At 51.2% G+C, this 57,671-nt stretch carries 51 protein-coding genes and 1 riboswitch; of the genes, 16 read left to right on the top strand and 35 right to left on the bottom strand.

All coding sequences use genetic code 11. From position 1 onward, the window contains the following. Positions 1 to 63 precede the first annotated feature (63 nt). Positions 64 to 480, top strand: coding sequence for an MFS transporter (locus tag ACI4OH_RS05805; protein ID WP_439784379.1), 417 nt, complete (start codon positions 64 to 66; stop codon positions 478 to 480). Positions 481 to 577: 97 nt separating this feature from the next. Here the strand turns inward: ACI4OH_RS05805 and ACI4OH_RS05800 are convergent, their stop codons facing one another. Beyond that, a complete protein-coding gene (locus ACI4OH_RS05800; RefSeq protein WP_432646323.1) occupies positions 578 to 1,756 on the bottom strand; it encodes an iron-containing alcohol dehydrogenase in 1,179 nt (392 codons plus the stop codon). Between the two features lie 530 nt (positions 1,757 to 2,286). Between ACI4OH_RS05800 and ACI4OH_RS05795 the strand changes: the two genes are divergently transcribed. The 5 genes from ACI4OH_RS05795 (at position 2,287) to ACI4OH_RS05775 (ending at position 8,372) form a co-directional block, all read left to right on the top strand. Then, on the top strand, positions 2,287 to 3,633 hold the full coding sequence (locus ACI4OH_RS05795; protein ID WP_439784378.1) for an NAD(P)/FAD-dependent oxidoreductase: 1,347 nt from the start codon (positions 2,287 to 2,289) through the stop codon (positions 3,631 to 3,633). A gap of 86 nt (positions 3,634 to 3,719) precedes the next feature. Further along, a complete protein-coding gene (locus ACI4OH_RS05790; protein ID WP_439784377.1) occupies positions 3,720 to 5,210 on the top strand; it encodes an aldehyde dehydrogenase family protein in 1,491 nt (496 codons plus the stop codon). A gap of 237 nt (positions 5,211 to 5,447) precedes the next feature. Then, on the top strand, positions 5,448 to 6,095 hold the full coding sequence (locus ACI4OH_RS05785) for an IS607 family transposase (RefSeq protein ID WP_432646339.1): 648 nt from the start codon (positions 5,448 to 5,450) through the stop codon (positions 6,093 to 6,095). After that, the gene (locus ACI4OH_RS05780; protein WP_439784376.1) at positions 6,079 to 7,242 is read left to right on the top strand and encodes an RNA-guided endonuclease InsQ/TnpB family protein; all 1,164 of its coding nucleotides are present in this window, start codon (positions 6,079 to 6,081) and stop codon (positions 7,240 to 7,242) included. The genes ACI4OH_RS05785 and ACI4OH_RS05780 overlap by 17 nt, the downstream gene beginning before the upstream one ends. A 197-nt stretch (positions 7,243 to 7,439) precedes the next feature. Beyond that, the gene (locus tag ACI4OH_RS05775; protein ID WP_432646319.1) at positions 7,440 to 8,372 is read left to right on the top strand and encodes a LysR family transcriptional regulator; all 933 of its coding nucleotides are present in this window, start codon (positions 7,440 to 7,442) and stop codon (positions 8,370 to 8,372) included. Between the two features lie 96 nt (positions 8,373 to 8,468). Here ACI4OH_RS05775 and ACI4OH_RS05770 read toward each other — a convergent pair whose 3' ends face one another. Further along, complete coding sequence (locus ACI4OH_RS05770) at positions 8,469 to 9,026, bottom strand: flavin reductase family protein (protein WP_432646318.1); 558 nt, start codon at positions 9,024 to 9,026, stop codon at positions 8,469 to 8,471. 469 nt (positions 9,027 to 9,495) lie between these two features. On the opposite strand from ACI4OH_RS05770, the gene ACI4OH_RS05765 reads away from it, so the two are divergent. After that, on the top strand, positions 9,496 to 9,840 hold the full coding sequence (locus ACI4OH_RS05765) for a cupin domain-containing protein (RefSeq protein ID WP_439784375.1): 345 nt from the start codon (positions 9,496 to 9,498) through the stop codon (positions 9,838 to 9,840). A gap of 123 nt (positions 9,841 to 9,963) precedes the next feature. Here the strand turns inward: ACI4OH_RS05765 and ACI4OH_RS05760 are convergent, their stop codons facing one another. The 14 genes from ACI4OH_RS05760 to ACI4OH_RS05695 form a co-directional block, all read right to left on the bottom strand. Beyond that, positions 9,964 to 10,653 carry a bifunctional 2-keto-4-hydroxyglutarate aldolase/2-keto-3-deoxy-6-phosphogluconate aldolase gene (locus tag ACI4OH_RS05760; protein WP_435721730.1) on the bottom strand — a complete coding sequence of 230 codons (690 nt, stop codon included), beginning with the start codon at positions 10,651 to 10,653 and terminating at the stop codon, positions 9,964 to 9,966. Positions 10,654 to 10,702: 49 nt separating this feature from the next. After that, on the bottom strand, positions 10,703 to 11,257 hold the full coding sequence (gene hxlB, locus ACI4OH_RS05755; protein WP_432646313.1) for a 6-phospho-3-hexuloisomerase: 555 nt from the start codon (positions 11,255 to 11,257) through the stop codon (positions 10,703 to 10,705). A 34-nt stretch (positions 11,258 to 11,291) separates the two neighbouring features. Further along, positions 11,292 to 11,915, bottom strand: a complete 624-nt coding sequence (locus tag ACI4OH_RS05750) for an orotidine 5'-phosphate decarboxylase / HUMPS family protein (RefSeq protein WP_439784374.1) — start codon at positions 11,913 to 11,915, stop codon at positions 11,292 to 11,294. Beyond that, a complete protein-coding gene (locus ACI4OH_RS05745; protein ID WP_439784373.1) occupies positions 11,884 to 13,182 on the bottom strand; it encodes an MFS transporter in 1,299 nt (432 codons plus the stop codon). The genes ACI4OH_RS05750 and ACI4OH_RS05745 overlap by 32 nt, the downstream gene beginning before the upstream one ends. 38 nt (positions 13,183 to 13,220) lie before the next feature. After that, a complete protein-coding gene (locus ACI4OH_RS05740) occupies positions 13,221 to 14,888 on the bottom strand; it encodes a PfkB family carbohydrate kinase (protein WP_435721734.1) in 1,668 nt (555 codons plus the stop codon). Positions 14,889 to 15,074: 186 nt separating this feature from the next. Further along, complete coding sequence (locus tag ACI4OH_RS05735; RefSeq protein ID WP_435721735.1) at positions 15,075 to 16,082, bottom strand: LacI family DNA-binding transcriptional regulator; 1,008 nt, start codon at positions 16,080 to 16,082, stop codon at positions 15,075 to 15,077. 256 nt (positions 16,083 to 16,338) lie between these two features. Next, on the bottom strand, positions 16,339 to 16,866 hold the full coding sequence (locus ACI4OH_RS05730) for a folate family ECF transporter S component (protein WP_435721736.1): 528 nt from the start codon (positions 16,864 to 16,866) through the stop codon (positions 16,339 to 16,341). A gap of 96 nt (positions 16,867 to 16,962) precedes the next feature. Further along, positions 16,963 to 17,060, bottom strand: a riboswitch (THF riboswitch). A 652-nt stretch (positions 17,061 to 17,712) separates the two neighbouring features. Beyond that, on the bottom strand, positions 17,713 to 18,654 hold the full coding sequence (locus ACI4OH_RS05725; RefSeq protein ID WP_439784372.1) for a carboxylesterase family protein: 942 nt from the start codon (positions 18,652 to 18,654) through the stop codon (positions 17,713 to 17,715). A 127-nt stretch (positions 18,655 to 18,781) separates the two neighbouring features. Further along, the gene (locus ACI4OH_RS05720; RefSeq protein WP_432646306.1) at positions 18,782 to 19,348 is read right to left on the bottom strand and encodes a YagU family protein; all 567 of its coding nucleotides are present in this window, start codon (positions 19,346 to 19,348) and stop codon (positions 18,782 to 18,784) included. A 580-nt stretch (positions 19,349 to 19,928) separates the two neighbouring features. Beyond that, positions 19,929 to 20,144, bottom strand: a complete 216-nt coding sequence (locus ACI4OH_RS05715; RefSeq protein WP_432646305.1) for a (2Fe-2S)-binding protein — start codon at positions 20,142 to 20,144, stop codon at positions 19,929 to 19,931. Between the two features lie 42 nt (positions 20,145 to 20,186). After that, positions 20,187 to 21,281 carry a ParB/RepB/Spo0J family partition protein gene (locus ACI4OH_RS05710; protein WP_435721738.1) on the bottom strand — a complete coding sequence of 365 codons (1,095 nt, stop codon included), beginning with the start codon at positions 21,279 to 21,281 and terminating at the stop codon, positions 20,187 to 20,189. Then, a complete protein-coding gene (locus ACI4OH_RS05705; RefSeq protein WP_439784371.1) occupies positions 21,274 to 22,248 on the bottom strand; it encodes an AAA family ATPase in 975 nt (324 codons plus the stop codon). The genes ACI4OH_RS05710 and ACI4OH_RS05705 overlap by 8 nt, the downstream gene beginning before the upstream one ends. 246 nt (positions 22,249 to 22,494) lie before the next feature. Then, positions 22,495 to 23,256 (bottom strand): (S)-ureidoglycine aminohydrolase, encoded by a 762-nt coding sequence (gene allE, locus ACI4OH_RS05700; RefSeq protein ID WP_439784370.1) that lies wholly within the window; start codon positions 23,254 to 23,256, stop codon positions 22,495 to 22,497. A 3-nt stretch (positions 23,257 to 23,259) separates the two neighbouring features. Next, a complete protein-coding gene (locus tag ACI4OH_RS05695) occupies positions 23,260 to 24,498 on the bottom strand; it encodes a Zn-dependent hydrolase (protein WP_439784369.1) in 1,239 nt (412 codons plus the stop codon). A gap of 63 nt (positions 24,499 to 24,561) precedes the next feature. Here ACI4OH_RS05695 and ACI4OH_RS05690 point away from each other — a divergent pair, with 63 nt between their 5' ends. Further along, a complete protein-coding gene (locus ACI4OH_RS05690; protein ID WP_432646300.1) occupies positions 24,562 to 25,827 on the top strand; it encodes a PucR family transcriptional regulator in 1,266 nt (421 codons plus the stop codon). A 29-nt stretch (positions 25,828 to 25,856) separates the two neighbouring features. On the opposite strand, the gene ACI4OH_RS05685 is transcribed toward ACI4OH_RS05690, so the two are convergent. The 8 genes from ACI4OH_RS05685 to ACI4OH_RS05650 all read right to left on the bottom strand — a co-directional run bounded on the left by ACI4OH_RS05685 (position 25,857) and on the right by ACI4OH_RS05650 (position 35,698). Then, positions 25,857 to 27,149 (bottom strand): M20 family metallo-hydrolase, encoded by a 1,293-nt coding sequence (locus ACI4OH_RS05685; protein ID WP_439784368.1) that lies wholly within the window; start codon positions 27,147 to 27,149, stop codon positions 25,857 to 25,859. A gap of 33 nt (positions 27,150 to 27,182) precedes the next feature. After that, entirely contained in the window at positions 27,183 to 28,133 is a 951-nt protein-coding gene (locus ACI4OH_RS05680) for an NAD(P)-dependent oxidoreductase (protein ID WP_439784367.1), read from the bottom strand. Positions 28,134 to 28,190: 57 nt separating this feature from the next. Next, the gene (allB, locus tag ACI4OH_RS05675; protein WP_439784366.1) at positions 28,191 to 29,564 is read right to left on the bottom strand and encodes an allantoinase AllB; all 1,374 of its coding nucleotides are present in this window, start codon (positions 29,562 to 29,564) and stop codon (positions 28,191 to 28,193) included. 12 nt (positions 29,565 to 29,576) lie between these two features. After that, positions 29,577 to 30,641, bottom strand: coding sequence for an ABC transporter substrate-binding protein (locus ACI4OH_RS05670; protein ID WP_439784365.1), 1,065 nt, complete (start codon positions 30,639 to 30,641; stop codon positions 29,577 to 29,579). A 34-nt stretch (positions 30,642 to 30,675) separates the two neighbouring features. Then, positions 30,676 to 31,659, bottom strand: coding sequence for an ABC transporter permease (locus tag ACI4OH_RS05665; RefSeq protein ID WP_439784364.1), 984 nt, complete (start codon positions 31,657 to 31,659; stop codon positions 30,676 to 30,678). Positions 31,660 to 31,698: 39 nt separating this feature from the next. Then, positions 31,699 to 32,460 (bottom strand): ABC transporter ATP-binding protein, encoded by a 762-nt coding sequence (locus ACI4OH_RS05660; protein WP_432646294.1) that lies wholly within the window; start codon positions 32,458 to 32,460, stop codon positions 31,699 to 31,701. Positions 32,461 to 32,757: 297 nt separating this feature from the next. After that, positions 32,758 to 34,062 carry a dicarboxylate/amino acid:cation symporter gene (locus tag ACI4OH_RS05655; RefSeq protein WP_439784363.1) on the bottom strand — a complete coding sequence of 435 codons (1,305 nt, stop codon included), beginning with the start codon at positions 34,060 to 34,062 and terminating at the stop codon, positions 32,758 to 32,760. Positions 34,063 to 34,312: 250 nt separating this feature from the next. Then, positions 34,313 to 35,698 carry a replication initiation protein gene (locus ACI4OH_RS05650; protein WP_432646292.1) on the bottom strand — a complete coding sequence of 462 codons (1,386 nt, stop codon included), beginning with the start codon at positions 35,696 to 35,698 and terminating at the stop codon, positions 34,313 to 34,315. Between the two features lie 985 nt (positions 35,699 to 36,683). On the opposite strand from ACI4OH_RS05650, the gene ACI4OH_RS05645 reads away from it, so the two are divergent. Beyond that, complete coding sequence (locus ACI4OH_RS05645) at positions 36,684 to 37,340, top strand: polysaccharide deacetylase family protein (protein WP_439784362.1); 657 nt, start codon at positions 36,684 to 36,686, stop codon at positions 37,338 to 37,340. A 90-nt stretch (positions 37,341 to 37,430) separates the two neighbouring features. Then, entirely contained in the window at positions 37,431 to 38,069 is a 639-nt protein-coding gene (locus ACI4OH_RS05640) for an NUDIX hydrolase N-terminal domain-containing protein (RefSeq protein ID WP_439784361.1), read from the top strand. A 130-nt stretch (positions 38,070 to 38,199) separates the two neighbouring features. Here ACI4OH_RS05640 and ACI4OH_RS05635 read toward each other — a convergent pair whose 3' ends face one another. Together ACI4OH_RS05635 and ACI4OH_RS05630 are read right to left on the bottom strand one after the other, a co-directional pair. Then, positions 38,200 to 39,045: a class I SAM-dependent methyltransferase gene (locus tag ACI4OH_RS05635; protein ID WP_439784360.1), complete on the bottom strand. Its 846-nt coding sequence runs from the start codon at positions 39,043 to 39,045 to the stop codon at positions 38,200 to 38,202. A 222-nt stretch (positions 39,046 to 39,267) separates the two neighbouring features. Further along, positions 39,268 to 40,491, bottom strand: coding sequence for a M20 family metallo-hydrolase (locus ACI4OH_RS05630; RefSeq protein ID WP_439784359.1), 1,224 nt, complete (start codon positions 40,489 to 40,491; stop codon positions 39,268 to 39,270). Positions 40,492 to 40,676: 185 nt separating this feature from the next. Here ACI4OH_RS05630 and dcuC point away from each other — a divergent pair, with 185 nt between their 5' ends. Continuing rightward, the gene (dcuC, locus tag ACI4OH_RS05625; protein ID WP_435721806.1) at positions 40,677 to 41,927 is read left to right on the top strand and encodes a C4-dicarboxylate transporter DcuC; all 1,251 of its coding nucleotides are present in this window, start codon (positions 40,677 to 40,679) and stop codon (positions 41,925 to 41,927) included. Positions 41,928 to 42,002: 75 nt separating this feature from the next. Next, on the top strand, positions 42,003 to 43,316 hold the full coding sequence (locus tag ACI4OH_RS05620) for an amidohydrolase (RefSeq protein WP_439784358.1): 1,314 nt from the start codon (positions 42,003 to 42,005) through the stop codon (positions 43,314 to 43,316). Between the two features lie 99 nt (positions 43,317 to 43,415). Here the strand turns inward: ACI4OH_RS05620 and ACI4OH_RS05615 are convergent, their stop codons facing one another. After that, complete coding sequence (locus tag ACI4OH_RS05615) at positions 43,416 to 44,732, bottom strand: replication initiation protein (RefSeq protein WP_439784357.1); 1,317 nt, start codon at positions 44,730 to 44,732, stop codon at positions 43,416 to 43,418. Positions 44,733 to 45,880: 1,148 nt separating this feature from the next. Here ACI4OH_RS05615 and ACI4OH_RS05610 point away from each other — a divergent pair. Then, a complete protein-coding gene (locus tag ACI4OH_RS05610; RefSeq protein ID WP_435721753.1) occupies positions 45,881 to 47,227 on the top strand; it encodes an ATP-binding protein in 1,347 nt (448 codons plus the stop codon). Positions 47,228 to 47,345: 118 nt separating this feature from the next. Here ACI4OH_RS05610 and ACI4OH_RS05605 read toward each other — a convergent pair whose 3' ends face one another. The 4 genes from ACI4OH_RS05605 to acgA form a co-directional block, all read right to left on the bottom strand. After that, a complete protein-coding gene (locus tag ACI4OH_RS05605; protein WP_439784356.1) occupies positions 47,346 to 47,957 on the bottom strand; it encodes a nitroreductase family protein in 612 nt (203 codons plus the stop codon). Positions 47,958 to 47,979: 22 nt separating this feature from the next. After that, complete coding sequence (locus tag ACI4OH_RS05600; protein WP_435721755.1) at positions 47,980 to 48,543, bottom strand: nitroreductase family protein; 564 nt, start codon at positions 48,541 to 48,543, stop codon at positions 47,980 to 47,982. A 4-nt stretch (positions 48,544 to 48,547) separates the two neighbouring features. Then, positions 48,548 to 49,660, bottom strand: a complete 1,113-nt coding sequence (gene acgM / locus ACI4OH_RS05595; RefSeq protein WP_439784355.1) for a radical SAM/SPASM domain protein, ACGX system — start codon at positions 49,658 to 49,660, stop codon at positions 48,548 to 48,550. A 61-nt stretch (positions 49,661 to 49,721) separates the two neighbouring features. Further along, a complete protein-coding gene (gene acgA / locus ACI4OH_RS05590) occupies positions 49,722 to 49,955 on the bottom strand; it encodes an ACGX-repeat peptide (RefSeq protein ID WP_439784354.1) in 234 nt (77 codons plus the stop codon). A gap of 181 nt (positions 49,956 to 50,136) precedes the next feature. Between acgA and ACI4OH_RS05585 the strand changes: the two genes are divergently transcribed. Both ACI4OH_RS05585 and ACI4OH_RS05580 read left to right on the top strand, forming a co-directional pair. Next, positions 50,137 to 51,042, top strand: coding sequence for a LysR family transcriptional regulator (locus ACI4OH_RS05585; protein ID WP_432647009.1), 906 nt, complete (start codon positions 50,137 to 50,139; stop codon positions 51,040 to 51,042). Between the two features lie 83 nt (positions 51,043 to 51,125). Further along, complete coding sequence (locus ACI4OH_RS05580) at positions 51,126 to 52,304, top strand: PP-loop family protein (RefSeq protein WP_435721758.1); 1,179 nt, start codon at positions 51,126 to 51,128, stop codon at positions 52,302 to 52,304. A 107-nt stretch (positions 52,305 to 52,411) separates the two neighbouring features. Here the strand turns inward: ACI4OH_RS05580 and ACI4OH_RS05575 are convergent, their stop codons facing one another. Further along, entirely contained in the window at positions 52,412 to 54,994 is a 2,583-nt protein-coding gene (locus ACI4OH_RS05575) for a putative bifunctional diguanylate cyclase/phosphodiesterase (RefSeq protein ID WP_439784353.1), read from the bottom strand. A 12-nt stretch (positions 54,995 to 55,006) separates the two neighbouring features. Then, a complete protein-coding gene (locus tag ACI4OH_RS05570; protein ID WP_439784352.1) occupies positions 55,007 to 55,132 on the bottom strand; it encodes a hypothetical protein in 126 nt (41 codons plus the stop codon). Between the two features lie 371 nt (positions 55,133 to 55,503). Between ACI4OH_RS05570 and ACI4OH_RS05565 the strand changes: the two genes are divergently transcribed. Continuing rightward, positions 55,504 to 56,154: a recombinase family protein gene (locus tag ACI4OH_RS05565; RefSeq protein ID WP_435721760.1), complete on the top strand. Its 651-nt coding sequence runs from the start codon at positions 55,504 to 55,506 to the stop codon at positions 56,152 to 56,154. A gap of 107 nt (positions 56,155 to 56,261) precedes the next feature. Here ACI4OH_RS05565 and ACI4OH_RS05560 read toward each other — a convergent pair whose 3' ends face one another. Then, positions 56,262 to 57,299: a methyltransferase domain-containing protein gene (locus tag ACI4OH_RS05560; protein ID WP_439784351.1), complete on the bottom strand. Its 1,038-nt coding sequence runs from the start codon at positions 57,297 to 57,299 to the stop codon at positions 56,262 to 56,264. Beyond that, positions 57,292 to 57,612: an ArsR/SmtB family transcription factor gene (locus tag ACI4OH_RS05555; protein WP_435721762.1), complete on the bottom strand. Its 321-nt coding sequence runs from the start codon at positions 57,610 to 57,612 to the stop codon at positions 57,292 to 57,294. The genes ACI4OH_RS05560 and ACI4OH_RS05555 overlap by 8 nt, the downstream gene beginning before the upstream one ends. Between the last annotated feature and the right edge of the window lie 59 nt (positions 57,613 to 57,671).

Below are 57,671 nucleotides of genomic sequence, written 5' to 3'. Positions count from 1 at the left end.
CCGTTTTGTCAGTCGCCAACCAGTTGACAAAACGGGGGCATTCTTTTTTGACGGCTTCGCGCTGTGCTATACTCAAGCGCCGGCTTCGCCAGCATGCTGTTCGCCTCAAAAATCGGGCATCTCTCCGATAAAATCGGTGCGCAGAAGGTCCTGCCGGTCTGCCTGCTGCTTGCCGGCGCCGTCTCCATCCCGCAGGGACTCGTCACCTCGCCGTGGCAGCTCGCCCTGCTGCGCTTCATCCATGGGGTCGCGGTTGCAGGCCTCATGCCGTCCATCAATACACTCATCCGCAATCTGACGCCTTCCTTCTGCCTTGGCCGCATCTACGGTTTCAACCAGTCAGCGCAGTTCATCGGCATGTTCTCCGGAGCTTTCTTAGGCGGCCATCTCGCCGCTGTCTTCGGCATCCGGCAGATGTTCTTCATTGTCGCGGTGCTGCTATTGACCGATGCCATTTGGTGCCATAAAATCGAAAAATAAATCTCTGCATACAGCACATACAGCAAAAATGGCTGCCGCATCTTAAAATGCAGCAGCCATTTTGCGTATAACAGGGGATATCAGTAATGTGAAAGAATCAGCAGGTTGCGTCGACCCAGTCGCCTTCGTAAGCGCGGCGATAGAGTTCGACAACTTCGCCCTTCGTGTATTTGCGCGGACTCGTGAGAGCGCAGGCATCTTTGAGGGCATTTTCAGCCATGAGCTCGAAGTCCTCAGGCTGTACGCCGAGTTCCTTGAGCGTGCGCGGAATGCCGACCTCGCGGCTCAGGCGGCGGATAGCAGCGATGCCCTTGTCAGCCGCTTCGTTCGTGCTGAGACCGTCAATGACCTCGCCCATAGCGCGGGCGATATCGCGGAAGCGGTTGAGGTTGCTGATGAGGTTGAACTCACAGACATACGGCAGCAGGATGGCATTGCAGACACCATGCGGCAGGTTGTAGACACCGCCGAGCTGATGTGCCATCGCATGGACGTAGCCGAGCGAAGCATTGTTGAAGGCGATGCCGGCGAGGTACTGACCATAAGCCATTTTGTCACGGGCATAGAGATAATCGCCATTGGCCACAGCTTTTGGCAGGTACTTCTGAATCATGTTGATGGCCTGCAGGGCAGCGGCATCCGTCAGCGGGTTCGCAGCGGAGGAAACATAGGCCTCAATTGCGTGCGTCAGGGCATCCATACCCGTGGCAGCCGTCAGGCGCGGCGGCATGCCCTTCATGAGCACCGGATCGTTGATGGCGATCTGCGGCGTGACACGCCAATCGAGGATGGCCATTTTGACCTTGCGGCGCGTATCCGTGATGATGCAGAAACGCGTGATCTCAGAAGCCGTACCGGCCGTCGTATTGACTGCCATCAAAGGCACCATCTTATTCTTCGAAATGTCAATGCCTTCATAATCATAAATCTCGCCGCCGTTGGCTGCGATGAGGCCGATAGCCTTGGCACAGTCATGGGACGAACCGCCGCCAAGTGAGATGATGCAGTCGCAGCCCTGCTCCTGGAACGCCTTGACACCAGCGACAACATTCTTATCCGTCGGGTTTGGCTCGGCACCGCCGAAAATAAAGGTCGGCAGGCCCTCGTCTTCAAGAATTTTCTTCAATTCATCGGCCATGCCGGATTTTGCAAGGAAAGCATCGGTGACAATCATCGGATGCGTGCCGTCGAGGCTCTTCATGAGTTTGCCGGCTTCTTTGACAGCACCTTCACCAAAAACATTACGGGTCGGCAGGAAATAATACGTTAACGACATCGCAAAAACCTCCCTATATAATACAGAACTTGTTTTCTCTTATTCTTTTCATGCGCTTTTGTTGTTCGCTTTGTTGTCTTTATTATACGACGTCAGCGAGATTAAGTATAATACTAGATATTTTAAATTATCAATAGGTTTTTGCCTATATATATTGTATTAAACAAAGACAATATACGAAAAGATAGCGCTAATTCTCATAAAAATCAACTGCCAAAAGCAACATTCCGTTCAAGGTGTAACAAAGTTCACCTATATGGAACATAAGCACAGGCCTATAACTTTCGTGAAAATATGCACAAAACAATATGAACCATGATAAAAAAATATCGTTATGCTATATACCATAAATTTTTAGTATTTTATCTTTCTTGTTTATAAGTGTATAATATACTTAAAAGATAATAAATATTGAAATAAAATAACTATCAAAAAATGTGACGAACATCACACGGATGTTCCAACATTTTATGAAGAAACAGGTTTTCTTCTTCATTTTATAGAAAACCTGCAGAAAGGCGGGATTGGACATGAAAGAACGGCCACGCGTCGTCATCCTCGGTGGAGGCATCGGCGGCATAAAAGCAGCACAGAAGCTGGCCAATCAGCCGGTGGATGTACTGATCATCGATCACAACAACTACCAGGTATTCCAGCCGCTCCTTTATCAGGTAGCGACATCGATGCTCTCAACGGATGAGGTCGTCTACCCCATTCGCGGATTCTTTAAAAAAGCAAATAATGTTGATTTCTTGCTGGCAGAGGTCAGCGGCATTCAGCCGGAAGAAAAAATTGTCAAGACAAGCCATGGGGATGTTCCCTACGATTACCTGATTATCGCGCTTGGCTCGACGCCGAATTTCTTTGGCAATAAAGAAGTGGAACGCAACGCGTTCCCTCTGAAGACTCTGCAGGATTCCATTCGCATCCGCAGTCATCTCCTGAGCGTTTTTGAAGAAGCCTCTGCCGAGACAGACCCGGAGAAGCGCAAAGCCCTGCTGACTTTCGTCTTTGTCGGCGCCGGTCCGATTGGCGTCGAGGGCGCAGGCGGCGTTTCCGAACTCGTCTACGATGTCCTGCAGAAAGAGTTCCATCATATCAATTTCGATGAAGTCAGCATCCATTTAATCGGGGCCGATAAATGCGTGCTCGGCATGATGCCCGAAAATCTCCGCGAAGATGCCCTGCATGTTCTGCAGAAGAAACGCATTGACGTTCAGTGTTCGATGCTCGTAACAGGCTATGACGGCGAGACGCTTTCCTACCGTCCGAGCAGTGCTCCAAAAGATGCGCCCTGCTCTACGCTCAAAACAAAAACCGTCGTCTGGTCGGCAGGTGTACGCCCTGTAGAGTGTCTCAGTGGCTTCACCTGTGAAAAAGACCGCGGCAAACGCCTGCTCATTGACGATACGATTCACCTGCAGGGCAGCAATGATATCTTTGCCGTCGGCGACTGCTCGAGCTACACGCAACCAGGTGAGCAGCGGCCTCTGCCGACACTTGCGCCGGTCGCGCTGGCCGAAGGAGAACTTGCAGCCAAGAACATTCTGCATGAACTGCGCGGCGAAGAGCCGGAACATTTCCATTACAAGAGCAAAGGCGTCATGGCCATTATCGGCAGCAGTGAAGCTGTCATGGCAGCAGGTCCGCTGCGCGTTCACGGCTTTCTCGCCTGGTCGGCCTGGCTCTGGATTCATCTGCTCACCAAGGCAGGGTTCCACAGCAATATCACCGTCACTTTTAAATGGATCTTCAATTATCTTTCCGGCACACGCCTTGGCCGCCTGATCACGCGTCCGGAGCTGCCCGGACTGCCCGAGTCCATCAAAAATGCACCGGAAATAAAAAATTCCGGCGCACAGAAGCAGGCATCCTGAAAACCGAAAAATCGAAAAGCCTGTAAAGCAAAAAATGCTTTCACATAAAAAATAATTTTTCAATCCAATATATAGGAGGGATTATCATGATTCCAGAGACAAAATTAAACAGTCAGTACGGCCTTTTCATCGGCGGGACCTGGCGTCCAGCGGCCGATGGCAAGACATTTGATTCTTTCTGCCCCGCTACGGGCGATAAACTTGCGAGCTGCGCAGAGGCCACGCCGCAGGATGTTGATGCTGCTGTAGACGCAGCTTGGAAGGCTTTTGCCACGTGGAAAAAGACTACGGTCAAGGAACGTGCAGCCCTTCTCAACAAGATTGCCGACATCATCGATGCACATACCGACGAGCTCGCCCTGATCGAGACCCTTGACAACGGCAAGCCCATCCGCGAGACGAAAAACATCGACGTGCCGCTCTCCGCTGCACATTTCCGTTATTTTGCCGGCTGCATTCTCGCCGAAGAAGGCTCGGCTACGATGCTCGACAATACGACGATGAGCATCATCCTGCGTGAACCAATCGGCGTTGTCGGCCAGATTGTCCCGTGGAACTTCCCGTTCCTCATGGCTGCCTGGAAGCTCGCACCGGTGCTCGCCAGCGGCTGCTGCACGGTCCTGAAGCCATCGAAGACGACCTCCCTTTCCGTTCTGTACTTTGCCGACCTCATCAAAGATATCCTGCCGCCGGGCGTTTTCAACGTCATCACGGGCGCAGGCTCAAGAGCCGGCCAATACATGCTCGACCACAAGGGCTTCCGCAAGCTCGCGTTTACGGGCTCCACGGAAGTCGGACTTTCTGTCGCCAAAGCCGCAGCCGAAAAGCTCATTCCGGCAACGCTTGAGCTCGGCGGCAAATCGGCCAATATTTTCTTCGACGACTGCAACCTTGAACAAGCCTATGACGGTGCCCAGCTCGGCATTCTCTTCAACCAGGGGCAGGTCTGCTGCGCCGGCTCGCGCATCTTCGTTCAGGAAGGTATTTACGACGAATTTGTAGCAGAGCTTGTCAAACGCTTCAATAAAGTTAAGATTGGCCTGCCGTGGAAAGAAGACACGCAGCTCGGTGCGACCATCTACAAATCCCAGCTCGACAAGGTCCTTTCCTATGTCGAACTCGCCAAAAAAGAAGGCGCAACCATCGCCTGCGGCGGTGAACAGGCAGTCGACGGTGAGCTCAAGAACGGCATTTTCATGAAGCCGACGCTCATCACGAATGCCACAAATGATATGCGCGTCGCCCGTGAGGAAATCTTCGGACCTGTGGCTGTCGTCATCAAGTTCAAGACGGAAGAAGAGGTCATCAAGATGGCCAATGACAGCGATTACGGTCTCGGCGGTGCTGTCTGGACTCAGGATATCAACCGTGCATTCCGCGTTGCCAGCTCCATTGAGACGGGCCGCGTCTGGGTCAATACGTACAACCAAATTCCTGAAGGTTCGCCGTTTGGCGGCTACAAGCAGTCGGGCATTGGCCGTGAGACGCACAAAGTCATCCTCGAACACTACACGCAGATGAAGAATATCCTCGTCAACCTCTCGGGCCAGCCGTCCGGCTTCTACCCGCAGAAGTAAACATCCGCCTTTCCCACTTATCTTTTTCTCACATACAGCAAAGGCTGCCGCAGGTCCGGCAGCCTTTTGCATTGCGCGAAAACATTGTATAATATAAGCAGGTATTTAATGAAGGGAAAATTTTATAAGGGAAAAGCTATAAGGAGGAATTTATAAGTAACTAATTACATAGATAAATATACACATTTGTAATATAATGAGGATGTGGAGAAAGGATACATTATGAACACATCCAATATTACAAATTATAAACCGAAAGAATTTGCGGAGCTTCTCAACGTGTCAGTCAGAACACTGCAGCGTTGGGATAACCAAGGAATCTTGAAAGCAAATCGTTCCCCTACGAATCGCAGATACTATACTTATGAACAATACCTACAGTTTAAAGGGATCTCCAAAGCTGCGGACACCCGTACCGTTGTGATTTATGCAAGGGTATCGACCCGAAATCAGGCAGATGATCTCGAGAATCAGGTCGATTTTCTGCAAACCTATGCCAATGCAAAAGGCATGATTGTGGATACCATTATCCGCGACTTTGGCAGTGGGTTGAACTATAACCGAAAAAAGTGGAATCAGCTCCTGAACGAAGTCATGGAAGGGAAAGTTAAGACCATACTGGTGACACACAAGGACCGGTTTGTACGCTTCGGCTTTGACTGGTTCGAGAGATTCTGTAATAAGTTCAATACGGAGATTATTGTCGTCAAAAATGAAAAGCTGTCTCCGCATGAAGAACTCGTACAGGATATCGTAAGCATTCTCCATGTATTCTCAGACCGTCTGTATGGCCTGCGGAAATACAAGAAGCAAATCGAAGGAGATGAGACGATTGCTAAAGGCATTCAAAACGGAAATTGCTCCGACAATGGAGCAGACCAATAAGATTATCCGCTCCATCGGCGTCTGCCGCTTCCTGTACAATCAGTACATCGCCTACAATAAGAAGCTTTACCGGATGTATCAGCGTGGCATACTCGACAGCCATCAGAAGCATTTCGTTTCGGCCAATGACTTCGATAAGTATGTCAATCACAAGCTGAAAAAGGAACTGCCCTGGATAAACGAATGCGGGGCAAAAGCCCGCAAGAAAGCTCTTGTCAATGCCGAAGCTGCCTTTAAGAAGTTCTTCAAGGGACAGGCAGGATTCCCGCGTTTCAAAAAGAAATCCCGGCAGGACGTGAAACTATATTTTCCGCGAAACAACAAGGGTGACTGGAAGATATGGCGGCATAAATTGATGATACCGACCCTGAAGCAGGTAAAGCTGAAAGAATACGGGTACCTGCCCGTTGGCATCGCCATCATAAGCGGTACTGTTTCTTATCAGTCAGGCAGATTCTATGTTTCTGTTGTGGCAGATGTCGATGAGAAGTCCAAATACAACAACGATTTGGAGGCATCCTACCATCCGCAGGACGAAGGTGTAGGAATTGATTTAGGTATCAAGGATCTGGCGATTGTCAGCAATGGTCAGTCCTTCAAAAATATCAATAAATCTTCAAAAGTCAGACGACTGGAGAAGCAGCTGAGAAGGATGCAGAGGCAGCTCAGCCGGAAATATGAGTTTCGAAAGAAGAAAGGCGGTGTACCTGCTGCAGCCTCTGCAAACATTGACAAACAAAAAATCAAGGTGCAGAAACTTCATCAGCGGATTGAACAAATCCGCGAAAACCACGAAAATAAGGCCATCCACGAAATCGTGAAGCAAAAACCAAGCTTCATTACCGTGGAAGACCTGAACATCAAAGGCATGATGAAGAACAGGCATCTCGCAAAAGCAGTTGCGGCAGAACGGTTCCATTCGTTCCTGTCGAAACTGAAACGCAAGGCAGAAGTTATCGGCATCGAAGTGCGAGTCGTGGGCAGGTTTTACCCAAGTTCCAAAACCTGCCATGCCTGCGGGCACATTCACAAAGGCTTGAAACTCAAAGACCGCGTGTATGTCTGCCCAAAGTGTGGCTATACGGCTGACCGCGATCTCAACGCTGCACTCAATCTGCGGGATGCAACAGAATATCGGGTCGTTTAAGTCCAAGAACGCCGATATATGTACCGATGGCTAGTCGGGAATTTACGCCTTTGGAGTACAGAACCCCCTCGAGTAGTTGATGAGCTTTGCTCAGAGCCAAAGAGTGTACAATGAAGAAGGAACCGCAAGCCGCGAGGCTGCGGCAAAACATCTTGATATAGACATATTTGTCTATGTTTTAAGTAGCAGTATTTATCATGGAAAGCCGTCATTTTCAGTACATCCGCACGATTGCCGAGACGGGTTCGATATCCCGCGCGGCCGAAAAACTCTACATCTCCCAGCCTTCTCTATCCCAGCTCTTAAAAAATGTGGAAAAGAAAATCGGGGCCCCGCTGTTTGACCGCGGCTCCCAGCCCCTGCGCCTCACGACCATCGGCAAAAAATATCTGGAGACCGGCCAGCACATCGCCGAGCTCGAGACCGAGTTCCACCGCTATGTCGAAGATGAGCTCGGCTGCGCGAAAGGCAATCTCGTCGTCGGCAGCTCGCCATTCCGCAGCACATATTTTCTCGCAGCCTTCCTGCCGCAGTTTCAGGAAAAATATCCCGGCATCCGCCTGCAGCTTGCCGAACACACCTCAAAGCGACTCGAAGAATCCGTGCTCTCCGGCGAAGCCGACCTCATCATCGCGACGCAGCCGGTCGATACCGATGCCTTTGCCTTTGCGGAGCTCTATTCTGAGGAAATGATTCTCGTACTGCCGGCCAACCACGAACTTTCGCAGCAGTATCACCTGCCAAAAGACTGCCAGCAGACTCTGCCCATTCTGCCGATGGAGCTTCTCAAGGACACGCCGTTCATCCAGATGCACAGTGAGCAGAAACTCCACCAGCAGCTTCTGAATATCTGCGCCGAAGCCGGCTTCACGCCTAAAATCTACTTGCAGACACGCAGCATGGAAACGGCCCTGACACTCGCGAGTGCAGGACTCGGCGCCACGCTGCTCCCGATGACGCTGCTGCGCGCCTTCAAGCCCCAGACAGCCCCCTGCTATGCGGCCCTCCCGACACGCCCCCGCCGCCATGCCCTCATCGCCTGGCGCAAAAAATCCTACCTCTCCCACGCAGCCCGCGCCTTCATCGACGCCCTCGTCAACTACTGCCGCGACAAAGGCGATGAACTATGACATACAAAAGCTCCCGACAGACTGCTCATTTGTCGGGAGCTTCTTATGCTTCAAAAAAATCACCGCGAATACCGCTTGTATGATCTTACTTATTACTTAGGCTTTTAGCTTCATCCCATCGTGAAAGGCCTTGCCTACGACAGGGCCGATGACACGGTAGGTCATGGTCGCGATATCGAAAATAATCGGCTGGAGTTTGTCGTAGTCAACCTTGCCGTCCGTCAGAACGGAATCATCTGCCTGCTCGGCAATAATTTTGCCGACGAGGATGCCCGTTTCGTCATCGTAGCTCTTCATCTCGCATTCGAGCGTCACCGGAAATTCCTCGATGATCGGCGCGTTGACATGCGCGCTCTTATGGACATGGCAGCCGGCCTTTTCGATCTTGTTGACTTTGCGGCCCGTCTCGACGCCGAAGTAGTCGGCGATTTCGACCGTATCCTTCGTCGCAAAAGCCACCGTGAAGGCCTTCGTCTTCTTGACATTGTCCGTCGTCTTATGCGGTGCAAGGAACAAGGTAATCTCATCATAGTCCGACTGCGCGCCCCAGGCCGCATTCATGGCATTCGGCACACCGTTTTCATCGTACGTCCCGATGATAAAAACGCCTTCCGGCGCAATGCAGGCCTTCTTCCCTAAAAATTCCGTACTCATTTTACTGACTTCCCTTCTGTTACTAAGAGTTTTACATCTCTACTTTTGTATTCGACAAAGTTGGAAAAAATCCTTTTGCGACTCAATCACACGACAAAACTTGCATCCTGTGTTACAATACTTTTCAGGAGAGCTTTCATCGCTAACGATGAAACGGACGAGAGGACCTGGCTGAGCAGAGCCGGGTCCTCTTTCGTTATGAAAAATTTTAAAAATACTATTGATATTCATTCTCATATGTGCTATATTATCTATAGGCTTTCGTTAGCACTTCTTTTCAAGAAGCGCAAAGCTCTCCTAAGATATAATACACAGCAAATAACCCGGCGTACTGCTCATGCGCCGGGTTATTTGTCAGTTGCGGAAAACGATTGTCAGCGCGTATTTTGTGAATTGTTGCCATGATGACAAACAAAGGCGGTGTTCCGTTCTATGATAAAGACAGAAAAAGAAAGCGAGGTCATGCAACATGAGTGAAATCCTTAGAAATATCTCAAAAGCCGAAGTACTCAAACTGGCTGACTCGGTCGCCTATGCAGACGGTCAGGTCGTGAGCAAGACCCTCATACAGAATGACGGCGTCGGCATCACGCTGTTTGCTTTCGCCAAAGACGAAGGCATCAGCACGCACGAATCAAAGGGCGATGCCCTCGTCGTTGCCCTCGACGGCAAAGGACGCATTACGATTGACGGCAAGGACTACGAGCTCACGAAAGGCGACTCCATCGTCATGCCGGCCAATCACCCGCATGCCGTCTACGGCGTTGAGCCCTTCAAGATGCTCCTCGTCGTCTCCTTCCCGCCGCGCGGCTAAATCATACAGTTCACCCTCTCCCCTTAATTTAATATAGAAAAATCCCGATACATGGCTCGTGTATCGGGATTTTTTCAATTGGCTCTGATTGGCCTTGATGAAAAAGTCCAGTACTGGACTTTTTCAGGCTACTGGTGTCAATACAGGCTCTGCAGGTACCTGTCCCAGCGCTTCCTTTACGGCCGCCGTGAATTTTTGGGCCATCCGTTCTACGCCCTGGAAATCACTGTGCTTCGCGGGAGCTGTGAGGCTGCTGCCGGCAGAAACAGCGATGCAGCCGGCCTGCAGCCAGGCTGCGATGTTTTCAAGAGAGACACCGCCGGACGGCATCAGAGGGGCCTGCGGCAGCGGGCCGTGGATGTCCTTAATTGCGCGCGGACCTAGCAGGTCGCCGGGGAACATCTTGATGATATCGGCACCTGCGGACAAGGCCTTCGTGACGCCATCCGGCGTCATGACACCGGGACAGCAGGCTACGCGGTAGAGATTGCAGAGCCGGACCACTTCTTCATCAAAGGTCGGGGAGACGATGAACTTGGCACCGGAAAGAATGGCGAGACGCGCGGAAGTCGGTTCGAGCACCGTGCCGGCACCGATGACAACATCATCTATCTGAGCGTATTTTTTCGTCAGCGTTTCGATGGCCCTTGTTGCCTGCGGCGTCGTAAAGGCAAGCTCGATGATCCTGACCCCGCCGGCAATGCAGGCCTCTGCAGTGCGGATGCCCTCTTCCATGGTGCGGCCGCGCACCACGGCAATGAGTCCTTGCGCTGCAATCTGTTGTAAGGTCCTATATTTTTCAAGATAATGCATGAAGACCATCCTTTTCTTTATAGGATAGAAATTTCACTTAAACTGAGACTCAGGATTCCAGATTGCTGTGCTTCTGGAACGCCGCCTGCTGGCTGATTTTCTTTGCCTCAGCGTATTTCAGGCAGATGGCATCAAAGACAATATGGGCACTCTGGTCGAAAAGGGAGCCGAGAGGCTGGATGCTCGGAGCTTCTCCCTCACGGCGGAATTTCGTCGCAGCCGGGACAATCAGGGCCGCATCGGCCGTCTTGGCGAGGTCCCCATCCGGATTCGTGGTCAGGGCCTGTACAAAAACGCCCTCTTCTTTGGCCTTTGCGGCTGTCCAGACGACATGATGTGTGCGGCCCGAGCCGGAAATGGCAACCAAAACATCTCCTTTGGCAATCGACGGCGTGATGGTCTCACCAATGACGTAGGAGACGGCACCGAGATGCATGAGACGCATGGCAAAGGCACGGGCCATCAGGCCGCTGCGGCCCTCACCAATCACGAAGATGCGCGGCGCTTTTTCCAGGCGGTTTGCCACATCCTCGACATCCTGTTCGTTCATTTTATCCATGACACCAGCGATCTCTGCCAGAATTTTTTTCATTGTATTTTCCATGATGTGAATCCTTCCTATCTTTCTATTTACAGCGTTATTTGATGAGGCTGCGCAGGGCTTTGGCTGCAGCGCGCGGGTCTTCCTGCTTCGTGATGGCCCCGCCGATGATATAGACCTCAGGGGCGAGACGGGCAGCGATGGCGCCAATCGTCTCCTTCTTGATGCCGCCGGCCACAGCCAGACGGCGTCCCTGCCAGGAAATATCCTCTGCAGCTGCAGCCTGCCCGTGTTCCTGCACATCCTTGCTCGTGTGCAGGCAGAACACGGCATCGGGGAAAGCATCCCTCAGTTTTCGCTGACAGTCCAGCGTCGTGTTGAGCAAATCGATCATATAGTCTTTTTTGCGTTTCCGTGCTTCTTCTGCCACGAGCTCAATCGTGACCTCAGGGCCGCAGCCCATGACCGTGATGATGTCTGCGCCGGCATCGTAGGCAATCTTTGCCTCGTAAATGGCGTTGTCAATGGTTTTCGTGTCCGCTAACAGGACTTTGTCATGGAATGCCTGACGAAAGGCCCGGACACTTGCCATGCCAAATTCTTTCACGAGCGATGTGCCGATTTCCAGCCAATCCACTTCATCGGCTGCCTTTTGAGCGATTTTTAAGGCTTCTTCAATGGAAAAGCGGTCAAGCGCGAGTTGAAATTTCGTTGTTGTCATGATTCAGATCTCCTTCTGCTGTCGTTTTTTTTACCGTAAAGACGCGGTACGTGATGGCCGAGGCGATGAGCAGCGAGCAGGCCATGAAGATATAGGAAGCACCGTAGCTGCCCGTATAGCTGTTGAGCAGGCCGACGAGGAAAGCACCGACAAAGCTGCCGAGTGCACCGAAGCTGTTGATGAGGGCCATGGCGCCGCCGGCAACGTTCGACGGCAGCATCTCCGGGATGAAGGCGAAGAACGGACCATACGGTGCGTACATCATGCCGCCGGCCAGCACGAGCAGGACATAGGAGATGATGAAGCTGGAGCTGCCGATGAGGAACGAGCCGTAGAAGGCAATGGCACCGATGAACAGGAACGGCCAGACGAAATCGCGGCGGTTGAGAAGTTTATCCGAGAAGTACGAAGCAGCGACCATGCCGATGATGGCGAGGAGGTACGGAACAGAGCTGAGCCAGCCCGTCGTGACGATATCCATGTTCGGAGCCGATTTCAGGATGGACGGCAGCCACATCATGAAGCCGTAAACGCCGATGCTCCAAAGGAAATACTGTGCGCAGAGTGCAATGACTTTTTTGTTGCGGAATGCTTCGCGGTAATTCTTGACCGGCTTGATGCCCTTCTGTTCGGCTGCCAGTTCTTCTTCAATGGCATCGCGTTCTTCTTTTTTCAGCCATTTTGCCTGACGCGGGTGATCGTTGACCAGTTTATACCAGACAAACGCCCAAATCAAGGAAGGAATGCCTTCGATGATGAACATCATGCGCCAGCCAAAGAGATGAAGGAAATAGCCCGAAACGATGGACATCCAAAGGACGGTGACAGGGTTGCCGAGAATGAGAACGGTATTCGCGCGGGAGCGTTCTTTCTTCGTGAACCAATGGCAGAGGAAGACGAGCATGGCCGGCATGACGAAACTTTCGACTACGCCGAGCATGAAGCGGACAATCATCAGCTGGGTCGGGTCCGAAAGCATGCCCGTAGCGGCAGCCAGGAAGCCCCAGAGAATCAGCGAGACAAAAACCAGTCTTTTCGCGCTGCGTTTTTCCGCATAAGCAGCACCCGGGACCTGGAAGAAGAAGTAACCGAGGAAGAACAGTGCACCGAGCAGCGAGGAAACGGCCGGCGTAATCATAAGATCCGAGGCCATGCTGCTGGCTGAACCGAAGCTGAAGTTTGCGCGGTCCAGATAGGCCAAACTATACGTAATGAATACAACAGGCATCAAACGATACCATCTTTTTGCACTTAAAACCTTTGCCATGGAAATCTCATCCTTTCATTTTTCCCTAACCCCTATTTTCAGGCAATCCTGGCGTAAACGGCATTCATATAATCTCGAAGAACCGGCCTTGTCGGCAGGCCGTCGCTGTCGCCGGGGAACTGCACGGCCAAAGCGCCAATCGCATTGCCGCGCTGCAGTGCCTCAAGCTCCGTACAGCCTTCCAAAAGAGCGCTGACCGCGCCGACGGCAAAGCCATCGCCGGCACCGACCGTGTCGACCACCTTGACGTTCTGCACACCCGGCATCATGCCGCTGCGTCCGTCTTTGGCCTTGAAGAAGGCCCCTTCCTTACCGAGCTTGATGATGACGAGCTTCACGCCGCGTTTCAGATAAAAGTCGGCGATGGCCTCAGGCTCTTTGAAACCAGTAAGGATTTCGCCCTCATGGATGCCCGGCAGAAACCAGTCGGCAAGGGCCGCGGCTTCATTCGTGACGCGAACCATCTCTTCGCGCGAAGACCAGAGATTCGGACGCAGATTCGGGTCAAAGCTGATGCTTAGGCCCGCGGCTCTCGCGGCCTTCAGCATCTGAAAGCCGTACTGCCTGGTGTTTTCGCAAAGAGCCAGCGGAATGCCCGTGGCATGCAGATGGTCCATGCCCATCAGCATATCCGTCATGCCCTCACATGGGATATGGCGGAAGGCCGCGAATTCGCGGAAGTACTCGACTTCGGGGTCTCCGTGTGTCGTATGCGATTTCAGCTGAAAGCCCGTTGGCCATTTGTCATCGGTAGAGACAAAATTCATATGGATGCCTTCTTTTGCGAGGGCCTTCTTGATGAAGCGTCCCAGCGAATCCCTGCCGACGCGGCTGGCAAAATACGATTCGTAGCCCAGACGCGCCATGCCGGTCGCAACGTTCGTTTCCGCACCGGCCACGAACTTGCGGAACATCATCTGGTCGGCCAGATCGCCTTCCGACTGTGCCGTAAACATGACCATCGGTTCACCAAATGTCAGGAATCGTTTCATTTTCTTCTCTCCTCTCAACTGGCTGAGCCAGAACTTACCTTCTTTTGCGGGGTCCTGCAGCGGAAATTCCACAGCGGCCAGCGCGTGCCCGCGGCAGCGGCTGAACCAGACATCATCTGCTTTCACCGGGATGCTGTCCCAGCCTGCCGCTTTTTTCCGAACCCCTTTGATATGGACGTAGGTGATGTATTTTTGCAGCATTGCATACGCTTCATCTGCGGACTCCCCTACGGTCTGCCAATTGCCCGTGTCAAACGTCATGGCTGCAAGCCCCTGCGGCAGCTGCAGGAAGAAGCGGGCAAAGGCCTTAGCAGTGCCGCCATGCAGGGCAAGTTGGCTGTTTTCCACCAGCAGGCGGCAGGGCAGCTTCTGCAGGATGGCGACAAGACTTTTTGCATCCATCTGCTCCGGCGGATTGCCCAAGCCGAATTTGATGAAGCCAGCACCAAGGCTCTTTGCTTCTCTGGCATAAAGCTCGAAATCCGGATTTATCCTGCCGTCCTGCCAGAAATCGGCTGGTACGGAATAAACGACGGGACTTAAGTTTTTTTCCCGAAGCAGCCGGCCCGCCTGCTGGAATAAGCTTTCCTCAGGTTCCAGCCGCTCACGCCGGATTTCAATGCCATCAGCGCCCAGCGCTGCAATTCGTTCGATGTCTGCCTTTAGTCCGGCCTGATCAGGAAAAATCAAGGTCGGGAGAATCAATCTTGTCAAGAGAAACCCTTCTTTCTAAATCATTCAGAAATCGATTAACGCAATCGATTAACAAACAGGATAAAAATAAAATTCGAAGTGATATTCGAACAAATACGCGTTATTATTATTTTTTCGATGCTATAAAAGATTGTGACAATTTATAGCAATCGATTAACAAAGAGGGGAAAAAGAAGCAGCTCCGTATCAGAGGGAGTTGCGAATCGTCAAAGTACAGGGAAGCTCCTGCAGCGCGGGTGCAAGCCCCGGCTGCCCGATGCGCTCCATCAGCCTTTTGACGCAGGCACAGCCCAGTTCATAAGAGGGTTGATGAATGGCTGTGATATCAGCGAGTTCCATCCAGTCCCAGTCATCGAAGCTGCCGACACCGACATCGCGGGGATACTGCACGCCAAGTGACTTCAGGGCTTTTAGAACCTGCAGGGTCATCACGCCGTTGCTGGTCAGCAAGGCCAGCCTGCCGGACTGATTCAGAAACCCTTTCAGCTGTTCTTTTAACAAGTCGGGCTGCTTGAGGTCGATGACGTATTCAAGCGGCTCCTGCCCGAAGAATTCTCTGCTGTACGTGTGATAGGCCTGACTGCGCCGTATGCGGGTATCGAAGTGACGCAGCGGCGCGGTGAAGTACCCCACACGCTCATAGCCTTTTTCCTTCATACAGAGAAGCATCTGCCTGATGGCTGCATCATCCTGTGTCCGGAAGGCGTCTAAAATTGGCGGATTGCCCAAAGGACGCTCGGCAAAAATGACGGCCGCGCCTTCCCTGGCAAGTTCCCGAAAGAAGGCTTCGTTCTCACCGGACTGGTGCACGATGATACCATCTACCTGTTGGTCCATCATGGAACGAATTGCACTGCGTTCCCGATGAGGATCTTCATCCGTGTTGGCCAGGGTCATGGAATAACCATGCTGACGGCAGGCATCGCTGATGCCCTTGGCGAGAATCGAAGAAAACGGATTGGCGATATCGGCCACGACAAACCCGATGATCTTGCTCTGCTGCATCTTGAGACCGCGGGCCATCTTATTCGGACGGTAGCCTGTCTCCTTGATGATGCCGGCGATCTTTTCACGGGATTTTTCCGACATGTATTCGTACTTGCCGTTCAGATACCGGGAAATCGTCGTCGTTGAGACATTTGCCCGTTTGGCAATATCCGCAATGGTTATGCTGTCTTTTTTTCCTCTTGGCAAATCTCTCATCTCCTTAGCAATCGATTTACGCAATCGATTAACATCGTTTACACGTATATTACACCACAAACGAAGCGAATCAGCAAGAACGGAATACATGTAAGAAACAAAATTTTATCCTATATCCTTCATTTTTCGAGCTTTTTCTTTCATTATCTTCTATTTATCATTTATTATCGTGCAAATCGAAACAATATTGTTCATTATCATTTCTTTACAACAATGGTCAGCATCACCATGCCGCTGCTCCCTGTATTCATTTGACGGCCATAGCCTGTGGGAACTGCTCGGGCAGAAAGCGCACGAGCGGACGATATACGGCGAGGAAAAGTCCGACTTCCATTGGATAGCAGATGATATTCTTGATAAGGCGGCTCAGAAAAATCGCTGAAGCTGCCTTATGGTAGAAGATAGTCAGCCAGAGCGTGTTGAGCCCCAGATGGATGAAAATCATGACAAGGAAAAACGGCACGCAGGCGCGCCAGATCGTCACGCGATGACGATGAAAAAACCAGCCATAGACAAATCCTGTCAGAAAACCGGACACGAGAAAGCCGGGGAAAAAGATGCTTGTGCCGAGCAGGGCCGTGCCGATAAAGTCAGTCGCTGCCGCCACGAGCCCTCCCTTCCACGGGCCGTACATCGCGCCGTAAATGGCGATGGGCAAAAAGCCAAACGTCACGCGCACAAACGGCGTCTGGATGGCGAAAACATACGAGAACAATACGGCCAGAGCCACCGATACACCGGCATAGACCATGGCCTTCACGGAAAATTTGGACATAAAAAAAGACCTTCCTTTTGAATTCCCGATTCATTAAATCGAGGATCTCTGCAGCGTTGCCGCAGCAAGAAAAGCCTTTTTGATTTCCATATCTGCAGCAGCGGGATGCAATGCCTGTACCGCGGCTTTTAGCCTTCGTCCAGATGTCAACTCCCCGTTCATCCGGCACTTTACGCACAGGCACTTACTCTGCTTTCTATTTTGTTTTTGCATCGATGTGTTCAGTATAGCGCAATCGGCGACAGGAAACAAGTCCGTGTCTGACCAGCTGACAACCTTCTTTCTGTTATTTTGCTAGAGTTCCTCTGTTCTGAAAGTCAGTCCGTCGTGAATTTCCCGAGCAGGCAGAGCGTGAACATAATGATAATACCCCAAATTACGATAGCCATGATAAATTCCTCCTAAGAAAGCTAGAAAGTTCTCTTTTTCACTTGAGAACGTTACAGATGGTTACAAACTGGTCAATTGGCTCAGGCCAGCTTCTTTTTTGTCCTATGAATCCCGTCGCTTCTTATCTTGCAGCGATGTTTCTGCCAATGCAAAGAACAAACGCGATCATGATTCCCCAAATTACGATAGCCATGATTTATCCTCCTATTTATCTCATCAATTTTATTTGTTCATATTATAACATACAATCCGATAAAGTCCAGAGGTATCACGCATATTTGTTAAAAAAATAACAATAGGTAACAAGCCGATGGAATCGAAACAACGAAACAAAACAAGCAAATTTATTGAAATTTAGTGATAATTCATGCGTGTGTATATACAAACAGCCCTGTCCTACTTTTTTGTGTAGAACAGGGCTGACTGTCAAAATGCTGCTGATGCATTTTCTCATGTTTATGAATTTTTCACGGGCGTGCCGTCCTTGGACTGGCTGAACAGCCAGTCGCGGATGGCTTCGATGTTATAGGCAAAGGACCATGTATACATGTGGTTGCCGCCGGCAAAAACCGTGTAATTGATATGGGCATTCTGTTTTTCGAGGTCTTTAACCTGCTGGTTAATGGTAGAAAGCGGGGCTTTGCTGTCCCAGAAGGTGTCGTTCTTCGCGACCTTTGTGCCGAGGGCCTCCCATTTAGCCACGGCTTCATCCATGCCTGGATGCGCCTTGGTATCGCCCTCGCAGACCGTGATCCAGAGGTTCTTGTCCTTGAGTACTTTCATTTCGTCCGTATTCCACTGGCAGGCCACGAGCCACTGCGCGGCGAAAAGGTTCGGATATTTGTCACTCAGAGCAATGTTCGTCATGCCTCCCTGCGACTGGCCCGTGCCGTAAATGCGGTTCGTATCAACGGCATAATTGTCGATGACGGACTGCAGGGCGTGGGAAACGAGCGTCAGCCCCGGTGTCCATGTGTTGCTGTCGGCCGTCAGCATGCCGATCTGGTTGATGAGATCATCCGTGTACTGCGGTGCAAAGACGATGCAGGGATGTTTTGCCTGCGCCTCCGGCTCCGTCCAGACCGTCGCACCATTGCCCTGGAAAAGCGGCGTCGCCGTCACATTAATATCCGCGCTGGCATCGGCCACAAAGAAGAGCAGCGGATATTTTTTGCTGCTGTCGTAGCCTTTTGGCAGATAGATATTGCAGGGCAGCTGATAGCCCGTCTCTGGGTCCGTGTAAGTGAACTGCTGGAACTGCTCGATTTCCGGCTCCGAGACGCTGCTGCTCGTCACAATTTTGCCTTTGACATGGTAAACCGTGCCGTCAATGGCCTTGATGTCCTTGAGCTGCTTAACTTTCACCGTAAGGTCCGGCAGCTGACGGTCCGAATGCATCGGGGCATCCTGCTGAAAAAGTCCAGCGCTGGACTTTTTCAAAAGGAACGCAAAAAAAAGACGCTGCTTTGCGGAAATGAAAAGCAGCGTCTTTTTATTTGTTGTCCCGGAATGTCTGAGAACGCTTTTAGCGGTCTTCGTCTTCGACACTGCCGTACCCTGTAATGCGGTACCGCAAATCATGACGGACAGTCTCAATCATCCACATCCACCAGAGATGGCCGAAGAGCTCGGAAATCTGCTCATCAAACGGAATCTGCATGAGCGGTGGTACGAGGCCCATAAGAGGCATCGTGATGACATGTGCGCCGATGTAGCAGAAGAAGCCGTAGACCATGCCATAGCCGAGCTTGATTTTCGGGAAGTACTCGGCGATGACGCAGTAGAGCAGGGCAAACGTCACCGAGAAGCCGATGTGCACGATGAAGACGGACAGCGGCTGCGAGACACCGGAGAACATGTACGACCAGTCACTCGGCAAACCGAGCATGTCGAGGAAAACCTTTGGCGGCGTCACGCGCTCCATGGCCCCGATCGGCCAGAACACGTTCGGATCGCGCGGTGGGAACGGTACTTCCCAGCCCCACTTGGCAAAGCCGCCAACAATACCTGTTACGATGCCGAGAAAAATCGCCAGTCCAAGACGGCGCTTGGCTGGATTCGACATCTGCAAAAGACTCTGGATAAAACCCATTAGAAAAAATCCTCCTGTCAAAATAACTGCATGTGAAAAGGTGATGATGATCACTTTTGATGAATATTTTTCACATGTTTGACAGGATAGCACTCCAGTACGCATATTGTCAATTTAGAAATAAACGAGAATCATTTATATGAATAATTCTATCACGCCTTTATCAATAACTTATATTTATTTTCCATGTAGAATCATCAATTTTTTATCATTTTTCTTCATAAAAAAATAAACTACGCAGTTATTTGCGTAGTTCTGACTCATGAAAATATAAGAGAATTTTTTTAGGTAAAGCAAAAGCCGCTCAATCTGTTTCGACTAAGCGGCTATTTGCTTTCTGTTTGTTTGTCCATGTAATTCTTACCGCATGAACCAATTAACGGCCCATCGGACTCGCCTCCCTGCTGTGCTGGAAGTGATATTCACAAGAGGTAAGAAGTCATTTCTCGTTGACCTTTGTCTATGACTTTCTTCCTTTGTTTAATTGTATTATAGCAGGAAGGTGTAATATTGTCAAGTTTTTGCTAAAAATTTCTCGATTTTTTGTAACATGGGTATGTACTCAATGGACAAACAAAAATCAACTTTTTGTCTTCGCCGGCAGGTCATAGTCCTCCGGATAGCGCTGAATATCCTCGACCATATGCGTGATGAACTCTCTGCACTTGCCGCAGCCCGTGCTGCAGCCCGTCTTGGCAGAGACTTCATCAAAGGTTTTGGCACCGGCTGCCACGGCATCGACGATATCGCCGTAACTCACACGGCGGCAATGACAGGCAATCTTATCGCGTTTCATAAAAACCGCTTCCCTTCTAAGAATCACAGCATCACAGTTTTCTCAGTTCTTCAGCATTTCGCGAATGACCTTTTTCGTATGGTCGGAAAGGTTGTCGGCCAAATCCAGCGTCTGCTCCATGAAATCCTTAAAAGCCTGCACCTCATCGTGATTGACAGCAAGAGGCACGAAGTCAAAGTCGCTGGGCTTTTTGACTTTCGTTGAGAACACGTACTGGTATTTTTCGAGCGGCTTCTTCGCCTGCGCGAAAATGGCATCGACATCCTCGGGCTTTTCTGCCTGCTTGAGCTCCTGACGCATGGCAGGCTTGAGTTCAAGATAATACCCCATCTCATAGATGTATTCCTGCAGTTCCTGCGGAACGTCGCAGAGCATGTTCGCCGCGGCCTGCGAGATTTTACGCTGGTCGTAGGCATCGAGGAGTTCAGGGATGAGTTTTTCAAGTCGGCGGTAGAAAAAGACCGTCGCGCGGCTGACGCCAAATAACTTGGCCACGGCCGTGTTGACGTCAACGCCGGAGCCGTAGAAGGCCTCTTCTTTCTCGAGCAGGGCCATCTCGCTGTAGCAGTGAATGCGCACGGCCGAATTTTCCTTGGCGCGCTGCGCGATATTCGTCAGAATGACGATGCGGCGGGCCGTCGGTTCCGTGATCTGGTCGTGCTTGTAGACCTTGCAGGGGATTTTCTTGTACTTCTCGTCCTGCGTGACTTCGTAAAGTTCCTGATAAACCATGCGGCGCGTGTGGCCGCCAAGAATCATGTATTTGCCGTCTTCCTGCTCCCAGACCGTGCAGGGATGCCAAAGGCCGTATTTATAGACCGACTGGAAAATCAGGGCATACTGCTCGGGGCTCGGTTTGCCAAAGAAGTTCCACTCATCGGGAGCTGCTTCGAGCTTGTCGATGTCGATGAGCTCCTCATGATGAGCCGGCAGCAGGGAGTCCACGCGGTCTTCCTGTCCCTGTTCGTCCTTTGCGGGAGCCGACACAGGCTTGGCCATCAAGGCCTGCAGTTCGGCGAGGCGTTCCGGCGAGATACTCGTCCCAGCTTTCTGCGTAGGAGCCGACGACATGGCGCCGACATCATCAAATACCGGCGTCTGCTGTGCGGAAATGGAGAATTTCTGTCTCTTAGCCAATGCGGTTCAATACCTCCTCTACGAGTTTCGAATAAGCACGCGTCGCTTTGCCCGAAGGATAGGCTTCCGTCACAGGCAGATGACGCGCTTCGGCTTTATGCGCATCCTCCGAATGGGGGACAATCGTATCGAGAATCAAAGGCGCGTATTTCTGACGGATCTGCGGCACATAGTCATGGGCCACGGCCGTGCGCATGTTGATGGATTCAAAGAAAATGCCGGCCACGCGGAGATCCGGATTCGAATTGCGAATTTTTGCGGCATAGCCAAGCACCGTATCGACGCCGTCGACGGAATCGTCGGCAGCATTCACAGGAATCATAAGGTACTGCACGGCCCGCATGACCTGCGCAATCTCGTTGTCGACGGCCGGACGGCAGTCAAAGATGATGTAATCGTAAAAGCCGCTGAGCTCCTGCAACATGATTTTATACGCGTTGATGCCGAGCATGACGGCATCGAGCAGCGTCTTCGTCGTCGCCGTGTAGCGGTCGTCATTCGGGATGATGTCAACATTGGCATTCTGCGTGGAAAGCGTAAATTCCTTCATCGGTTTCGGATTGTCCGAAAGGATGTTGAGGACAGCCGAACTCAGCTGCACATCGCCGCGGTATTCCTTTGGATGGTAGCCAAAACGCTTGGAAAGATTGCCCTGCGGGTCCGCGTCGATGAGCAGCACGCGGTAATCGCGTCTGCCGAGCAGGTCCGCAAAAGCCGCTGCGGAAGTCGTTTTGCCGACGCCGCCTTTGTGGGAACAGAATGCAATAGTCTTAGCCATAAAAATAGATGCTCCTTTTCCGCCGCTTTCCAGCACGCGGCTTCTGTACTTTTGAACCACTAACTGCAAGGCCTCATCGAGAAGTGCCGTCTTCTGCCTGCCCGTGGCATCGGCCACCACGCAGAACTTTTCGTAAAGCACCTTCGATACCGACGATGAGAATCTGGTCCGAGGATTGTTTCGGGACATGAACGCCCATCCTTCCCCTGCTATCGGATAATTGAAAACTTTTTTAACTTTTTCGGTACAAAACTATCATACAAAAATTATATCACCCGCCTGTGTCAAACACAACCGCCTAAGCGAAAAATGAACGTGAAAAGCCGAAAAAGTCCAGCGCTGGACTTTTTCAAAAAAATAAGACCTGCCGAAAGGCAAGGTCTCATTCCTAAATACTTGCTAATATTCGCTTGTCACCTGTCAGACAGGGAAAGCTCAGAGCAGCACGTCGCGGTTGCAGTCTTTCGAATAGATGTAGGCAAACGGCTCGCGGCCAACGCCGTAGGCGCCCTGCGGAACGTACGGGCCGAACCACATGAAATCGCCCTTCTCGATTGGCAGCCACTGCTGTTCCATGATATACATGCCCGAACCCGTCAGAACATAAGCACCGTGTTCCTGCACGTGCGTCTCAACGAAGGAGTGACAGCCACCCGGTTCAAAAGAAAGGATGTGCATATTCATATCGAAGCCGAGGTCATCCTTCGGCAGCAGGTCTTTGATGCCGACATTGTCCATGCCTTCATAGACTTCATACTTCATCTCGTTGACATTGCCCGTGACGATATGGGCTTTCGTGCCGGCAAGCGGGATATATTTCTGCTTGTAGAACAGAAGCTTCGTGCCATCCTCTGCCGTGAAGTCTACGCCGTATTCTGCCGGAGCAAAGAGGTAGCCGCCGGCCGTCAAATCATAGACATTGTCGCCGGCCTTGACTTTAGCGCTGCCATTGACTATATAGATGAAACTCTCAACGCCTTCCTCGCTGGCCAGCGGCGTCGCCGTATGGCCGTCTTTCTGTGCCGTGATGATGTACTGGACGAAGCTGGCGCCCATTTTCGGCGAAGCGACGATGCTGACGCGGCAGCCCTTGATGGCTGGGATGACATTATTGACGAGCCCGCCTTCCGGCAGCACGGCCCAAAGACCTGGTTTTACAATGGCACGGGTGGAAAGGGGATGTTCTGGGTAACTCATAATTTATTCGCTCCAATCTTCTAACATGTGAATCACAACATTAACAGCACGCGCGAAATCTTCGGGCTCGCTGTATTCTTCCGGGCAGTGGCTGCATCCGTCTTTGCTCGGGACAAACAGCATGGCTGCAGGCACCCTGCGGGCAATCGGCAGCGCATCGTGGCCGGCGCCGCTTGCCAGGGCCATATAGGGAATTTCTTCTTCGGTCATGGCCTCGCTGAGGCGCGCCATGAGCTTTTCGTCCATCTTGACGGGGGCCACAGTCAGCTTTTCCTGTGTCTTAACGGTAAGGTCATTTGCACCAGCAGCCTTCTGGAGGGCCGCAAAGCATTCGTCCACAACCTCATCGCGGACAGCAGCGTCAAGGCTGCGCACATCGAGGGTCAGGTGAACAGAAGCCGGCACCGTATTGACCGTCCCCGGCTTTACCTCGCAGACGCCGACTGTCGCGACAACGTCAGGAGCAGCGCGCTCCGCAGCGGCTTTCTGTGCCGTCAGGATAAAGGCGGCGGCCGCTGTCAGGGCATCGGCGCGCATCGTCATCGGCGTCGTGCCCGCATGGTCGGCGCGTCCCGTAATCTCGATATCAAAACGCCGCATGCCGACAATGCCGGTCACAAGGCCAATTGGCAGTCCTGACTGATAAAGCCTTGCTCCCTGCTCAATATGGATTTCCAGGAAACCCGCGATATTTTCAAGGGGCCAGACATCTTCTGCTATTTTTTCAGGGTCACAGCCAGATCTCTGCATGGCCTCATAGCAGCTGACGCCATCTGCATCGCAATATTTTTTGAGTTCTTCACTCTTCAACTCGCCGAGCAAAGCCTTGCTCGAAAGGAAGCCGCCGCCAAAACGCACGCCTTCTTCATCATTGAAAGCGACGATTTCCAGCGTGAAGGGCAGGGTATCCGGCGAAAAATGACGTGCAATCTCAATGCCGCAGACCACACCGGCAATCCCGTCATAGGCACCGCCTTCGACGACACTGTCATAATGCGAGCCGATGATAAAGCGTTTCTCGCTTTTCCCCGGCAGAAAGCCGTGCAGGGCACCGCTGTGATCGCGGCAGGTCGAAAGGCCTGTTTCTTTCATCATTTTTTCCAGGCAGACAAGGGCATCTTCCGCTTCTTTCGTAAAGGGCAGCCTCGTCACGCCTTTTTCCGTGGCAGAATAATGGGAAAGCGCAGCGAGCTCCTGCTGGATGCGCTGGGCAATACTGCCAACCATTTGTTCTTCTAACATCACATGTATACCTCCCATAAGCCCTTCTACATGGTATAATTATCGCAAAAGGGGGAAATTCTCATGCCTACGATATCCTGGCTCATCAAGGAGAGCGGCCTCAGCAGCCTGCGTCTCCTGACTGGCCTTTCCCATGGCGAACAGATCATCCGCAGCGTCAACGTGCTCGATAATCCGGACGTCCTGAAATGGTTCCAGAAAGATGAATTCATCCTGACAACAGGCTATGTCTTTAAGGATTCACCAGAACTGCAGAAAAGCATCATCCGCAATATGAAGGAAATCGGCTGTGCGGGCCTCGGCGTCAAAGTGCGCCGTTTTTTCCGCACGGTGCCCGTGCCGCTTCTCGAAGAAGCCAGCCGCCTCGACTTTCCCGTCGTCGAGCTGCCTTTCTTCTACGGCTTTTCGACGATATCCCAGTGCATCTTTGAAGAGATTTACCGGGAGAAACTGCGCGGTGAGGGTGTCGATGAGTTGACTTCGGACGAACATCCGGCAGCTGCAAGTGCGGAAATTCCGGATCCCGATATCAGCCTTTCCGGCGGGCAGGGGCGTGCTTATTTCCTGCAGGCCCTGTTCCACAGCCGCGGTCGGCGCGGCATCAACGAGCTCAAGTCGCTCTGTGCCTTTTACGGCTTCGACTACCGCAAAGCCTGGATCTGTCTCGCCATGCCTTTGCCGGATGACCCCGACGAACGTCACAAGCTTCTTCCCATCCTGCAGGAAAATATCCCCCAGCATGTACCGGAAGGAGCCACGCTTTTCCTCTGCCACAGTGACAATCTCTGTGTCTTCTTCCTGCTGTTTCCCTCAAGCTGCCATCGCCTGCATGCCATGCATGAAGTAAAGCGCGCCATGTGGGAATTGACGGAAGATCTCAAGGCTAAGGGAATATTGCTTCCCATCGGCCTCAGCGGCTGTCACCGCCGCGTCGAAGACCTCGCCGAGAGTCTCAAGGAGAGCCTGCGCGCCATGAATCTTTCGCGCGAACTCGGACAGGACGGACCTGCCGACTACCTGACGCAGCTGCCGCTCCATTTCCTGAGCAATCAGCCGGAACCTTCGCATCTCGCGCTGCTCCTGCGCATGAACATCCTGAAGCCCTTGCTTGACTACGATGCGGCCAACGGCGCAGAGCTCGTTGAAACGCTCAAGGCTTATTTCCAGCACAATTACAACGCTGCCGCAACGGCCAAGGCCCTGTACCTGCACCGGAACACCATGACAAACCGACTGGAAAAAATCCGCGAACTCCTCGATACGGATTTCAGCAATGCCGATGAGAATTTCCTAATTTACCTGAGCCTGCTTTCGCATGAGCAGGAATGACCGGATGATTTGACATCGGTAAATTTCATTTATTCATCCGCTAAGGCATAGAGAGCTCTTGCGAGAACATCCGTACCAGCTGCGATGTCTTCAAAATCCGTCCATTCCTGCGGGCTGTGGCTGATGCCGTCACGGCTCGGCACGAACAACATGCCGACGGGGGCAAATTCACCGACGAGCATGGAATCATGAAAGGCACCGCTGATGGTCTTCATGTACGGGATGCCGAGTTCTTCGGCTGCTGCTGTGAGTTTTGCCTGAATCTCTTCACTGCAGGGCATCGGATGATCGTCGTTGTATTCCTTGCCCGTGAGTTTCACCTGCCGCTTCGCGGCGATTTCCTCGAACTTGCCTAAGATTTTCTGGGTGAGTTCTTTTTTATGCGCGAAACTTGCATCGCGCACATCGAGAGAAAAATCAACCTCACCGGGGATGACGTTGACGGCTCCCGGGATGACATTCATGCGGCCAACCGTAGCCGTCGCATAGTCATCGGGACCCAGGGAAGCTTTTGTCAGTTCCTCAGCTGCGAGCGCCATTTCCGCGCTGGCCATCAGAGCATCGCGGCGGCGTGCCATGCTCGTACCGCCGGCATGCGACTGACGGCCCGTGACCTTGAAATCGTAGACACTCGGCGCGCAGATGGTCCTGACGATGCCGAGTGTCTTGCCTTCGCGCTCGAGTTCACCCGTCTGGTCGATGTGGAGCTCGACCGCTGCTTTGACATCGCCGCGGCGGACAGGGACTTCATCGAAATGATCCACTGGGAAGTCGAGGGACTGCAAGACTTCATAGAGGCTTTTGCCATCTTTATCCTTGAGCTTCTTGGCTTCCTCAGCGCCTAATTTACCGGCCAGAGCACGGCTACCGAGACAGCCGAGGCCAAAACGCGTCGGCTCTTCGGACGTGTAGACGACTACGACAATGCTGCGTCTCGGGCGAAGCTGTGCTTCCTCCAAAAGGCGAATGGACTCAAGCCCCGCGACCACGCCGCTCATGCCATCAAACATGCCGGCATTGAGCACCGTGTCAATATGAGAGCCCGTCCAGATTGGCGCAAGCACCGGCTCCGTACCTTCGTACGTGCCGAAGATATTGCCGGCCGCGTCCTCGCGGATGCTTAAGCCCAGCTGCTGCATTTCCTGTTTGATGTAATTGCGGGCTGCGACTTCAGGCTCCGTAAAGAGCACGCGCGTCGTGCCGAATTCCGGTGTGGAATTAAAATGATTGAGATTGCGCAGGATGCGCTCGATATTGGCAGCACTGGCTTTTGGCAGTAAATCCGTCTGGAGGCTGTCTTCCTGTTCATATGCCAGATTCATGCGAATGACCTTCTTTCTGCTTGTTATCTCCTATCAGCCCATGACGTTCTGCGGCTGGCCCTGCAGATACTTCGCAACATTTTCAAAGGCGATGACCGCGCGCTTTGCGAGAGCTTCCTTCGTCGCAAAGCCGACGTGCGGTGCAAAGAGCGTATGCGGCGCCTTCAGGAGCGGATTGTCAGCAGGGATTGGCGGCTCACCGTCAAAGACATCGACGCCGGCAGCAGCAATCGTGCCGTCAGTCAGAGCTTTGGCAAGGGCTGCCATATCGACGACAGGACCGCGTGCCGTATTGATGAGAATGGCCGAAGGCTTCATCAAAGAGAGCTCTTTCTCGCCAATCAGGCCCTTCGTTGCTGCCGTCAAAGGCACATGCAGCGAAACAACGTCGCTTTCCTTTAGGAGCGTCTCAAGGTCCACCTGCTCGACACCCTCGATGTCTTTCTTTGAACGGTTATAGCCAAGCACCCTGCAGCCAAAAGCCTGTGCGACCTTGGCCGTCTGACGGCCGATCGCGCCGAGTCCGACCACGCCGAACGTCTTGCCGGAAAGCTCGAGCCCCAAGAGCCCTGCTCTCGTTTTGCCGCTGCGCACCGCTTCATCGCAGGCCGCAAGTTTGCGGTAAATGCCGATGGCGAGGCCGAAGACGAGCTCGCTGACGGCTTCATTGGCATAGCCGGAGCAGTTCGAGACGACGATGTTCTGCTGGCGGCAGTAATCCATGGCCACATGGTCGACACCCGTAAATGCTACGCTCAGGAACTTTACGTCCTGACCCTTAGACAGCGCATCTTCGCGCAGCGGCGAGTTGGCCAGCATGACAAGCGAGGCATCCTTGAGCCTTGCAGCCTGCTCCTCTGCGTCTTTGGCCTTCGTCTCGTAATAAACCATCTCCACATCATCGGGCAGGTACTTTTCTTTGAGGGCCTGTGCCTCATCTGCAGAAATACCGATTGGCTCGATGATGACCAATTTTTGACTCATGATAATTCCTCCAAATCCTTACATATCCTTCTATTCATTCTGCCGATTCATTTTACTTCATTCTATGGGTTCCGGAAGCTTGGCCGGCATGAAATGTCCCTGCGGCTTCTCGGGGAAGACGCCGTCTTCATAGATGCAGCGCCCTCTGAGGTATGTTGCCACGGGCAGGCCCGTTCCCTGAAGACCGACAAAAGCGGAAAATTTATTGAGGTACTCAAGCTGCTTGGCTTTGATTTCCCAGCCGCGCTCCGCGTCTAAAAAGACGAAATCAGCATCGAAGCCCGGCAGGAGCGCACCCTTGCGGCCCCAGAGTCCGAAGATTCTCGCTGGATTCTCGGAAAGAACCTTTGCCACGAGAAGCGGCGAAGCCCCGTGCTCCTCAACGGCGAGATTCCAGAAGCCCTGCAGCGTCGTCTGCACGCCGGAAAGACCGCCCCAGGCACCGAAAGCGCCTTTCGGGCCTGACTCGTCTTTTTCTTCCAAGGTACACGGCGAATGATCCGAGGCGACTGTGTCCAGTGTGCCATCTTCCACATAATGCCAAAGGTCCTGCATCGCTGCTTTGGAACGAAGCGGCGGTGCACATTTAAATAAGGGACCGCGCTTCAAATAATCCTCATCATCAAACAACAGATAATGCAAGCACGTTTCTGCCGTAACGTGAAGTTCCTGCTGCTTCGCTCTTTTGATGAGCATCGCAACTTCCGGATGTGAAACATGGCAGATGTGAATGCGTCCCCCCGTTTGACGAAGAATCCCGATGAGCTCCTGGACCGCCTTTTTCTCAGATGCTACGGAATGAACTGCCAAGACATCTTTTCTGGCTTTCTTTCCATCACGCAGGCAAGCTTTTTCGCCTGACTTTAGCAAATGATAATCCTCGCAATGGAATCCAGCTAAAATACCGGTAGAGCTCAATATTTTCAGGCGGTCGGCAATTTCCTTGGGCCATAGTGAGGTATAGTCACTGCTCGGTTCACTCATGAAACATTTCAGAGCTGCTGCACCGGCTTCTGCCAATCCTAATAGATGAGCGCGATTCGTACGAATCAATGCTCCCCAAAGAGCAAAATCAACATAAGAACGGCCGGTCAGATACGCTGCTTTCTTTTGCAGGATTTGTCCTGTTGCTACAGCCGGTACATTTTGCATCGACATATCAATGACAGTCGTGATGCCGCCGCGAGCCGCAGCACGACTCGCATGCGGGAAATCATCACGCCAAGTGAATCCTGGATCATTGAAATGGACATGGTCATCAATCATACCCGGCAAGATGTAGAATCCCTTTGCATCAATGACCTTTTTGGCTTCCAATGAAGATGTTTCATCAGAAATATCCACGATTTTTCCATCTTTAACGGCTAAGCATCCATATTTTATTTCCGTTGGATAAACAAGCTGACCATTCTTTATCAGTAAATCCAGCATTATCATCGCCTCTTATTTTACCGTAACCTCATCCGGATACAGCTTCTTCATCAGGCTCGTATCGACATAGCTCTTGATCTCTGGAACTTTTTTGATGCTCTTCATATCCATCATGAACTTGGCCATATTGTTCGTGCCTTCCATAAACTGATCATCGAACTTCATGGAGTATTTGTTCTTCTTGATGATGCGCAGGCAGGTCTCTTTATCGACATTGATACGCTTCGAGATGATTTCAGCAGATTCTTCCGGATGTTCATTGATGTAATCCGTGGCTTTATGCAGTGCACGCAGCACCTTTTCGACCGTTTCCGGATGCGATTTGAGGAAGGAATCCTGAACCTGAACCGTCATATAAAAGTCAATCCAATGGACATCACCCTCAGCACCAGGCAGATAGGAATGCGTGCCGTTAAAGAGCTCCTTGCCTCCCTGAGCTACGGCTTTGCCTACCCAAGGCTCCCAAGCAGCCATCGCATCAATGTCGCCTTTTTCCAAGGATGCCAGCTGATCCGATGCCTGCAGATTTACGAACTGGATTTTATTAATATCCGTACCCGTCGCTTCACACATATTGCGTACGGCAATCAGCACACCAGCGCCGTTCGTCATACCGATTTTCTTGCCTTCCAAGTCTTTTGGGCTGTTAATAGCAACGTTTTTACCTGCCACGACAGCCTGCGTTCCAGCTGCATTTGCCAAAGGAGCGACAACCTTAACTTTAACGCCATTCGCTGCAACTGAAATATTATTATAGACCGAACCAAAGCAAATTTTTGCTTCGCCGCTGGCAACGAGCGGGGCATTTTCATCCGGACCGTTCATCAGTTTATTTTCAACATCAAGACCTTCATCTTTGAAAAATCCTTTTTCTTCCGCAATAATCTGCTGGCCGGAAACCTGCGGGTCAAGCTCGCCATAAAGGGTGAGTTTGCCGCTGTCACCAGAAGAGCTCGACGCCGCGTTCTGACTGCCGCCACAGCCCGTAAAAAGTGCTGCACTGAGCGCCACACATGACCCGAGCAATAAAACTTTCTTTAATTTCGTATGCCAGATTTTTGTCATCAAATTCATCATGAGTCCCTCCTCGTGATTGTGAATCCCATCAAATTTATTTTTCTACTGCCTTGCCACCATTGATATTCTTCCAACGGAAGAGCTTTTTCTCAAGGATGGAAAGGAAAGCATAGAAAACACTGTACTCAAGACCTATCAAGGTCGCTGCTAGGAACATATCGGCCATTTTAAACCAGTTCTTCGCATTGACGATGATATAGCCAAGTCCTCTGTCTGCCCCCATCATTTCAGCAACGACAAGTGCCGAAAACGTCAAGGCCAAGCTGATTTTCATACCATCAAAGATAGTCGGCAGAGCAGAATTGAGAATGACCTTCGTAAAGATCTGTCTGTCCGTTGCACCAAGGCTTTTGGCGGAACGAATCAATAGAGGATCCGTATCCCGGATGCCATTTTCAATATAAATCAGCATTGGAATAAATGTTGCGTAAGCAATCAAAGCGATTTTGGAAGCCTCTCCGATGCCAAACCAAATGATAAACATTGGCAGAAAGGCGAATACCGGAATCGGTCCAATCATGTTGAGCACTGGAGAAAGGATGTTGTCCGCGTCCCGGCTCATGGCAATCATGATGCCGACAACCAGTGCCGCGACGACGCCGATGACAAAACCGACGATCATGCGGTAGAAGCTGATGCCGATGTGCAGGAGCAGCGTACCGTCAAGCAGGTAATCATAGCCCGTTTCAATGACCGTAACCGGCGACGGCAGGAACACCGGATTGAACCAGCCGCTCTGCGTGTTGAGGTAAGCTACGAGCTCCCAAATGCAGAAGAAGAAAAACAGCGACAGGATTTTGTAAAACCGGTCTGCCTTGGCTCTGCGTGCATCGCGGTATTTTCGCGGAATGACTTTTTCCTCAAAATCCGGCTCCGGTGCATACTGCGAAAGGACCAGGCCGTCAAAGCACATGAGCTCCAAATTCTTATTTTTCTTCGCAGCAGCCATATCAGCCGCACTCGCTTCAGCGGGTACATCCGGTATGGCTGCTGCATCGTTCATTTTCATCGTTGCCATGGTTTCTGCTCTCCTTTATCGATCAATTCCTCACACGGCTTATTCTGCAATGACCATTTCGTCGGCCGGTGCATCGGCGATGCTGTGTGAGAAGAGGTCCACATATTCTTCAAATTTCGGGCTGCGGATGTTGCGCGGCCGCGGCAGCTCGATGCGCTCATCAAGGGCAACCTGTCCATCTTTGAGGATGACCACACGGTCGGCCAGATAAACGGCTTCGGGGACGCTGTGCGTGATGAAGAACACCGTTTTCTGCGAAAGCTGCCAGATGCGAATGAGCTCCTTGCGCATGGAATCACGCGTCAGAGCATCGAGGGCGCCGAGAGGCTCGTCCATGAGGAGGACCTTCGGATCATTGGCAAGGGCTCTTGCGATGCCAACGCGCTGGGCCATGCCGCCTGAGAGCTCGGCCGGATAGGAATTTTCGTATTCCTCGAGGCCGATCATCTTGATGTATTTATCGGCGAGCTCCTTAGCGTCATCGCGTTTTTTGAGGCGCGGCCCAAACTCGATATTCTGCCGGACCGTGTACCAGGGGAAAAGTGCGTGCTGCTGGAACACGACGCCGCGTTCCTCTGACGGCCCATCGACATCCTTGCCATCCACGCTGATGCGTCCTTTATCCGGCTTCAGGTAGCCTGCCAAGAGATTCAGAAGCGTGGATTTGCCGCAGCCGCTCTTGCCGAGCACACAGATGAATTCACCGGTCTCTATCTTGAGATTGACATCTTTGAGGATGTATTTGGGCTTGCCATTGACAATATCAAAAGCTTTGTGAACGTACTGAAATTCCACACCCATTGTTTTCCCTCCTAAGTTCTTAATGCACACACAAACGAAAAAGGCGCAAGCCCGATTATAATCAGGTTTGCGCCATTGCAAAGTCTTGCTCGTTCTTTTATTCTCAAGAGCTTGTGCCTTGTTCTCTGCTCTCGATGGTTTTATTATAGGAGACTCCATGTACTCGAACAATGTTCAGTTTTCATAAAAACAGCGCATTTCACTATTCAATATGAACACGATATAGCAAGCATGATGCGCACAAAAAAATGACCTGCAGCAACAGCAGGCCATTTTTCGGAAAGGATTGGAGAGGGATTACAGTGGCGATGCAGGCTTCCTTGCGGGAGAAAGTGAAGCTGACTGCAAAGTATAATTAGCCACAGCCGCAGAAGCTGCAGGAACCACTTCATGGTCAAAGATCTCACGGTGGAACTCGCCCTCGCTGACCGCGATGATAAGGGCAACCATGACATCATCGATGACGTTGAGGACGGTGCGGAACATGCCCGAGAACCAATCGATGCCGGCGAGCAGGGCGACACCTTCAATCGGGAGTCCGACGGCCGGCAGGACGATGGCCAGGGCGACAAGACCGCCGCCAGGGACGACAACCGTACCAAGCGTAGCTAAGGTAGCCATGACAACGATCGTGACCTGCTGGCCAATGCTGAGCTCAATGCCAAAGAACTGGGCGACCGTGATGCAGGCCAAAGCGAGGTAAAGGGCAAGGCCGTCGCTGTTAAGCGTCATGCCAAGGGGATTGATGAGGCGCGACACCCTGCGGCTGATGCCAATCTTGTTCTCAGAGTCGGCCATCTTTACAGGCAGCGTGACGGCCGAAGACGTCGTCGTAAAAGCGACAATGCCCATGTTGAGCACCTTATGTGCTAAAGCAAATGGGGAAACGCGAGCATAGAGCGAAGCCATCGTAATGCCGGCCGTCAGGATGGCAGCGGCACCAATTGCCATGGCACCGAGGAATTTAAACAGCGGCAGAATGACGGCAAAGCCGTACTTGCCGATCGCCCAGCCGAGCAGCGAGAAGATGCCGACAGGAGCGAGTTTCATGACAAGGCGGACAATCGTCAGCAGGCATTCATTGCCCACACGCACGAGATGCAGGAGTTCCTTGCTCTGCGTGCGTTCCATGACAATGTTGATGGCCACGCCGAGGAACAGGGCAAAGACGATGACCTGAATCGTGTTGCCATCGGCGATAGACTGCACGATATTCTTAGGAAAGAAATTCGTGATGATCGAAGCAAGCGTCGCATCGGAACCCTTGACATTCGTCGTGAGGTCCTGTCCATACGAGATGCCCGCGCCCGGCGTCAGAATGTTGGCGAGAATCAGGCCAATCGTAGCCGCGGCCACCGTCGTGATGCTGAAGCCGAAAAATGCCTTCGTGCCAAGACGTCCGAGCGAATGCAGGTCCAGCGAGGCAATGGCCTCAACCACAGACCCCATGACGAGCAGGACAATCGACATCTGAATGAGTCTGAGGAAAATATCCCCGACAAATTTTAACTGGACCATCAGGTCGCTGGCCACATAGCCCGCGGCCATGCCTAATATCATCATAATAAAAATCGAAGTCGTTAGACTGACGTGCTTCCTCATAATGCTCCCTCCCGAGTAAAATAAAAATGGTGCAAGTCCCGCGCCACTCGGCACGACTTACTTGCACCATTGCAATGTCCTGTTCTCAAGAACAATTTTATTATAATTTCTAAAAACCGGTCTGACAATGTACAGATAGACTATTTTCAGCAAAATGAACTATGCATATTATCCATATACAAAAGACTGTGCGGAAAATATTCTGCACTTGCCCTGAAAAAGTCCAGTACTGGACTTTTTCAGAGTTCCTTTACTCAAACAAAGATGTACTTCTGACCGCCTTAATCTCTCCCGCCATCATCTTGCCTAAAACCACCTGCGTTAAGAGCCTGTATTCGCGGTATGTTTTTTTGCGCGAGCAAGCATGCTCCTTATTGAAGCCCTTGCGTCCGGCCAGATACTCAAGCTGGGATATGTTTTTCTTGATGAAAGTCAAGAGGTCCGACAAAGTCAGATTGCTGACATAATCTTTTGCCTGCTGCTGATAAGCGGCGATGCGATGCTGTTCATCCTCTTCTTCCTGAATGTTCTTCATGCGTTCCTGAAGTTCACGGTTCTGAATCCGTGCATTGCCATGTTCCAAAGCCTTGTTTTGGCAATTCGCAGCTGCAGCCCAGTCCTGCTTGACAGCTGTGATGAAATATCTGCCATACGTATCCGGGTCTTTTTCTTTGCCAGCCTGTCTGTCATTGCGGATCCGATCAAAAACCATATGAAAATTGCTGACGATGCGATCATCGGACATGCCATCGAAGTTATCCCGAATATACTTGGGATCAAAGCCTTTATCACAGGCAATGCTGAACAGGACCAGTACGCGTTTGCTGAACTTAGCCTGCAGGGTTTTGACGAGTGCAGGAGCGAGCTGCGGGAAATAGGTATCGGCATTCGCCTCTTTGCTGAAGCCAAAGACGATCGTAGTAGCCTTGCGTCCGCGGCTGCCATCGTCTTCGATGAAGAAATCTTTGTAGCTGGTATGGCGGTGAATTTCTTCAATGGAAGAGTTGATGACCTTCCTCTTGAATTCTTTATAGGAGGATTCTGGATATAAGTCAATCTCCTGACGAAACTGGTCGATGGGGATTTCATGAATGTCCATGCGGTCAAGATTGCGCAGGTAAATGAAGATACGCATGGAGACGATGGTGTCGAGTGCCAGTATATCTTCAATATCCATCGTAATATAGGTACCCTCTTTAAGATTGAATAGATATTGATTTAATCTCGGAGGGATGCTGACGTTAAGGATATGGGTCCGACGATTATAGGAGAGTTCTGAGATAAAATTAGCATGGTAGATGTCTTGTTCGCCATTGCTGTCTTCTCTTGACCGAAGGTCGATATAATTCTGTGATAATTTTGTGAAGAGTTCTGCTACGATCATACCTCTGGCCTTGCGTGAATCGATATTAAGCTTATCGGCAAAACGTAAAGCATCAAAGGAGTACATCGTCCCCTGCTCTGGTACATGATGTTCATCCATAGAAGCGATAAAGAGGTACCACGCCTTAAGCTGATTCTTGCTCAAAGAGTACTTAGCTGTAGCAAACTCTTTGGCAATTGACATCTGTCCGGTATCTCTGGGGATGAGAAAGACAGAACGATGCGATAACGTCATATTGTCTTCGCTTGGCATGACTGTCTCTCCTTTCGTCTCTCAGTAGTTGTTGCTATTTATTATACATGAGATAGAAATGAAACAGAAGGGATGCTCACAACCTTTTTAGACACTTTTCTTTTTTCTCTGTACTAGTACTTATAGTATTAAGTATAGTATAGTAGGGTGAAAAGTGTCGCGTTCGGTTGTGGCCGCAAACCCGCATGATCTCTATGTTTTAAAAAAGTGTCGCGTTCGGTTGTGAAGGAAAGGTGTCGCGTTTGGTTGAAAGGTGTCTAAAAAGGTTGTGGCACCAAAATGCCCGCAAAGCCTTGCTATTACTGGATTCTTGCCCAAAAACGCTGCATTTAAAGGTGTCGCGTCCGGTTGTGACCGAAAAACGTGAAGCCCAAAATGAAAAATTGCAAACCCGCAAAGCCTTGCTGTGTCTAGGTTTTTGCTCTGAAAAGGGCCAAAATACAAAGCGAAAAAGGTGTCGCGATCGGTTGTCAAATTTTGGAAGGTGTCGCGTTTGGTTGTCAAAAGGTGTCTAAAAAGGTTGAAATATGCACAGGAAGTGATAGTTATCAACATGTTATGCACAGATTATCAACAGAGTTATCCACAGAAATTGGGGGGGGGCTTTATCCGGTTGGTCTACAACCGATTGCGACACCTTTCTCTATCGTCAGTTTGGAGTTTCTGCGTACGGCTTGGAGCTTTGACGAACTCAGTTTGGAGTTTTTGCGAACTGAACCGGCCAATTGACGCCGATTCAGCAGGGAAAATGCTGATTTTCTTGCTGAAAACGGTCTTTTTTCGAGGAAGAAGTCATATGGATGCGATAAGAATACAGAAAATTTCTTCTCTTGGTACGCAAAAACTTGAAACTGAGCAGGCAGTTCACAAAAACTCCAACCGAAAATGCACGTCAAGTATAGTCAGTTGGCAGGAAGATGCCGCTCTTTGGCGAATTCTTTCGTTAAGAAATGAAAGTATCCTTAATTGTGGGGAGGGGAGTTTCTTGCGAAAGAAGAAATTTTTTCTGGCCGCAGCATTGACTGCGATGATGATGGGGATGTCGTCGCTGCCGGCCGCCGTGCCGTCGGCGGAAGCCAGCGTTGAGACTATGACGGCAGGAAATGCGGACATGAAGTATCCGTATGTGCATCTGAAGGATGATGCTGCCATCGAAGTGAAGATCAATGCGGATATCCGCAGCCAGCTCGACGATATGAGGTACGGCTTGGGCTATCATTATGACCAAATAAGCACGTCATATCAGTGCAAGTACGAAGGTCAGCGCTATGTCTCGCTGATTCTCTGTGTCTGGACGTACAATCATGGCGCTGCTCACGGCATGCCGCACTATCGGGGCGTGACGTACGACAAGGAAAACGGCGAACGCGTTTCGATCCGCGATTTCGTGAAGATCAGCTCGGATGATGCCGACCGCATTTATAATCTGCCTGTCTTCAGCATCAGCGGCAAGCTCATTCCAAAGTACGATCTTTTCAGCGAATATGCCGATACGCCTTTAAGCGGCAATTTCTTCCTGGCCGGTCACGGTCAGATTGGCCTGATTTATCAGCCGTATCAGCTGGCGGCCTTTGTTTACGGCATGACGAGCATCATTTTGCCGACGAGTCTTGTCGAAGAGCTCAACGAAAAGAATCCTTGATAAAATTGTGGCAAGGCGGAGCAAAATGACGTAACGTGCATACAGCAAGGCGAGAATGCACATAGCAAACAGAAAAAGAGGTCTATCACCATGACAGAGCAAAATATATCTTCTAAACAGCAGTGGCTTGACTGGATTGCGAAAATCCAGAGTATTGCGCAGGCGGGGCTGTATTACAGCCATGACCGTTTTGAGCTTGAGCGCTATCAGGAGCTGCGCGACATCGCGGCAGAGATGATGGCGGCTGAGGCCGATCTGCTGCTTGCTAAGGTCAAGGACCTTTTCTGCAATGAGACAGGCTATCAGACGCCGAAGATCGATACACGCGCCGCTGTCTTTCAGGATGGCAAAATCCTGCTCGTCCATGAAGGCACGGGCAAGTGGTCGCTGCCCGGCGGCTGGTGCGACGTTGACCAGTCGGTCGCGGACAACACCATAAAAGAGGTCAAGGAAGAAGCGGGCCTCGACGTCGCCATCACCCGCGTCATTGCCATTGACGACTGGCGTAAGCACAATAAACGCAATCATCCCTATGGCGTCATCAAGATTTTCTCGCTCTGCAGGGTCCTTGGCGGCTCTTTTGAGCCCAATATCGAGACGACCGAAGCGAAGTATTTTGCGGAAGGGGAGCTCCCGCAAAACCTTGCGCTCGAGAAAAACAGTCCCGAACAAATCAAACGCTGTTTTGCCGCCTATCACACGCCCGACTGGCAGACCACGATGGACTGAAAAGCAGTATAGTCGGGGAACAATACAAAAACAGGCATCTCATGAAGAAAATTTCATGGCATGCCTGTTTTTTGATGAAGTCGCTAAAGCCTGCAGCTGTCAGAGCCGCCTAGGCTATTATGCTGTCCGTTTATTCCTTTTTACCTTCGACACAGATCCAGCCTTCGGTCGATTCGATATGGATCTCGACGTTCGTAAAGCCGGCCTCGCGGAAAATGCGGCCGAATACTTCAGGAGTCGGGTTGTAAAGGTGGTAGCGGATGATATTTTCCTGTACAGCATCACTGAGGTCCGGACGGCCGTAAATCTCGGCGATGAGCAGGAATGTTCCGCCTGGTTTAAGCACGCGGTAAACTTCCTTGAGATTTTCCGGCGGGTCTGGCCAGAAGTAGAAGCTCTCGACCGTCGTGATTTTGTCAAAGCTGTCGTCCTCAAAGGGGAGCTTCTCGACAGAGCCCTCGAGGATGTCCATTTTGCCGTCTTCGATGTCGTCGGCATTGAGCTTGCGCGATTCCTGCACGGATACTTTGGAATAATCCACTCCTGTCAGATGGCCCGTTTTGATGCGCGCACTCATGTGCTTGAGGTTGGCGCCGCCGCCGCAGCCGATGTCGAGGACGTTTTCGTCGCCGCGCCAGTCAAAGTGCGAAAGGCCCCACATCGTCAGGGCCGCATGGCTCTCATTCATGCGCGCGAGCATTTCCTCGCCGGCCGTGCCGGTCGGCTTGGCCGGATTGCCCTCTTTCGTGACTTCTTTTTGATGCTGTTCTTCTTCATCTGCTGCCACACCGACAATCTGGCGGACCATGTCGCCAAGGTCGACTTTCGCGACAATCTTATCGGCGACTTTGTTCATCATGGAGTCAATCTCATCATCGCTGGCAAGCTCATCGGCCTTTTTATTGAGGATGGCCTCGATTTTTGCATTTTTATCGTTTAAAGCTTTTAAATCTTTTTCGGACAGATCACTCATCATTATACCTTCTTCCATCTGTTTGTGTTGCTTCATTGTTGTATGGAGCAACTAGTCATTATTCTTCTGCAAATGTATCAACATTTCCTCTTTATCTCGCAGCATCCCTCGAATTTTTCTTAGGGATGCTGTTTATAATACCACAAAAGGGACTGTGTGTACGTGATTTCCTCACGAAGGCACAGCCCCTTTTTTCTTGAGGTACCGTTACAAAGAAAAATCTTTCTAGGCAAGTGTGCGGATAACTTCGCTGAAGACGCTGGCACCGGCAGCGATGTCTTCGGGCGAGGCATATTCGGCCGGATTGTGGCTGATGCCGTCGCGACACGGGATGAAAATCATGCCGGTTGGGGCGTATTCAGCCCAATGCATGCTGTCGTGGCCGGCGCCGCTCGGCATTTCAATATGCGTGAAGCCGAGTTTTGCAGCTGTATCCGAGACGAGCTTGACGATATGTCTGTTCATGACTGCAGGTTTTTCGTCACTGACGGGCTTGATGTCGCAGGGGATATCGCGTTCGTCTGTCACCTGTTTGATGTAAGCTTTGAGCTCATCGGCGACTTTTTTCTTTGCCGCGGCCGAGATGCTGCGGATGTCAATGCCAAGGTCAACCTCGCCCGGAATGACGTTCATGACATCCGGCGTCACGTCGCAGATGCCGACCGTGCCGACAACAGGCGCACTCGTCTCGCTGGCAGCGAGTTCCTCAAGCTTCGTGATGATTTTAGCCGCTGCGCAGAGGCCGTCATGGCGCAGATTCATCGGCGTGGCCCCGCTGTGGTCGGCACTGCCATGCAGATAAACGCGGAAGCGCGTCGGTGCGGCGATGCCCGTCACGGCGCCAATCTGCACCTGCCGATGCTCCAGGACTTTGCCCTGTTCGATATGCGTTTCAAGGAAAGCTTTGAGCGGCTTCTTGTAGATGGCACGCTCGATATGGTCGGGGTCGAGTCCGCGCGCTTTCAAAACTTCGCGCAGACTGTGGCCCTGCTTGTCCTGCAGACGGTCGAGGTCTTCCTGCGAGAGCTCGCCGCGCATGGCACGGCTGCCGAGCGTCGCCGCACCAAAGCGGCTCGATTCCTCGCACATAAAGAGCACGACTTCGATGGGATGGTCGGGAACAAAACCTTCCTCATGCATGCTGCGGACGGTCTCGATGGCCGACAAAATGCCGAAAATGCCGTCGTAATTGCCGCCTTCCGGCACACTGTCCCCGTGCGAGCCGCACATGACAGCGGGCAGCGACTCATCCCTGCCCGCATAATGCCCAATGACATTGCCAAACGCATCCACGCGCAGCGTCAGCCCCGCATCCCGCATGAGCTGCATCAAATAATCGCGCCCCTGCCAGTCCGCATCCGAAAAAGCCAGCCGGTTAATGCCCCTGCCCGCGGCCGTGATATGTTTTAACGTGGCAAACTGTTCTTCAAGTCGTTTTTGGGAAATCATAGTGATATTGCCCCCAATCTGCATATTCTGATCATTTTTCTTTTATTGTATACTTAACGAGAAACACTTTCAATATATTGACACGCGTAACTATGAAATTTATAATGAAACAGAATGCTATCATGCATTGCAATTATAATTCTATAGCGAAAAGGAAAGGTGGTAGTTACTACATGGTAACTCTCATGCTGATTGCGGGTACAGTCATCGTCTGTGCCGTAGTCGTCGCACTTGTCAAGGGAGCCGATGCGCGCATCACGCTGATTGGTTCTGGTATCCTCATGGCTGCGATTGGCGGCGTGCCAATGGCAGCACTTGACGCCTTTGCTAAGAGCATGACCAACAGCGGCCTGATTCAGGCAGTCTGCTCGGTTATGGGTTTTGCAATGGCCGTGCGTTTCACGGGCTGTGATAAGCACCTGATTAACGCCATGGCGTCCGTCATTTCGCGTGTACGCTTCTTCCTGATTCCGGGCGTTGTCATCTGCACGTATCTCGTCAACATTGCCCTGCCGAGTGCTGCTGGCACGGCCGCTGCGGCTGGTGCTATCTTCATTCCGCTGCTCATGGCTGCTGGCGTCGGTCCTGCTCTGGCCGCTGCCGCTGTAAAATGCGGTACATACGGCAGTATGCTGAACCCAGGCCTCGCGCACAACCCATTTGTCGCCAAAATTGCCGGTGTCGATGTCATGGATGTCATTGCCTTCCATTATAAGGCCAATATTGCTTCCCTGATTGTTGCCACCATCTGCATCACGGTCATCGCACATGTCCTTAAGGAAGATAAAGGCCATGTTCCTGAACACCTCCAGATTGACAAAAACTTCAAAGTCAATTATCTCTACGCTTTGATGCCGGTCGTTCCTATCGTCATCCTGCTGCTCGGTTCGACGAAACTCGTGCCGATTTTCAAAATGGGTGTTCCGCAGGCCATGATTATTGGTGCAATCCTAACACTTGTCGTCACGCGCACGAAGCCAAAGGATCTCAGTGATGCTTTCTTCGACGGCATGGGCAAAGCCTATGGCAAGATTATCGGCATCATCATTTCTGCCGGCGTCTTCGTTGCAGGTCTTACGTCCATCGGCCTTGTCAAATGGTTTATCGACGCCATGCTCAACAATCCGGCCATCGTCAAGATTTGCGCAGCTTTCGGTCCGTTCCTGCTCGGCCTGCTCACGGGTTCCGGCGATGCAGCGACGTTCGCCTTCAATGAAGCTATCACGCCGTATGCTCCGGACTTTGGCATGACGCAGGTCCAGATGGGCAGTATGGCGACGCTCGGCGGTACGCTGGGCCGTACGATGTCGCCGATTGCCGGTGCAACGATTATCTGTGCTGGCATCGCCGGCATCAACCCGATGGAAATCACGAAGCGCAATGCGATTCCGATGCTCTGCGCTCTGACGGTCGGCATGCTGATCCTGCTGTTCTGATTTGATTTATGGGTGCTGCTCGTCAGCACCTTTTTTTCTTGCCGTGATATAATTGATTTTGGAAGGTGATTTTTGATGGACTTAAAAGAAACAATCCTGAAATTTGCCGATGAAGAGCAGGCTGCGATGGTCAAATGCCGCCGTGACCTTCATGAACATCCGGAACCGGGTTGGACGGAGTTCCGCACGGCTGCGAAAGTGGCCAAAACGCTGTCGGACCTTGGCTATGAAGTTAAGACAGGCGCCGATACCATCAAGCAGGAAGCTATGATGGGCGTTCCTTCAGCGGAAAAGCTTGCAAAGGAACAGAAACGCGCGATTGCAGAAGGCGCTGACCCAGCCTGGGTTGAAAAAATGACCGGCGGCCGTACGGGCGTGCTCGGCATCATGCATTTCTCAGATGACGGTCCTGTCGTCGGTGTCCGCTTTGATATGGATTCCAACGATGTGACGGAGACGGCAGAGCCGGAGCACCGCGCAAACAAAGAGGGCTTTGCTTCGTGCCACACAGGTGCAATGCATGCCTGCGGCCATGACGGCCATACGACGGTCGGACTGGCCCTTGCCAAGCTCCTGGCCAGTCTTAAAGACCAGCTGCGCGGCACGATTAAGCTTTGCTTCCAGCCGGCAGAAGAAGGCGTGCGCGGTGCACATGCCATGGTCGAAAGCGGCATTGTCGACGATGTCGACTACATGCTCGGTGCGCATTTTGGCTTTAAGATGAGAAAAACTGGCACGGTTGCCTGCAATGTCACGGGCTTCCTCGCGACGAGCAAATACGATGCGCGCTTCAAGGGCGTGCCGGCCCATGCCGGTGCCGCACCGGAGCAGGGCAAAAACGCCCTGCTCGCTTCGGCCTGCGCAGCCCTGAACCTCCATGCCATTTCACGCCATTCGGCCGGTGCTTCGCGCATCAATGTCGGCCGACTCGATGCCGGCAGCGGCCGCAATGTCATTGGCGACAAGGCCCTGCTCTGCATGGAAACGCGCGGTGCGACGAGCGAAATCAACCATTTCATGGAAACAGAGGCTGAACGCATCATCAAGGCCGCAGCCATGATGTACGACGTCAAAGTCGACATCGAAAAAGTCGGCGGCGCTGCTGGCGGCAGCAACTCGCCGGAACTCGCAGCCTTCCTCGAAAAAGAAGCCAACAGCCTCGGCATTTTCGACAAAGTCGTCGGCGAATGCCCCTTCGGTGCCAGCGAGGACTTCTCCTACTTCATGGAGCGCGTCCAGTCGCACGGCGGTCAGGCTGCCTACATGATGGTCGGTGCCGACCTCGCCGCCGGTCACCACGACTCGCATTTTGACTTTGACGAACGCGCCCTTGGCTATTCTTTGAAGCTCATGGGCTGCTCCGTCTGCAAACTCTTACTGACGAAGTAAAATCAGATTTATATCAGACAAAAATGAACGGCCTTGAAAAAGTCTAGTACTGGACTTTTTCAAGGCCGTTGTTGTTATTCTGGTCGATATTCACATAGCTTAATACTTCTTCAGCCGCTCAGCGTATTTCTTGATAAACTCCTTTTCATCCCTAAAGCCATAGGCCTGAATCGTCTTGACGATGGGCTTGATGATCCCGCCATGTGTGAGCGAGTAAGCGACGATGGAAAGCAGATTGTCAAGGTCTTCTTCGGTCAGTTTTCGCGGCTTCTTTGGCTGCGCCGGCTTGCCCGACGAAGTGATGCCCTGCGCCGCGAATGCCTCTGACATCTCATCCTGCTTTTGCTTCTTCTCGACAGCAAGCGCCGCTTCATGGTCCTTGATTTCTTCCATCGTCTCGCGTTCGCTGGCATAGTCGTTCTCGACAAAAGCCTTGATGTACTTCTTCCTGCTGCGTCCCGTCAGATGTTTGGCATCGGCCTCCGTGACGCCAAGCGCAAAGTTCTTGGCAACCACCTCGACGCCCCATTTTTTTACAACAGAATTGAATTGTATCAGAGTAAAGCCCTCGCCGTTCATCATTTGGTCTTTGAGAATGGCCTTTGCATCTTTCGGCGACCTCCTGGCTGCTGGCAGTGCTGCCGGATCCGGCGAGATGGGCTCCACATCGATGGTTTCCTTCGCTTCAGGAAGCGGACCATACCCCGCTTTGTACTCCATCCAGAAGGTAAAGCCGGCAATTTTCCTTCCCTCCCGATACGGCTCATACCAGACATGGTAGATGGTTTTCTCGTTAATTTCCGAGATAGGCTTATTTAAGACCTTTAGCTGGAAATGGTCAATCCTGCCAACATACTTGTCATCCGGAACATCAAGCTTAAAACGGACTTCCTGCAGCGATAGCTTGCGGTATATCTGCTTTTTCCCTTTTTCCAGATATCCCTGCATCTCCAGCATCAGTTCCATGAGCCGCCATGCATACTCCGACGACAAGGGGAATACCGTCTTGATCTCGTAACTGGTATACCGCTTCCCCATCAGCTCCAACAGATATGGTTTAATTTCATCATCGAATTGAATCAGCAGCCCCTTGTCTTTCTGATACCGCATCTTGCGATAAATGTGGTACAGAGTGAAGCCTTCCTCATCGTCTATCTCGATGTATCCCCGAAAGGCATTGTCTATATGCCTTTTCAGATTGGTGATGGATGCCGTATTTCCCCCGAACAGCTCCGCCAGCTCCGATGGCGTGATCCATGTTTCCTTGAAGTCCAGATCATGAGGAATCGCATCTTTGATGTGCGGCCGGATGCCCTGCAGTCCCAGGACAAACAGCCGCAATTCTGATAGGTTCATATGCTTGCGTGCTTCTATGAGCGGATTTGCCTGATAAACCTTCCTGTCTAAGATGTTCATATCGCTCCCCTGCCCCTCTTTCTTGATACTATCAGTATATCATTTAATCCCCACCTGGTACAATAGAAAAGTGGGGAATAAAGCAAAAATAGGTGGGGATTAAGGGCAAATTTGCCATCTTTATTCCCCACAATGGCTAAAAGTCAGGTGGGTGCTTTACAAAAATAGGTGGGGATTTAAGCAAAAATAAGTGGGAAATAAAGCAAAAATAGGTGGGTACTTTGCAAAAATAAGTGGGGAATAAAGCAAAAATAGGTGGGGATTATATGTTCCCAAAAAAGTCTCGAAACCCTTGTCACATAATGGATAGAACGCTGTTCGCCGCAGCCAACAATAGTATAGAATAGTATAGAATAATTTAAAAAGTATAGAATAGTCACGTGCGCGTGTGCGCGCGAGGGCTGCGCCCTCTTTCCAGATTTCATGACTTTTTGGCTTACGCCATCCTAAAGCCTCGCGGGGACACCCCGCCGCCCCGCTATGACCGTAAAATCCCTAGCAAGATGTCACTAATCCAGCCAAAATTGCTAGCTGTTTACGTTGCATGAACCAATATTACGAGCAAAAATAGGTGGGGATTAATGGTATAAAAAAGCTTAGAGCCCGCATAATCACTAGCTTTCTAGCATTTTTAGATGGAACGGGACAGTTAGTCAAAATCTGTAGTTATGTTAGCCAAAATTGCTAGCTGTTCACGTTGCATGAACTGATGTTACAAGCAAAAATAGGTGGGGATTAATAGTGCAAAAAAGCCTAAAATCCTTATGATCACTAGCTTTCTATTACTTTTTAATGGAACAGGATCGTTAGCCAAAATCTGCAGTCATGTTAGCCAAAATTGCTAGCTGTTTAGTCAAAAAGGGTAGTCGATACATCTGGGATTCCTTTGTCCTGTCTAGTTTTACGGGCATCATGCTTCACCGTAAAATCCCTAGCACTATCAGTCGGAAATCCCCACGGATTTTTGCAAAGCTAGTCAAAGTTGGCAGCTATATCATCTGCCTCCCCTATCTTACATAGATTCTTAGGGCATTTTATAATTGACCGCAAAATACACGGCATTTAATAAAAACTGGCAAAAAATCACATAATTATATATAATAATGTGTAACCTATCACATTATTATTGATTTCAGGAAGTGATTTGTATGGAACGATTCGTTATGGAAGACCTGGTGGCGTGGAAAGAATCGCCCTACCGCAAGCCGCTGATTCTCAAAGGGGTGCGTCAGTCTGGCAAGACGTGGCTTTTGAAGGAGTTTGGCCATCGTTATTATGAGAATATGGCCTATTTCAACTTTGACGAAAATCCGGAATACCGTGACTTTTTCACTAGCACCAAAGATGTACGTCGTCTGCTGCCGAACCTGTCCATGGCCATCGGCCAACCGATTAATCCGAAAACGACCTTAATTGTCTTCGATGAGATCCAGGATTCACCGGAAGTGCTCAATTCTCTCAAGTATTTTCATGAAAATACGCCAGAATACCACATTGCCTGTGCAGGGTCCTTATTGGGCATTACTTTAGCGAAGCCGTCCTCTTTTCCGGTAGGGCAGGTAGATTTTCTCTCTGTTTATCCGATGAACTTTCTAGAATTTCTTATGGCAACCGGAAGCGAGAACTTGGTCCGTTATTTGCAGCATCTGGATTCGATCGAACCAATCCCGGCACCTTTTTTTAATCCGCTGGCAGAAAAGCTGAAAATGTATTATGTCACGGGAGGTATGCCGGAAGTCGTGAAGCGCTGGATAGAAACCGGAGATACGGAGCAGGTACAGATGACGCTGTTCAATATTCTGACTGCTTACGAACGCGATTTTGCCAAACATCCGGAACCACGGGAATATCCGAAGATTTCCCTGATCTGGCAATCTCTGCCGTCACAACTTGCACGCGAGAACAAAAAGTTTTTGTATAATGTCGTCAAACCTGGGGCACGGGCGCGCGAATACGAAGATGCTTTGCAATGGCTGGTCAACGCAGCACTGGTCTATAAAATATTCCGCATCAAGGCCCCTGGCTTGCCTTTATCGGCGTATGATGATTTGGGCGCTTTTAAGATTTATCTCATGGATGTTGGCGTACTGCGGCGGCTGTCACATCTCGATCCGTCCGCTTTTCGCGAAGGCAGTCGTCTGTTTACAGAATTCAAAGGCGCGTTGACAGAGAATTTTGTGCTGCAATCGTTGATACCACAATTTGAACTTTGTCCGCGTTACTGGTCTCGTATTAATCCGCCTTATGAAGTCGATTTCGTTATTCAGCGACAAAACGATATCATCCCAATTGAGGTCAAAGCAGACACCAATATCAAGAGCCGCAGTCTGCAAAAGTATGCAGATACTTATCCGGACGAGACAAAACTGCGCGTTCGCTTTTCTATGAATAATTTGCGACTGGATGATAATCTGCTGAACATACCGCTGTTTTTGGCAGATAAGACCGACCAGCTAATAGGCTTAGCTTTACGGACGAGGCAAACTGCCGGTTGATACACGATAAAGAGGTTTATTTTACTTTTGACCGATAAGCAACGGCCCTGAAAAAGTCCAGTACTGGACTTTTTCAGGGCCGTTTGCGCCTATCTGCCGATATTCATTTTCGCTGTCTTCAGCCGACCTTATCGAAGAAACAGGTTTCCGTTAGCGGTTTGCGGCGTGTAGACAGCTTTTGATTTGGTTGGTAATCATCTGCCGGATAGCCGATGTAGAGCATGCAGACGGGCTGCCAGTCATCAGGCAGATGCAGGCTTTTCCTTGCTTTCTGCTCGTCGAAATAGCTGATCCAAGCGGTTCCGAGGCCCAAGCTCACAGCTTCGAGCATTATGTGGGTCGCTACGATGACGGCATCGGTCTGGCCGCTCTCTGTCCCGCTTTCGGGGTGTTTCCAGCAGGCCTTTTTGTCGTAACAGACCATTAGCACAAGAGGTGCTCCATAATAGATGACGATATGCTTATGGTCCACTGTATCGCTTTCCTCAGCCAAATCCACATATTTCTTCTTCCAGCCAAATGTACAGAAATCCTTGACTTTCTGCAGCTCTTCCGGTGTGTTAAGCACCAGGATTCTCTGCGGCTGTGCATTGACGGCCGTCGGGGCCCAGCGCCCGGCCTCCAAGATTTTTTTGACTTTTTCCTGCTCCACCGGCTTCTGGGAATATTTTCGCACGGTGTGGCGCTGCTTTGAAAGGGCCATGAAATCCGTGCCCTGCGGTCCAAACATCAGCTGACCCTCCTTATCGACATCAACGGTAAAGTACTTCTGCATAATGGCGTTTTGGCGCCTTTGGATAATCGCCTGCGCAGTAACCCATCGTAATGTAGACCTGCGGGGCAAAATTCTGGGGGATGCCAAATTTTGCCTGCAGTTCCTGTCCCTTGGCGGTGCCCATGGAATTCAGGACCTCGCCGACGATGCAGGTGGATACGCCCTGTTCATAGGCTGCCAGCACGATATTCTGGGCGATGATGTAGGCATCGGCTGGGGAAAAATAGAAGTTTTTCGGGCCAAACAGGGCCACGACCATCGGCGCGTTGTGAAAGGCGCTGCGGGATGCTTCGATCGCTTTTTCCGTCGGCAAGGTGACAATGCCTTTGTTGAAGTTTTCGATCACGGTGGTATGTGCCTTGCCGATGTAGTCAATTTCCATGCGGTCGGTCAGAACGACAGCCCGGATGGAATTGCGGTTGCCGGCATTGGGACTGTAGTCAATGGCCTTCAGGATTTTCCGGATCATTTCTTTTGGTACCAATTTGTCTTGAAATCTGCGGACAGAGCGTCTTCCCTTCATTGCTTCCATTAATTCCATCGTTTCATCCCTCCACCTTCATCACACCATCAACATCGGTCCAGCACTGCGGGTCTTCCGCATAGAAGCTGCCGTAAGTTCCTTTGGCTACGGCAGGGCAGCCGCGGCACCATGCCAGAAGCTTGCATCTTGAGCACTTACTGAATTTCTGGTAATCGCGATACTGCTCTGCCTGATGAAGCCAGAGGTCTGCGAGTCTGTCTTTCAGGGCATTGCCAAGGCCGCTTTCTGCGACACGCCGGCAGGCATATACTTCACCAGTCGGCAGAATCGTCAAATGGCAGTTGCCGCAATTGCAGCCACCGTAAATCATGCCTTTTTTTGCCCAGTCCGGAAGTTTGAACTCGCCTTGCTCATAACGGTAAAGAGTCCAAAGATGGTCCTTGCGATTGAAATAGGTCTCACAGGACGGATCTTTTTCGTACTGTTTGTACTTCTGATCGACAATGCCGAGGAATTTACGGTATTCTGCCGGCGTGATGCCCGTCATCTTTTTGCCGTGTTCTGCCCGTTCTGCTTCTGCGTAAAGGGCAGGCACTTTGGCGGGATCCGGAGCGGTCGGCACGTATCTTGCGAATGCGTATACCGCAGTCTTGTATTTGACAACTTCATCAATGATAGCCGGTACTTCTTTCATGTTGACAGAAGAGACCGTCGTCATCACGACGGAGGTAATGCCCGCTTCATTGATCATCGGAATTTTCTCAAGCGTTTCCCGGAAAGAACCCGGTTTTCGGAACCAGTCATGTGTCTTTTCCATGCCATCGATAGAAAGCTGGTATTTATCACAGCCGCATTCCTTCAGGCGTTTCAGATTCTCTTTGGTCAGGTGAAACGGATTGCCAAGAATCGTGAAGGGAATATGTTTGCTCTTCAGGAGTTCCATCAGCTGCCAAAAATCCGGATGGAGAATCGGGTCACCGCCGGTGATGTAGAAATACGGGAGTCTTCCGAATGTCCGGCAAAAATCTTCCGCATTCGCCACCACCTTTTGCATATCCTCCCATTTCATGCTTTTGAGCGTTTTGCAGGCATTTTCTGCAAAAATGTAGCAATGCTTGCATCTCTGATCACATTCTTCCGTGATATGCCACTGGAAAGCGAAATACTTTGCCATGATCCTGTTCCTCCATTTCCGGTTTTTACTGGCATCTGCTGATTACAATTCTTTTAGCGGCTTATTTGGCAGCGCCGCATGCACTTGACGGCTCTTCCGGCTTGGCAGCACCGCATGCGCTCGACGGTTCTTCCGGCTTGGCAGCACCGCATGCACTCGACGGTTCTTCCGGCTTGGCAGCACCGCATGCGCTCGACGGTTCTTCTTTCTTGCCGGCGCCGCATGCCGTTCCACATGCACCCTGTGCCTCAGTAACTTCTTCCATTTTCGTCCATCCAAAAAGATTTGCTAACATGATATGCCTTCCTTTCTGCAGGTCATGCCCTGCCATCGTAAGCTTTTCTCGGCTTGGTAGTTGTTGTGCTTTTGCTTACAAGAGCATAGTACCATAGGAACATGGGAAAGAGAAATGATTATATGCTATAATTAATGAGCAAAGTGTATAAATAAGGCAGGATGCAGAGAGGTGTTTTCCTATGAATATGACGCAGCTGGAATGTTTTACCACGCTGGCCAGTACGTTGAACTACGTCCGCACGGCAGAAGAGCTGAACATGACGCAGCCGGGGGTATCGAGGCAGATTCAGTCTTTGGAGCAGGAGCTTGGCGCAAGACTTTTCCATCGTACGACGCGTTCGGTCTCGCTGACGCAGGTCGGCGCGGAGTTTCTGCCGGAAGCCCAGCAGATGCTGGGCATATACTATCGTTCCCGCGAATGGATCGCTGCTTTTCATCAAAATGCGCCGCAGACCCTGAAGATTGGCTACAACGACCCACATGCGCTCGTTTTTCTTCGCAAAGTGCTGGCGCTCATTTTGCCGGATGCGCAGAATTTGTATCCGGCGTTTACGCTTGACCAGACGGACGCCAATCTGCAGCGGCTCGTCTCCGGCGAACTGGATCTGGTCTTTGGCATCAGGGACGCGAAGTTTAAAAATGAAAAGATTGTGTTCACGCCGCTTCGCAGAGAACAGTTCGTCTGCGTCCTGCGGAAAGACCATCCGCTGGCCGAAGCCTGCAGCAGGAAGCGCCGCAAAACAGTATCTTCGGAGGAGCTTTTGCCATACCGCCAAATCATCAACATTCCCCCGTACCTCCTGAAAAACGCCTTTTCCAGAGGTCACAAGCTCATCCCCGTCAATGACACGCTGCAGAATATCCTCGTGACAAACAGTTCCGAGGCCTATGCGCTCGTTCTGGCGGGCTTGGGATACTGCCTGCTGCCGGAATATATGCTGATACCCGATAAAAAGCTGAAGTTCCTGACTTGGCAGGAATCCCCTTCAGCGGCACTCGGGATTTACGCCGATGCGCAGACTTATCAGGACAAGACCTCTTCCCTGCGGAAATTCGTCAACTGTGCAGCAGGCCTGTTTTCCTGAGCAAGCTTTCCCTGCTAGGATAATCCGGTAATCCATGGTAAAATAGAAACCAGCAAATTTACGCAAAGGAAGTACAAGAATAAATGACTGCTTTTTTGAAAGCTTGGGAAGATAAAAGTGAAATCACGGTCGATGAGCTCGCGGCCATTGACTCGCAGGAGCTGTATCTTGTCGATATCCGCGACGAGGCGGCGTTTGAGCGCGGCTCGGTGTCGGGGGCCGCGAATCTGAATCCTTTAGAGCTGCAGCAGGGGGGCTATGACCTGCCTGAGGACAAGCTCATCGTCTGCGTCTGCATGTGGGGCAAAATCAGCCTCGGTTTAGCGAATAATCTGCGCGAGCAGGGTTATACGGCCGTCTCGCTGCAGGGAGGCTATGCCCTTTGGCTGCAGAAGAAGCTCGAAAAGGAAACAGCTGCAGCGGCTGTCGACGACAAGCGCCTGAAGCACATCGAAAATTCCCTGCGCAAGAAGTACAAGCGCAAGATTTCGGGCAAGTTCGTCGAGACCATCTGCGACTACAAGCTCGTCGAAGAAGGCGACAAGATCGCCGTCTGCATCTCGGGGGGCAAGGACTCGATGCTCATGGCCAAGCTCTTTCAGGAGCTCAAGCGTCACAACAAAATCCCGTTTGAACTCGTCTTTCTCTGCATGGACCCGGGCTATAACGAGATGAACCGACACATCATCGAGGAAAACGCCAAGCTGCTGCAGGTTCCCCTGACGTTCTTCTCAACGGATATCTTTGAGTCGGTCTTCCATGTCGAGGAATCGCCGTGTTATCTCTGCGCGAAAATGCGCCGCGGCTACCTTTACCGCAAGGCAAGGGAGCTCGGCTGCAATAAGATTGCCCTCGGCCATCATTTTGACGATGTCATCGAGACAAACCTCATGAGCATGCTCTATTCGGGCGCCATCCGCACGATGATGCCGCGCGTCAAGAGCACGAGCTGCCCCGGCATGGAGCTCATCCGTCCGCTCTACCGCATCCGCGAAGCAGACATCAAGAGCTGGCGCGATGACAATGGCCTCTACTTCATCCAGTGTGCCTGCAAATTCACCGAGACCTGCTCGACCTGCCACACGGACGGTACGACCGACTCGAAGCGCCTTGAAGTCAAAAAACTCATCGCGAAGCTCGCCGAGACGAACCCGCAGGTTCCCGGCAACATCTTCCACGCCATGGAAAATGTCAACCTCGACACCGTGCTGCAGTACAAGTTGCACGGCGAGGAACACAGTTTTATGGAAGACTTTGACTGACAAAGCTCCGTCATAGAACCGACCAAGAAAAGTCAAAAGGCCGTGAAAAAGTCCAGCGCTGGACTTTTTCACGGCCTTTCTATTTCATATGACAAGATGTGCGGCGGTCAGATATCGGCACGGCTGTTTTCCTGTGACAGCCACAGGAGAAGGTGTTTTTCCTGCCGATTGAGCAACTTTGTTGTCAGGATGATGAAATTTCCCTTGTACGGATAGGCGAATTTTTGACTTTCGCCGACAGATAATTTTTGCAGCTGACGCTCTAAAAATTTTCTTTGCGGGGAGTCCGTTCTGCTCAAGAGCTGTTCCAGAGCAGCCATGGACAGCTGCGTCGTAGCGAAGGTCAGCTGCTCATAAGCCTTGTTCCAATAGAGGAAACGGCACTGGCCTTTCTTTTCTTCCAGAATGGCAAACGGGTCTTTCAGAGGATAGAGCAGTTGGCCTGCAGCATGGTAAAATGCGGCATCTTCGCTGCATTCCGTCGTAATCTCTTTAGCGGCAAGATTTTTTCTGGCTTCAGCAAGCGGCAGGGGCTTGCCGAAATACCAGCCCTGTATTTTCTCGCAGCCAATCGCCCGCAGGAAATCGTAATGTTCCTGCGTCTCGCAGCCTTCGGCCAGTGTCTCGATGCCGATCTGTTTGGCCATGGCCACGGTGGAATACAGGATGCTCTTGGCTTTTTCAGACATGGACGAAAGGAACTTCATATCGAGCTTGATGACATCGAAGTCAAAGTCCTTGAGCGAATTCAAATTGGAATAGCCGCTGCCAAAATCGTCCATCCAGACCTGGAAGCCGGCGTCGTGGAACCGCTTGATTTCCTTATGCATCTTTTCTTCGTTGCCGGTCAGGATGCTCTCAGTGATTTCAATGTGCAGCATCGCATGCGGCACCTGGTAATTGGCTGCCGCTTCGGTGATGATTTCGCACATATCGGCCTGCATGATGTCGATGCGCGACAGATTGAAGGAGATTGGCACGACGGGACGGCCGGCATCGACATCTTCCCGATACTGCCGGCAGATTTCGCGGATGACGTAGGTATCGACAGCCGTGATCTGGTGGCTCTGCTCGAGGATCGGGATGAAGCGGAACGGCGGCAAAAAGCCAAGTTCTTTGCTGTGCCAGCGGACGAGGGCCTCGTAGCCTGCAAGCTCGCCCGTCAGAGCGCGGATGACCGGCTGATAGTAGACCTCGAATTCCTTTTCCTGCAGGGCCTTGTCGAGGTGCTCGCGGATAAAACGCTGGTCGAGAAGCTGCTGGCGAAGTTCGTCGTCATAATAGCGGATATGACGGTCGACGTCATCATGGATGCTGTCGGCGGCCATCTTGGCTGCATCGGTGATTTCGGCAATGGACCTGTTGCTGTCTTTGCGAATGCCGTAAATGCCGGCTTTGACGTCGATGCGCGCAGCTCTGCCGAGCATCGAAATCCTGCGGTTGGCCGCCTTGAGCTTTTCCTGCAGGCCATCGGCGCGGGTCAGCAGGCAGAAGTTGTCGTTGCTGAAGCGGGCCACCAAAGCATCATCGTAAACATCCTGCAGGACTTTGGCCGTTTCCTTCAGCAGCATATCACCCGCTGCATAGCCATTTTCCGCATTGAAGAATTTCATGCCGACAATATTGTAGAAGACGCAGATTGGCTGTCTGCTGCTTTTCTGCAGCTTCTCGATGACTTTATCTGCCAGTTTTTGGAAATGAAATTGATTCGGCAGCAGCGTCAGGCTGTCAAAAAATTCGAGGTCGTATTCCCTGCCGCGAAGCAGCGCTGCCGGCGTGCCGTTCCAGTCGATTTTGGCAGCGCGGATGACGAGTTTATTGTTCGCAGCCTGATTCGTGATGACGGTACTTCGATTTTCGAGCAGCTCAGGCAGGCTGATGACTGGATGTTTGAAAAACTCCTGATAACTGAGACCGGAACGAAACGCACCGGAGATGCCCAAAAGCCTGCGGAAGGCCTTGTTGCACATGAAAACCTCGGAGCTGTCCTTCGCAACAACGGAAAGCGCCTCATCGCTGTCATTGATGACATGATGCAGGGCAATCTCATCGCCGCGCTGCTTGTAATAAGCATTTGTGTAAAAGCCGGCCAGACCTGCGAGCAGCAATATCAGGAAAAACTCCATGAGCAGTTCATTGCGGGTAATCCAGCCGCCTTTCCATTCTGCTGACAATTTCCATTTGCCGTTTGCAAAGGCAAAGTCGGCAGAGACAGGCTGGAAAAGTGCCTGCGAAGAAGATTCCAGAATGATTTCCTGCTTACCTGTTACATCGTCGTCATGGCTGAGCTTATAGTCATAAAGCTGACTTTCCGCGTCCATATCGATGACATTCAGGACATCCGGATAACGGAGAACAATAACAGCGTAGCCCCAGAATTTTTTCGTGCCCTGTTCATCATACAAATAGATTGGCTTCGTGATAATACAGGCACGGATGCCGATGGACATTTCGTACGGACCGTATATGATCGGCTGTCCGCCCTCTTTTATACGTTCCAAGTCTGCCTTATGCTTGATGTTAAGATCGCGATTGAGCAGGCTCTCAGCGTCCTGCAGCGGGTAAAGATAGCGAATGACGCCCTGCGGTGCCAGTTCGATGAAGGCGATTGCCGGGTCATTGTACTGCGCAAACAGTTTCTCCGAAATCCGGTCGTACTTTTCCTGGTCAATCTCACCGTCATTCGCCATGAGCATGGTCATCTAGTCATCGGTAATGCTGATGTAGCGTTCAAATACGCTCTTGAGCTGATAATTCGCCACCGAATTAATGCGGTATGAGATATTCGCCTTGCGGATGCTGACCAGATAGAAATTGAATCCTCCCATAACCAGTGCCGCAATCAGAGCTGTCAGCAAAGAGTTTCGGACGATCACCTTCTTCGGCCCGATATGTATGTGTATCTTCATGATATAATTTCCCCTAAGGATGCTCTTGCATCAACCGTCCTCCCCGACATAGACGGTCTTTTTATACTTGTATTCTATTATAACGAAACGTTTTTGACTTTGCTATAAGAAATGAAGCAGTATAGCAAAAAAATAAATGCTCAGCCCCCGCTGGACAAGGCTCGCGGGCTTCCTTGAAGGTCTGTTTTTTTTGCGGTATAATATCCATAAACATTATGACACGATTTTATGAACATATACGCTTTCGTTTATATTTTTGAATCCATGGCAGGAATTGTGAGGTGCTTTCTTTGGCAGAATCGAGGATTTACGGCTACGCGCGCGTGTCGACGCTGAATCAGAATTTGGACCGTCAGGTCGATGTGCTGAAGCGTTATGTGCCGGATGAGCGCAATATCATTACAGAAAAGCGGACGGGCAAAAATTTTGACCGTCCGGCGTACCGCGCACTGCGCGACACGATGCTTCGCGCGGGCGATACGCTCTACGTCGAAGACCTTGACCGTCTCGGCCGCAACAAAAAGGCCATCAAGGACGAACTTGAGCATTACCGTCAGAGCGGCATCATCGTCCGCGTGCTCGACGTGCCGACGACGCTCGTCGACTTTTCGCAGTACGGCACCCTGCAGCGTTCCATCATGGACATGGTCAACAACATCCTGATTGAAGTCCTCGGCACGCTGGCCGAGCAGGAGCTGACCATCAAGAAAAAACGGCAGCGAGAGGGCATCGAGGCCGCCAAGGCCCGCGGCAAGCACCTAGGCCGTCCGGCCCTGCCGCTGCCGGACAACTGGCATGAGGTCTACGGCGAATGGCGACGCAAAGAAATCACCGCCAAACTGGCTATGGAACGCATGGGCCTGAAGCGCACGCATTTTTATATGCTGGTCAAGAAGCAAAAAAATCTTGATGCGAAAAATGAAGCAGCAGCAGTACAGTAAAAGCAAATCGCAACGGACAAAAAGGGCGCACCTTTAAAAGATGCGCCCTTTTCGCCTGTTCGTTGTCAGGAATATATAAGAAGATACAGCATTTTTCCGCCAGCATATTAGCAGCATCCGCCATCATTGCTGTTGGATGTTTCAGCAGCCGAAGCGCCGAATGCTCCGAAATGTACAGAGCGGTCTCCGTGGATGGTAAAGGCAGAGCTGAAACGAGTTTCTTCGAGCATCGAAGCCAGATTGCCGCTGACCAGCATAGGCTTTCCAGTAACGAAATGGTTGTACATGTCGAAATCATAAGCATGCGGGTGATTCGGTATGGTGCCGTTATAGACAGCTACCTGACCATAATCCTCACAGGCATCTTCAAGGCTGGAAAGCTTAAAGGCCCGTACGGTACGCTCAGAGAAATGGGCAAAGCCGACTTTCTGCTCAATTTCTTCATTGCCAAGGGCAAAATCACGAATGTTCATATACACGAAATCCATGAACCCGGCTTTTCGCAGCAGGCGGCGAAAATCTTCATAATACATGGCACCGCTGATGCATTCTCCATGCAGGACAGGGTCAGCATAAAGCTTTGCAGGAATGCGCCGGTCCGTGAATACGTCCGAGAAATAAAGCTCTCCGCCTGGTTTAAGCACGCGCCAGATTTCCTTAAATACTTCTTCTTTGTAGGGAGAAAGGTTAATGACGCAGTTAGAGATCACGATATCCACAGAATTATCTTCTATGCCGAGGCTCTTCAAGTCCTCGATGTAACCCTTCTTGAATACCACATTCGACTTCTGGTAGCCAAATCGTTTGTACTGGTCTTCTTTGTGGCGAAGAGCTATATCCAGCTGCTCCTGCGTCATATCCACGCCAATGACATGGCCATTTTCGCCTACCAGTTTGGAAGCGACGTATACGTCACGGCCAGTGCCGCAGCCCAAATCCAGAACTGTCATCCCGTCCAGCAGGTCGGGAATCGGAGAACCACAGCCATAGTAGTGGGTGACGATTTCATCGTCTACTAAGGCCAATGCTTCCTTCACCTGCTTTGGCAGTGCGCTCCCGCAGCAGCAGGCCTTGGTTTTCAGGTCTTTCGTTCCATCCAGTACTTTCCCATAATATTTTTTGACGTTTTCAACGATTTCATTCATGTTCTTTTCCTCCAGATTCACAACAGTCACATGGATTGTCTGACGTTATACCAAGGCCAACAAAAAAATTGCCAAACAGGCGAAGGTTATTCTTATTCAGCGAATAATAATGCCATTTCCCATCCTTACGATCTTGAACCAACCCGCATGCACAAAGAATGCGCATGTGATGAGATAAGGTAGGCTGTGTAATCGCAAAACATTCCAGTAAATGGCAGGCACACTTCTCACCATTCACCAGCTGCTGGAGAATCTCCAGACGAATAGGACTTCCCAGTGCTTTGCATATATTTATAATCATCATTGTATCCATAAAAAATGCTCCTTATATAGATGATCGTCTATATAAGGAGTATAACACTCACATAGATG

It is taken from the genome of Mitsuokella apri, from assembly GCF_051886055.1.
In the GTDB taxonomy this organism is placed as follows: Bacteria; Bacillota; Negativicutes; order Selenomonadales; family Selenomonadaceae; genus Mitsuokella.
The sequence above is the reverse complement of the archived record's forward strand: the minus strand, read 5'-3'. Positions and strand labels throughout refer to the sequence as shown.

What these genes read in the sequence shown, in the direction of transcription:
- ACI4OH_RS05560 (WP_439784351.1), bottom strand. Translation starts at nt 57,299, where the DNA reads ATGAATGAAATCGTTGAAAACGTCAAAAAATATTATGGGAAAGTACTG.
- ACI4OH_RS05600 (WP_435721755.1), bottom strand. Translation starts at nt 48,543, where the DNA reads ATGGAATTAATGGAAGCAATGAAGGGAAGACGCTCTGTCCGCAGATTT.
- ACI4OH_RS05770 (WP_432646318.1), bottom strand. Translation starts at nt 9,026, where the DNA reads ATGAGTACGGAATTTTTAGGGAAGAAGGCCTGCATTGCGCCGGAAGGC.
- ACI4OH_RS05575 (WP_439784353.1), bottom strand. Translation starts at nt 54,994, where the DNA reads ATGGCGAATGACGGTGAGATTGACCAGGAAAAGTACGACCGGATTTCG.
- ACI4OH_RS05795 (WP_439784378.1), top strand. Translation starts at nt 2,287, where the DNA reads ATGAAAGAACGGCCACGCGTCGTCATCCTCGGTGGAGGCATCGGCGGC.
- ACI4OH_RS05640 (WP_439784361.1), top strand. Translation starts at nt 37,431, where the DNA reads ATGACAGAGCAAAATATATCTTCTAAACAGCAGTGGCTTGACTGGATT.
- ACI4OH_RS05720 (WP_432646306.1), bottom strand. Translation starts at nt 19,348, where the DNA reads ATGGGTTTTATCCAGAGTCTTTTGCAGATGTCGAATCCAGCCAAGCGC.
- ACI4OH_RS05765 (WP_439784375.1), top strand. Translation starts at nt 9,496, where the DNA reads ATGAGTGAAATCCTTAGAAATATCTCAAAAGCCGAAGTACTCAAACTG.
- ACI4OH_RS05725 (WP_439784372.1), bottom strand. Translation starts at nt 18,654, where the DNA reads ATGCATTCGGACCGTCAGCTGCCGGACCTTACGGTGAAAGTTAAGCAG.
- dcuC (WP_435721806.1), top strand. Translation starts at nt 40,677, where the DNA reads ATGCTGATTGCGGGTACAGTCATCGTCTGTGCCGTAGTCGTCGCACTT.
- ACI4OH_RS05745 (WP_439784373.1), bottom strand. Translation starts at nt 13,182, where the DNA reads ATGGCAAAGGTTTTAAGTGCAAAAAGATGGTATCGTTTGATGCCTGTT.
- ACI4OH_RS05730 (WP_435721736.1), bottom strand. Translation starts at nt 16,866, where the DNA reads ATGTCCAAATTTTCCGTGAAGGCCATGGTCTATGCCGGTGTATCGGTG.
- allB (WP_439784366.1), bottom strand. Translation starts at nt 29,564, where the DNA reads ATGCTGGATTTACTGATAAAGAATGGTCAGCTTGTTTATCCAACGGAA.
- ACI4OH_RS05650 (WP_432646292.1), bottom strand. Translation starts at nt 35,698, where the DNA reads ATGCCAAGCGAAGACAATATGACGTTATCGCATCGTTCTGTCTTTCTC.
- ACI4OH_RS05660 (WP_432646294.1), bottom strand. Translation starts at nt 32,460, where the DNA reads ATGGGTGTGGAATTTCAGTACGTTCACAAAGCTTTTGATATTGTCAAT.
- ACI4OH_RS05635 (WP_439784360.1), bottom strand. Translation starts at nt 39,045, where the DNA reads ATGATGAGTGATCTGTCCGAAAAAGATTTAAAAGCTTTAAACGATAAA.
- acgM (WP_439784355.1), bottom strand. Translation starts at nt 49,660, where the DNA reads ATGGCAAAGTATTTCGCTTTCCAGTGGCATATCACGGAAGAATGTGAT.
- ACI4OH_RS05715 (WP_432646305.1), bottom strand. Translation starts at nt 20,144, where the DNA reads ATGAAACGCGATAAGATTGCCTGTCATTGCCGCCGTGTGAGTTACGGC.
- ACI4OH_RS05630 (WP_439784359.1), bottom strand. Translation starts at nt 40,491, where the DNA reads ATGATTTCCCAAAAACGACTTGAAGAACAGTTTGCCACGTTAAAACAT.
- ACI4OH_RS05680 (WP_439784367.1), bottom strand. Translation starts at nt 28,133, where the DNA reads ATGAGTCAAAAATTGGTCATCATCGAGCCAATCGGTATTTCTGCAGAT.
- ACI4OH_RS05760 (WP_435721730.1), bottom strand. Translation starts at nt 10,653, where the DNA reads ATGCATTATCTTGAAAAATATAGGACCTTACAACAGATTGCAGCGCAA.
- ACI4OH_RS05705 (WP_439784371.1), bottom strand. Translation starts at nt 22,248, where the DNA reads ATGTCCCGAAACAATCCTCGGACCAGATTCTCATCGTCGGTATCGAAG.
- ACI4OH_RS05780 (WP_439784376.1), top strand. Translation starts at nt 6,079, where the DNA reads ATGGAGCAGACCAATAAGATTATCCGCTCCATCGGCGTCTGCCGCTTC.
- acgA (WP_439784354.1), bottom strand. Translation starts at nt 49,955, where the DNA reads ATGTTAGCAAATCTTTTTGGATGGACGAAAATGGAAGAAGTTACTGAG.
- ACI4OH_RS05665 (WP_439784364.1), bottom strand. Translation starts at nt 31,659, where the DNA reads ATGGCAACGATGAAAATGAACGATGCAGCAGCCATACCGGATGTACCC.
- ACI4OH_RS05620 (WP_439784358.1), top strand. Translation starts at nt 42,003, where the DNA reads ATGGACTTAAAAGAAACAATCCTGAAATTTGCCGATGAAGAGCAGGCT.
- ACI4OH_RS05775 (WP_432646319.1), top strand. Translation starts at nt 7,440, where the DNA reads ATGGAAAGCCGTCATTTTCAGTACATCCGCACGATTGCCGAGACGGGT.
- ACI4OH_RS05605 (WP_439784356.1), bottom strand. Translation starts at nt 47,957, where the DNA reads ATGTTTGGACCGCAGGGCACGGATTTCATGGCCCTTTCAAAGCAGCGC.
- ACI4OH_RS05685 (WP_439784368.1), bottom strand. Translation starts at nt 27,149, where the DNA reads ATGAATCTGGCATATGAACAGGAAGACAGCCTCCAGACGGATTTACTG.
- ACI4OH_RS05585 (WP_432647009.1), top strand. Translation starts at nt 50,137, where the DNA reads ATGAATATGACGCAGCTGGAATGTTTTACCACGCTGGCCAGTACGTTG.
- ACI4OH_RS05655 (WP_439784363.1), bottom strand. Translation starts at nt 34,062, where the DNA reads ATGAGGAAGCACGTCAGTCTAACGACTTCGATTTTTATTATGATGATA.
- ACI4OH_RS05695 (WP_439784369.1), bottom strand. Translation starts at nt 24,498, where the DNA reads ATGTTAGAAGAACAAATGGTTGGCAGTATTGCCCAGCGCATCCAGCAG.
- ACI4OH_RS05670 (WP_439784365.1), bottom strand. Translation starts at nt 30,641, where the DNA reads ATGATGAATTTGATGACAAAAATCTGGCATACGAAATTAAAGAAAGTT.
- ACI4OH_RS05790 (WP_439784377.1), top strand. Translation starts at nt 3,720, where the DNA reads ATGATTCCAGAGACAAAATTAAACAGTCAGTACGGCCTTTTCATCGGC.
- ACI4OH_RS05800 (WP_432646323.1), bottom strand. Translation starts at nt 1,756, where the DNA reads ATGTCGTTAACGTATTATTTCCTGCCGACCCGTAATGTTTTTGGTGAA.
- ACI4OH_RS05570 (WP_439784352.1), bottom strand. Translation starts at nt 55,132, where the DNA reads ATGGGAGGATTCAATTTCTATCTGGTCAGCATCCGCAAGGCGAATATC.
- ACI4OH_RS05615 (WP_439784357.1), bottom strand. Translation starts at nt 44,732, where the DNA reads ATGAACATCTTAGACAGGAAGGTTTATCAGGCAAATCCGCTCATAGAA.
- ACI4OH_RS05750 (WP_439784374.1), bottom strand. Translation starts at nt 11,915, where the DNA reads ATGACAACAACGAAATTTCAACTCGCGCTTGACCGCTTTTCCATTGAA.
- allE (WP_439784370.1), bottom strand. Translation starts at nt 23,256, where the DNA reads ATGAGTTACCCAGAACATCCCCTTTCCACCCGTGCCATTGTAAAACCA.
- ACI4OH_RS05610 (WP_435721753.1), top strand. Translation starts at nt 45,881, where the DNA reads ATGGAACGATTCGTTATGGAAGACCTGGTGGCGTGGAAAGAATCGCCC.
- ACI4OH_RS05555 (WP_435721762.1), bottom strand. Translation starts at nt 57,612, where the DNA reads ATGGATACAATGATGATTATAAATATATGCAAAGCACTGGGAAGTCCT.
- hxlB (WP_432646313.1), bottom strand. Translation starts at nt 11,257, where the DNA reads ATGGAAAATACAATGAAAAAAATTCTGGCAGAGATCGCTGGTGTCATG.
- ACI4OH_RS05580 (WP_435721758.1), top strand. Translation starts at nt 51,126, where the DNA reads ATGACTGCTTTTTTGAAAGCTTGGGAAGATAAAAGTGAAATCACGGTC.
- ACI4OH_RS05690 (WP_432646300.1), top strand. Translation starts at nt 24,562, where the DNA reads ATGCCTACGATATCCTGGCTCATCAAGGAGAGCGGCCTCAGCAGCCTG.